This window comes from Paracoccus endophyticus, from assembly GCF_003286075.1.
In the GTDB taxonomy this organism is placed as follows: Bacteria; Pseudomonadota; Alphaproteobacteria; order Rhodobacterales; family Rhodobacteraceae; genus Paracoccus; species Paracoccus endophyticus.
Genome location: NZ_QLUV01000001.1, coordinates 56,226 through 111,310 on the forward strand (window position 1 = coordinate 56,226; position 55,085 = coordinate 111,310).

The 55,085-nt window shown below is 71.8% G+C and carries 56 protein-coding genes (2 of these 56 cut by a window edge); 19 read left to right on the top strand and 37 right to left on the bottom strand.

Going from position 1 to position 55,085, the window contains the following annotated elements; all coding sequences use genetic code 11:
* From mraY to DPQ23_RS00305, 8 genes are all read right to left on the bottom strand, one after another.
* Nucleotides 1–559, bottom strand: partial view of a phospho-N-acetylmuramoyl-pentapeptide-transferase gene (mraY, locus tag DPQ23_RS00270; protein WP_112872689.1) — the 5' portion only. 524 nt of this gene lie to the left of the window's left edge; only the first 559 of its 1,083 coding nucleotides appear in the window; it begins with the start codon at nt 557–559; its stop codon lies beyond the left edge, outside the window.
* A gap of 4 nt (nt 560–563) precedes the next feature.
* Nucleotides 564–1,955: a UDP-N-acetylmuramoyl-tripeptide--D-alanyl-D-alanine ligase gene (locus tag DPQ23_RS00275; protein ID WP_112872690.1), complete on the bottom strand. Its 1,392-nt coding sequence runs from the start codon at nt 1,953–1,955 to the stop codon at nt 564–566.
* Complete coding sequence (locus DPQ23_RS00280) at nt 1,952–3,436, bottom strand: UDP-N-acetylmuramoyl-L-alanyl-D-glutamate--2,6-diaminopimelate ligase (RefSeq protein ID WP_170310742.1); 1,485 nt, start codon at nt 3,434–3,436, stop codon at nt 1,952–1,954. Before DPQ23_RS00280 ends, DPQ23_RS00275 begins: the two co-directional genes overlap by 4 nt.
* 14 nt (nt 3,437–3,450) lie before the next feature.
* Nucleotides 3,451–5,253, bottom strand: a complete 1,803-nt coding sequence (locus DPQ23_RS00285; protein ID WP_112872691.1) for a peptidoglycan D,D-transpeptidase FtsI family protein — start codon at nt 5,251–5,253, stop codon at nt 3,451–3,453.
* Between the two features lie 5 nt (nt 5,254–5,258).
* Nucleotides 5,259–5,687, bottom strand: coding sequence for a cell division protein FtsL (gene ftsL / locus DPQ23_RS15815; protein ID WP_240602353.1), 429 nt, complete (start codon nt 5,685–5,687; stop codon nt 5,259–5,261).
* The gene (gene rsmH / locus DPQ23_RS00295) at nt 5,687–6,652 is read right to left on the bottom strand and encodes a 16S rRNA (cytosine(1402)-N(4))-methyltransferase RsmH (protein ID WP_112872692.1); all 966 of its coding nucleotides are present in this window, start codon (nt 6,650–6,652) and stop codon (nt 5,687–5,689) included. Before rsmH ends, ftsL begins: the two co-directional genes overlap by 1 nt.
* The gene (gene mraZ / locus DPQ23_RS00300) at nt 6,653–7,168 is read right to left on the bottom strand and encodes a division/cell wall cluster transcriptional repressor MraZ (RefSeq protein ID WP_112872693.1); all 516 of its coding nucleotides are present in this window, start codon (nt 7,166–7,168) and stop codon (nt 6,653–6,655) included.
* 602 nt (nt 7,169–7,770) lie between these two features.
* Nucleotides 7,771–8,862: an Mrp/NBP35 family ATP-binding protein gene (locus DPQ23_RS00305; protein WP_112872694.1), complete on the bottom strand. Its 1,092-nt coding sequence runs from the start codon at nt 8,860–8,862 to the stop codon at nt 7,771–7,773.
* 621 nt (nt 8,863–9,483) lie between these two features.
* Here DPQ23_RS00305 and rlmJ point away from each other — a divergent pair.
* From rlmJ to DPQ23_RS00340, 7 genes are all read left to right on the top strand, one after another.
* The gene (rlmJ, locus tag DPQ23_RS00310; protein WP_112872695.1) at nt 9,484–10,263 is read left to right on the top strand and encodes a 23S rRNA (adenine(2030)-N(6))-methyltransferase RlmJ; all 780 of its coding nucleotides are present in this window, start codon (nt 9,484–9,486) and stop codon (nt 10,261–10,263) included.
* A gap of 65 nt (nt 10,264–10,328) precedes the next feature.
* Nucleotides 10,329–10,616, top strand: a complete 288-nt coding sequence (gene gatC / locus DPQ23_RS00315) for an Asp-tRNA(Asn)/Glu-tRNA(Gln) amidotransferase subunit GatC (RefSeq protein WP_112872696.1) — start codon at nt 10,329–10,331, stop codon at nt 10,614–10,616.
* Complete coding sequence (gatA, locus tag DPQ23_RS00320) at nt 10,613–12,091, top strand: Asp-tRNA(Asn)/Glu-tRNA(Gln) amidotransferase subunit GatA (RefSeq protein ID WP_112872697.1); 1,479 nt, start codon at nt 10,613–10,615, stop codon at nt 12,089–12,091. Before gatC ends, gatA begins: the two co-directional genes overlap by 4 nt.
* Nucleotides 12,092–12,119: 28 nt before the next feature.
* A complete protein-coding gene (locus DPQ23_RS00325) occupies nt 12,120–12,797 on the top strand; it encodes a hypothetical protein (protein WP_112872698.1) in 678 nt (225 codons plus the stop codon).
* A gap of 66 nt (nt 12,798–12,863) precedes the next feature.
* On the top strand, nt 12,864–13,517 hold the full coding sequence (locus DPQ23_RS00330; protein ID WP_112872699.1) for an N-acetylmuramoyl-L-alanine amidase: 654 nt from the start codon (nt 12,864–12,866) through the stop codon (nt 13,515–13,517).
* On the top strand, nt 13,511–13,846 hold the full coding sequence (locus DPQ23_RS00335; RefSeq protein ID WP_112872700.1) for a DUF952 domain-containing protein: 336 nt from the start codon (nt 13,511–13,513) through the stop codon (nt 13,844–13,846). Before DPQ23_RS00330 ends, DPQ23_RS00335 begins: the two co-directional genes overlap by 7 nt.
* Entirely contained in the window at nt 13,843–14,910 is a 1,068-nt protein-coding gene (locus DPQ23_RS00340; protein ID WP_112872701.1) for a quinone-dependent dihydroorotate dehydrogenase, read from the top strand. Before DPQ23_RS00335 ends, DPQ23_RS00340 begins: the two co-directional genes overlap by 4 nt.
* On the opposite strand, the gene cysE is transcribed toward DPQ23_RS00340, so the two are convergent.
* The 21 genes from cysE to fabF form a co-directional block, all read right to left on the bottom strand.
* Nucleotides 14,907–15,734 (bottom strand): serine O-acetyltransferase, encoded by an 828-nt coding sequence (cysE, locus tag DPQ23_RS00345; protein ID WP_112872702.1) that lies wholly within the window; start codon nt 15,732–15,734, stop codon nt 14,907–14,909. The genes DPQ23_RS00340 and cysE overlap by 4 nt on opposite strands.
* 93 nt (nt 15,735–15,827) lie before the next feature.
* A complete protein-coding gene (locus DPQ23_RS00350) occupies nt 15,828–16,553 on the bottom strand; it encodes a DUF2793 domain-containing protein (RefSeq protein ID WP_112872703.1) in 726 nt (241 codons plus the stop codon).
* The gene (locus DPQ23_RS00355) at nt 16,546–20,421 is read right to left on the bottom strand and encodes a baseplate multidomain protein megatron (protein WP_112872704.1); all 3,876 of its coding nucleotides are present in this window, start codon (nt 20,419–20,421) and stop codon (nt 16,546–16,548) included. The genes DPQ23_RS00350 and DPQ23_RS00355 overlap by 8 nt, the downstream gene beginning before the upstream one ends.
* 65 nt (nt 20,422–20,486) lie before the next feature.
* Nucleotides 20,487–20,948 carry a C40 family peptidase gene (locus tag DPQ23_RS00360; protein WP_112872705.1) on the bottom strand — a complete coding sequence of 154 codons (462 nt, stop codon included), beginning with the start codon at nt 20,946–20,948 and terminating at the stop codon, nt 20,487–20,489.
* The gene (locus tag DPQ23_RS00365; RefSeq protein ID WP_112872706.1) at nt 20,945–21,790 is read right to left on the bottom strand and encodes a DUF2163 domain-containing protein; all 846 of its coding nucleotides are present in this window, start codon (nt 21,788–21,790) and stop codon (nt 20,945–20,947) included. Before DPQ23_RS00365 ends, DPQ23_RS00360 begins: the two co-directional genes overlap by 4 nt.
* Nucleotides 21,787–22,419: a DUF2460 domain-containing protein gene (locus DPQ23_RS00370; protein WP_112872707.1), complete on the bottom strand. Its 633-nt coding sequence runs from the start codon at nt 22,417–22,419 to the stop codon at nt 21,787–21,789. Before DPQ23_RS00370 ends, DPQ23_RS00365 begins: the two co-directional genes overlap by 4 nt.
* Nucleotides 22,419–23,078 (bottom strand): phage tail tape measure protein, encoded by a 660-nt coding sequence (locus DPQ23_RS00375; RefSeq protein ID WP_112872708.1) that lies wholly within the window; start codon nt 23,076–23,078, stop codon nt 22,419–22,421. The genes DPQ23_RS00370 and DPQ23_RS00375 overlap by 1 nt, the downstream gene beginning before the upstream one ends.
* Nucleotides 23,079–23,136: 58 nt before the next feature.
* Nucleotides 23,137–23,349: a rcc01693 family protein gene (locus tag DPQ23_RS00380; protein WP_112872709.1), complete on the bottom strand. Its 213-nt coding sequence runs from the start codon at nt 23,347–23,349 to the stop codon at nt 23,137–23,139.
* On the bottom strand, nt 23,346–23,672 hold the full coding sequence (locus tag DPQ23_RS00385; protein ID WP_112872710.1) for a gene transfer agent family protein: 327 nt from the start codon (nt 23,670–23,672) through the stop codon (nt 23,346–23,348). The genes DPQ23_RS00380 and DPQ23_RS00385 overlap by 4 nt, the downstream gene beginning before the upstream one ends.
* Nucleotides 23,672–24,085: a phage major tail protein, TP901-1 family gene (locus tag DPQ23_RS00390; RefSeq protein WP_112872711.1), complete on the bottom strand. Its 414-nt coding sequence runs from the start codon at nt 24,083–24,085 to the stop codon at nt 23,672–23,674. Before DPQ23_RS00390 ends, DPQ23_RS00385 begins: the two co-directional genes overlap by 1 nt.
* Nucleotides 24,086–24,099: 14 nt before the next feature.
* A complete protein-coding gene (locus DPQ23_RS00395; protein WP_112872712.1) occupies nt 24,100–24,534 on the bottom strand; it encodes a DUF3168 domain-containing protein in 435 nt (144 codons plus the stop codon).
* On the bottom strand, nt 24,531–24,869 hold the full coding sequence (locus DPQ23_RS00400) for a head-tail adaptor protein (protein WP_112872713.1): 339 nt from the start codon (nt 24,867–24,869) through the stop codon (nt 24,531–24,533). The genes DPQ23_RS00395 and DPQ23_RS00400 overlap by 4 nt, the downstream gene beginning before the upstream one ends.
* On the bottom strand, nt 24,866–25,486 hold the full coding sequence (locus DPQ23_RS00405; RefSeq protein WP_112872714.1) for a head-tail connector protein: 621 nt from the start codon (nt 25,484–25,486) through the stop codon (nt 24,866–24,868). Before DPQ23_RS00405 ends, DPQ23_RS00400 begins: the two co-directional genes overlap by 4 nt.
* Nucleotides 25,487–25,718: 232 nt before the next feature.
* The gene (locus tag DPQ23_RS00410) at nt 25,719–26,903 is read right to left on the bottom strand and encodes a phage major capsid protein (RefSeq protein WP_112872715.1); all 1,185 of its coding nucleotides are present in this window, start codon (nt 26,901–26,903) and stop codon (nt 25,719–25,721) included.
* A 167-nt stretch (nt 26,904–27,070) separates the two neighbouring features.
* Complete coding sequence (locus DPQ23_RS00415) at nt 27,071–27,631, bottom strand: HK97 family phage prohead protease (protein ID WP_112872716.1); 561 nt, start codon at nt 27,629–27,631, stop codon at nt 27,071–27,073.
* Nucleotides 27,632–27,633: 2 nt separating this feature from the next.
* Nucleotides 27,634–27,867, bottom strand: coding sequence for a GTA head formation protein, RCAP_rcc01685 family (locus tag DPQ23_RS00420; protein WP_112872717.1), 234 nt, complete (start codon nt 27,865–27,867; stop codon nt 27,634–27,636).
* 4 nt (nt 27,868–27,871) lie between these two features.
* Entirely contained in the window at nt 27,872–29,140 is a 1,269-nt protein-coding gene (locus DPQ23_RS00425) for a phage portal protein (protein WP_240602282.1), read from the bottom strand.
* A 226-nt stretch (nt 29,141–29,366) separates the two neighbouring features.
* On the bottom strand, nt 29,367–30,758 hold the full coding sequence (locus DPQ23_RS00430) for a DNA-packaging protein (RefSeq protein ID WP_112872718.1): 1,392 nt from the start codon (nt 30,756–30,758) through the stop codon (nt 29,367–29,369).
* Nucleotides 30,658–31,014: a permease gene (locus DPQ23_RS00435; protein ID WP_112872719.1), complete on the bottom strand. Its 357-nt coding sequence runs from the start codon at nt 31,012–31,014 to the stop codon at nt 30,658–30,660. Before DPQ23_RS00435 ends, DPQ23_RS00430 begins: the two co-directional genes overlap by 101 nt.
* A gap of 458 nt (nt 31,015–31,472) precedes the next feature.
* Complete coding sequence (gene mltG / locus DPQ23_RS00440; protein WP_112872720.1) at nt 31,473–32,651, bottom strand: endolytic transglycosylase MltG; 1,179 nt, start codon at nt 32,649–32,651, stop codon at nt 31,473–31,475.
* Nucleotides 32,651–33,913: a beta-ketoacyl-ACP synthase II gene (gene fabF / locus DPQ23_RS00445; protein ID WP_112873278.1), complete on the bottom strand. Its 1,263-nt coding sequence runs from the start codon at nt 33,911–33,913 to the stop codon at nt 32,651–32,653. The genes mltG and fabF overlap by 1 nt, the downstream gene beginning before the upstream one ends.
* A 327-nt stretch (nt 33,914–34,240) precedes the next feature.
* On the opposite strand from fabF, the gene DPQ23_RS00450 reads away from it, so the two are divergent.
* The 5 genes from DPQ23_RS00450 (at nt 34,241) to DPQ23_RS00470 (ending at nt 40,175) form a co-directional block, all read left to right on the top strand.
* Nucleotides 34,241–35,449, top strand: coding sequence for a toxic anion resistance protein (locus tag DPQ23_RS00450; protein WP_112872721.1), 1,209 nt, complete (start codon nt 34,241–34,243; stop codon nt 35,447–35,449).
* 72 nt (nt 35,450–35,521) lie between these two features.
* Nucleotides 35,522–36,481, top strand: coding sequence for a DUF2927 domain-containing protein (locus DPQ23_RS00455; protein ID WP_112872722.1), 960 nt, complete (start codon nt 35,522–35,524; stop codon nt 36,479–36,481).
* A 75-nt stretch (nt 36,482–36,556) separates the two neighbouring features.
* Nucleotides 36,557–37,732 (top strand): SPFH domain-containing protein, encoded by a 1,176-nt coding sequence (locus tag DPQ23_RS00460; RefSeq protein WP_112872723.1) that lies wholly within the window; start codon nt 36,557–36,559, stop codon nt 37,730–37,732.
* 104 nt (nt 37,733–37,836) lie between these two features.
* On the top strand, nt 37,837–39,168 hold the full coding sequence (locus DPQ23_RS00465; protein WP_240602283.1) for a TFIIB-type zinc ribbon-containing protein: 1,332 nt from the start codon (nt 37,837–37,839) through the stop codon (nt 39,166–39,168).
* Nucleotides 39,169–39,212: 44 nt separating this feature from the next.
* Entirely contained in the window at nt 39,213–40,175 is a 963-nt protein-coding gene (locus DPQ23_RS00470; protein WP_112872724.1) for a carbohydrate kinase family protein, read from the top strand.
* Between the two features lie 184 nt (nt 40,176–40,359).
* Here the strand turns inward: DPQ23_RS00470 and DPQ23_RS00475 are convergent, their stop codons facing one another.
* Both DPQ23_RS00475 and DPQ23_RS00480 read right to left on the bottom strand, forming a co-directional pair.
* Nucleotides 40,360–41,544 carry an aspartate aminotransferase family protein gene (locus DPQ23_RS00475; RefSeq protein ID WP_112872725.1) on the bottom strand — a complete coding sequence of 395 codons (1,185 nt, stop codon included), beginning with the start codon at nt 41,542–41,544 and terminating at the stop codon, nt 40,360–40,362.
* A 253-nt stretch (nt 41,545–41,797) separates the two neighbouring features.
* Nucleotides 41,798–42,682 (bottom strand): ABC transporter permease, encoded by an 885-nt coding sequence (locus tag DPQ23_RS00480; protein WP_112872726.1) that lies wholly within the window; start codon nt 42,680–42,682, stop codon nt 41,798–41,800.
* 115 nt (nt 42,683–42,797) lie between these two features.
* Here DPQ23_RS00480 and DPQ23_RS00485 point away from each other — a divergent pair, with 115 nt between their 5' ends.
* On the top strand, nt 42,798–43,409 hold the full coding sequence (locus DPQ23_RS00485; RefSeq protein ID WP_112872727.1) for a GcrA family cell cycle regulator: 612 nt from the start codon (nt 42,798–42,800) through the stop codon (nt 43,407–43,409).
* A gap of 146 nt (nt 43,410–43,555) precedes the next feature.
* Here DPQ23_RS00485 and DPQ23_RS16155 read toward each other — a convergent pair whose 3' ends face one another.
* Entirely contained in the window at nt 43,556–43,903 is a 348-nt protein-coding gene (locus tag DPQ23_RS16155) for an HNH endonuclease (RefSeq protein WP_420818564.1), read from the bottom strand.
* A gap of 329 nt (nt 43,904–44,232) precedes the next feature.
* On the opposite strand from DPQ23_RS16155, the gene metG reads away from it, so the two are divergent.
* Complete coding sequence (gene metG / locus DPQ23_RS00495; protein ID WP_112872729.1) at nt 44,233–45,963, top strand: methionine--tRNA ligase; 1,731 nt, start codon at nt 44,233–44,235, stop codon at nt 45,961–45,963.
* A gap of 43 nt (nt 45,964–46,006) precedes the next feature.
* Here metG and DPQ23_RS00500 read toward each other — a convergent pair whose 3' ends face one another.
* Complete coding sequence (locus DPQ23_RS00500; RefSeq protein WP_112872730.1) at nt 46,007–46,243, bottom strand: hypothetical protein; 237 nt, start codon at nt 46,241–46,243, stop codon at nt 46,007–46,009.
* Between the two features lie 612 nt (nt 46,244–46,855).
* Between DPQ23_RS00500 and DPQ23_RS00505 the strand changes: the two genes are divergently transcribed.
* Genes DPQ23_RS00505 through lpxK form a run of 3 tightly spaced genes read left to right on the top strand, consistent with a single transcriptional unit; the run spans nt 46,856 to nt 49,317 of the window.
* Nucleotides 46,856–47,104 (top strand): DUF4170 domain-containing protein, encoded by a 249-nt coding sequence (locus DPQ23_RS00505; RefSeq protein ID WP_112872731.1) that lies wholly within the window; start codon nt 46,856–46,858, stop codon nt 47,102–47,104.
* A gap of 6 nt (nt 47,105–47,110) precedes the next feature.
* On the top strand, nt 47,111–48,313 hold the full coding sequence (locus tag DPQ23_RS00510; protein WP_112872732.1) for a 3-deoxy-D-manno-octulosonic acid transferase: 1,203 nt from the start codon (nt 47,111–47,113) through the stop codon (nt 48,311–48,313).
* Nucleotides 48,310–49,317, top strand: coding sequence for a tetraacyldisaccharide 4'-kinase (lpxK, locus tag DPQ23_RS00515; RefSeq protein WP_112872733.1), 1,008 nt, complete (start codon nt 48,310–48,312; stop codon nt 49,315–49,317). The genes DPQ23_RS00510 and lpxK overlap by 4 nt, the downstream gene beginning before the upstream one ends.
* 38 nt (nt 49,318–49,355) lie before the next feature.
* Here lpxK and DPQ23_RS00520 read toward each other — a convergent pair whose 3' ends face one another.
* Genes DPQ23_RS00520 through DPQ23_RS00530 form a run of 3 tightly spaced genes read right to left on the bottom strand, consistent with a single transcriptional unit; the run spans nt 49,356 to nt 51,783 of the window.
* Entirely contained in the window at nt 49,356–50,480 is a 1,125-nt protein-coding gene (locus DPQ23_RS00520) for a CaiB/BaiF CoA transferase family protein (RefSeq protein WP_112872734.1), read from the bottom strand.
* 11 nt (nt 50,481–50,491) lie between these two features.
* On the bottom strand, nt 50,492–51,220 hold the full coding sequence (locus tag DPQ23_RS00525; protein WP_112872735.1) for a DsbA family protein: 729 nt from the start codon (nt 51,218–51,220) through the stop codon (nt 50,492–50,494).
* Nucleotides 51,220–51,783, bottom strand: coding sequence for a DUF721 domain-containing protein (locus DPQ23_RS00530; RefSeq protein ID WP_162630588.1), 564 nt, complete (start codon nt 51,781–51,783; stop codon nt 51,220–51,222). The genes DPQ23_RS00525 and DPQ23_RS00530 overlap by 1 nt, the downstream gene beginning before the upstream one ends.
* A gap of 198 nt (nt 51,784–51,981) precedes the next feature.
* Here DPQ23_RS00530 and DPQ23_RS00535 point away from each other — a divergent pair, with 198 nt between their 5' ends.
* A complete protein-coding gene (locus tag DPQ23_RS00535; protein ID WP_112872736.1) occupies nt 51,982–53,028 on the top strand; it encodes an A/G-specific adenine glycosylase in 1,047 nt (348 codons plus the stop codon).
* A gap of 102 nt (nt 53,029–53,130) precedes the next feature.
* Nucleotides 53,131–54,207 carry an NAD(P)-dependent alcohol dehydrogenase gene (locus tag DPQ23_RS00540; protein ID WP_112873280.1) on the top strand — a complete coding sequence of 359 codons (1,077 nt, stop codon included), beginning with the start codon at nt 53,131–53,133 and terminating at the stop codon, nt 54,205–54,207.
* Between the two features lie 155 nt (nt 54,208–54,362).
* Here the strand turns inward: DPQ23_RS00540 and argF are convergent, their stop codons facing one another.
* Nucleotides 54,363–55,085 carry the 3' portion of an ornithine carbamoyltransferase gene (gene argF, locus DPQ23_RS00545; RefSeq protein ID WP_112872737.1) on the bottom strand. Its footprint extends 204 nt past the window's final position, so only the last 723 of its 927 coding nucleotides appear in the window; its start codon lies beyond the right edge, outside the window — the gene reads right to left on this strand; the stop codon is at nt 54,363–54,365.

Sequence of the window (55,085 nt, forward strand, 5' to 3'; positions counted from 1 at the left end):
CGCCGACGATCACCAGCATCGCGAAGGGAACGAAGACGATGCCCAGCCCGATCAGCGCATCCTTGAAGAAGGGCAGCGCCAGTTGCCCCGACAGGGCGTCGGGGTGCAGCGCCGCGGCGGCAAGGCCCGCCAGCGCCCCCACGGCCAGGCCGATCCCCATCCGCACCCGGCCCGACAGCCCCGCGTGATGCTGCTTGGTGACCTTGGCGTAATCGTCGGCAAACCCGATCGCCGCGAACGCCGCCGTGACCAGCAGCACGATCCAGATATAGCCGCTGTCCAGCCGCGCCCACAGCAGCGTGGACACGAACAGCGCCGACAGGATCAGCAGCCCCCCCATCGTCGGCGTGCCCGCCTTGACGAAATGGGTCTGCGGGCCGTCGTCGCGGATCGGCTGGCCCTTTTTCTGCTTGAACCGCAGCCAGTTGATCAGCGGCCGCCCGAACAGGAAGCCAAAGACCAGTGCCGTGAAGAACGCGGCCCCTGCCCGGAAGGTGATATAGCGGAACAGGTTGAACACGCCGCCCCCGTCGGAAAGCGTGGTAAGCCAGTAAAGCATCCGGTCAGGTCCGTTCTTGCGTCGCAGGGGGGGGCGTCTGGCGTGATTTGCGGATCGCGTCAACCACGCGGGCGACCTGCGATCCCTTGGACCCCTTGACGAAGACGACATCGCCCTCGGCCACCAGATCGTCCAGTCGCGCGATCAGCGCGTCGGCGTCGGGCGCCCACAGGCCCCGCCGGCCGGCGGGCAGCGCGTCGTGCAGGTGCCGCATCCGCGGCCCGCAGCAGTGGACCACGGCGACGCCTGCCATCGCGGGGTCGTCCGCCATCGCGGCGTGCAGGGCGTTTTCGTCCGGCCCCAGTTCCAGCATGTCGCCCAGGATCGCGACGCGCCGGCCCGCCGGCAGCCGGTCCAGCGTGGCAAGCCCGGCCGACAGGCTGGCGGGATTGGCGTTGTAGCTGTCGTCCAGCAGCGTGACGCCGCCCAGCCGTTCGACCGCGCCGCGCCCCCGATAGGGCCGCCAGTCGGCAAGCCCCCGCGCCGCCGTGGGCAGGTCCGCGCCCAGCCGGACCAGCGCCGCCAGCACGCCGACGGCGTTCATGACGAAATGCGCCCCGGCGGTGGCCAGCGTCGCGCAGGCCGTCTCGCCCAGCACGCGCGCGGTCAGGGTCGTGTGGCCATCGGCATCGACGGCGACCGACAGGGGTTTCGCCATGCCGTCGCGACCAAAGCCCACGACGATGGCGCCCACCGCGTCGGCGGCGTCGCGCAGGATGGGGGTGACGTCCAGGTCCTCGGGGATGATCGCGCTGCCCATCGGCTCAAGCCCCGCAAAGATCGACGCCTTCTCGCGGGCGATGCCGTCCAGCGATCCGAACGCCTCGAGATGCGCGGGGGCGATGGTGGTGATCAGGGCGACATGGGGACGCGCCATGCGGGCCAGCGGCTCGATCTCTCCGGGGTGGTTCATGCCCAGTTCGAGAATCGCATAGTCCGTGTCGGCCGGCATCCGCGCCAGCGTCAGGGGCACGCCCCAATGGTTGTTCAGGCTGGCCTCGGCCGCGTGGATCCGGCCCAGGGGCGCCAGGGCGGCGGCGGCCATGTCCTTGGTCGAGGTCTTGCCGACCGACCCGGTGATCGCCAGCACCCGCGCGCCCGTCCGGGCGCGGCCGGCGCGGCCCAGCGCCACCAGCGCGGCCATGACGTCGGGAACCACCAGCAGCGGCGCGTCCGCGGCCACGCCGTCGGGAATGCGGCTGACCAGCGCGGCGGCCGCGCCCCTGGCCAGCGCCTGCGCGACGAAACCATGGCCGTCGCGCGCGTCCTTCAACGCGACGAACAGATCGCCCGGCCGGATCGTGCGGCTGTCGATGGACAGGCCGTCCGCCGCCCAGTCCGCGGTCACGCGCCCCCCGGTCGCTGCGGCGGCGTCGGCCGCGGTCCACAGGGTCATATCATGCCATCCAGCGCGGCCACGGCGACAGAGGCCTGCTCCGCGTCGTCAAAGGGGAACACGTCGGTGCCGACGATCTGCCCGGTCTCGTGCCCCTTGCCGGCGATCAGCAGCGCGTCGCCGGGTTGCAGGGCGTCCACGCCGCGCAGGATCGCCTCGGCCCGGTCGGCGACCTCGGTGGCCTCGGATCCCGCGCCGGCCATGACCTCGGCCCGGATGGCGGCGGGGTCCTCGGTGCGGGGGTTGTCGTCGGTGACATAGACGACATCGGCGTGCTGCGCCGCCGCCTGCCCCATCAGCGGCCGCTTGCCCCGATCCCGGTCGCCGCCCGCGCCGATCACGACGATGATGCGGCCCAGAACGTGCGGGCGCAGCGATTGCAGCGCGGCGGTCACCGCGCCGGGCTTGTGGGCATAGTCCACGAACACGGCCGCCCCGTTGCGGCGAACGGCCGCAAGCTGCATCCGGCCGCGCACGGTGGTCAGGCCCGGCAGCGCATCGACCACGCGCTGCGGCTCGGCCCCCGTCGCGATGACCAGCGCCGCCGCGGCCAGCACGTTTTCGGCCTGAAAACCGCCGATCAGGTCAAGCCGCACCAGATGGGCCTGCCCGTTCAGCGCGAATCGCACCTCCTGCCCGGTGGCGTCATAACGCTGTCCCAGAATACGCAGGTCCGCGTCCGGCCCGCGGCCGATCGTCACCAGATGCAGGCCGCGGTCGCGGGCAATCTGCGCCATCTGCACCCCGCGGGGGTCGTCGGTGTTGACGACCGCAAAGCTTCCCGGTTCCAGAACGCGCGTGAACAGCAGCGCCTTGGCCGCGAAATACGCGTCGAAGTCCTTGTGATAGTCCAGGTGGTCCTGGCTGAAGTTGGTGAACGCCCCGGCCTTCAGGCGCACACCGTCCAGCCGCCGCTGGTCCAGCCCGTGGGACGACGCCTCCATCGCGGCGTGGGTGACGCCGGCGGCCGCCGCCTCGGCCAGCACCCGGTGCAGCGTGACCGGGTCGGGGGTCGTGTGGGCCAGCCTGGCGACATGGTCGCCCTCGACCCCCATGGTGCCCAGGCTGATCGCCTTGTGGCCCAGCGCCTGCCAGAGCTGGCGGGTAAAGCTGGCGACCGAGGTCTTGCCCGAGGTGCCGGTGACGGCAACGACCGTGTCGGGCTGGGCGTCGAACCACAGCGCCGCCGCCCCGGCCAGCGCGGCGCGCGCATCCTCGGCCACGACCAGCGCCGCGTCGGACCCGGCCAGCGCACCGGCGGCCATCTCGGCGCCCGCGCGGTCGGTCAGGATCGCCGCCGCCCCCTGGCGCAGCGCATAGGGGATGAACTCGGCCCCATGGACCGCCGATCCGGGCAGCGCCGCGAACAGATGCCCGTCGCGCACCGTGCGCGAATCCAGCGACAGGCCCGTGATCTGCGGATCGCGCCCGTCGCGCGCCCGCAGGCCAAGCCGGTTCAGCCCCTTGCCGTTGCCTGTCACCCTGTCCCCCGTTGTCAGTTGGACACGACCTTTAGGCCATCGTCCGGCCGGGGTGCAATCACGGGCAGGGTCACGTGGTCGGGGCGCAGGCCCAGCATGGGCGACAGGCGGTGAACCAGCGCGGCGGCGACCGGCGCGGCCGTGGCGCCGGCGGTGCGCGATTCCCCGCCGCCGGCGGCCGCGACCGACGGCTCGTCCAGAGACACCACCAGGACATAGGCCGGCTTGTCGGACGGATAGACCGCCGCGAAGGTCGAGACGACCTTGCTGGCGTAATAGCCCCCGCCCGGCCGCGGCTTGTCGGCGGTGCCGGTTTTACCCCCCACGCCATAGCCCGCAACCTCGGCCTGCCGGGCGGTGCCGCGCGTCACCACCTGGCGCAGCAGATCGCGCGCGGCGGCGGCGGCGCGCGGCGACAGCACCTGCTCGCCGGGCGGATGGTCCTTGCGGTGAACCAGCGTCGGCCGCACGCGGCGCCCGTCATTGGCCAGCGTGGCATAGGCCGACGCCAGATGCAGGGGGCTGGCGGCCAGCCCGTGACCGAATGCGACCGTCGCCGCCGTCACCGCAGGCCAGCGCTGCGGCACCAGCGGCTTGCCGGTCGGGCCCTCGGACATCTCGACCGGGGTCGCCTCGAAGAAGCCCAGGTCCTTCAGGAACTTCTGCTGGCGGTCGGCCCCCAGCATCTGCGCGATCCGCACCGTCCCCACGTTCGAGGATTTCACGATGATGTCCGCGACCGACAGCTGCCCGCCATAGTTGTGAAAGTCGTGGATCAGATACTTGCCGATCTTCATCGGCGAGGACGAGTTGATCATGGTGTTGGCATTGACCAGCCCCTCGTCGATCGCCTGCGCCACGGGAAAGATCTTGAAGGTCGAGCCGAGCTCGTACTGGCCCTGCACCGCGCGGTTGAACAGCGGGCTGTCCGACGGGTCCCCCTTGAGCAGCGGCTTCGGCCGGTCGTTGGGGTCAAAGTCGGGCAGGCTGGCCATGGCGACGATCTCGCCGGTCGCCACCTCCATCAGGATGCCGGTCGCGCCCTTGGCGTTCATCACCTTCATGCCGTTGCCCAGCACCTCCTCCATCGCGGCCTGCGCCGTCAGGTCGATGGACAGCGCCAGCGGCGCGCCGGCGTTGGCGGGGTCGCGCAGCCAGTTGTCGAAGGCCTTCTCGACGCCGGCCATGCCCAGCACCTCGGCGCTGCTGACGCCCTCGTTGCCGAACTGCGATCCGCCCAGGATGTGGCTGGCGAGGCGCCCGTTGGGGTAAAGCCGCATCTCGCGCGGGCCGAAGACAAGGCCCGGCTCGCCGATGTCGTGGACCGCCTGCATCTGCTCGGGGCTGAGCTTTTTCTTGATCCAGACGAACTTGCGGTCACCGGTCAGGTCGGCCGCAAGCCGCTTGGCGTCCAGGTCCGGGAAGATCTCGGCCAGTTCCCGCGCGGCGCGCGCCGGATCGACCAGGTCGCGCGGATGGGCATAAAGCGCGTGCGTGGACAGGTTGGTGGCCAGCACCCGGCCGCGCCGGTCCACGATGTCGGCGCGCTGCGAGATGATCTGCGCGCCCGAGGCCAGCGCCCGCGGCTCGGTCGGCTGGCTGTGGGCCAGCGCCCCCATGCGGAACCCGACCAGACCGAAGGCCAGGACAAAGCTGCCCACGATCACCTTCAGCCGGGTTTCCGCGCGCCTGCGGGCCTTGTCCTGGATCTCGGCGTGGCGCGCGGCGCGCAGCTCGGCTTCGATCTCGTCTGGGTCCTGTCCCGTCTCGCGGGCGCGCAGGATGCGGGCCAGTGGGCGCAGGGGCGTGAGAATCATGGCGGTCACTCCTCGGGCAGGGCGGAAGGGGCGGCAGTGGGGGCCGGACCAAGCCAGCCCGGACGGGCGCGCGGGCCGCCGGCATAGGCTGCGGCGGGTGCGGGGCCTGCGGCGCCCAGTTCGATGTCGGGCGGCGCCGGCGCATCGGGCGCGGGGTAATCGACGTTGGCCGCAGTGCCGAACTGGCCTGCGCCCACCGGCACCAGGCGCAGCCGGTCAAAGTTCAGATCGACCAGCTCGCGCAGCCGGTCGGGCCGGTTGAGAAACGCCCATTCCGCCCGCAGCACCCCCAGGTTGTCGCGCAAGCCGGCCATCTCGTTCTGGACCGCCTGCATGCGGTCGATCTGGCCCTGGGTGCGATAGTTTTCGCGATAGGCCCAGAAGGCCAGCCCCATCACGACCAACGCGACAAGCAGATACAGCACCGACCGCATCATCCGCCCCCGGGCAGGATGGGCTGCGCCAGGGACGCGCCCTCGATGGCGCGGGCCGGTGCATCGGTGCGGATGGCCACGCGCAGCAGCGCCGAGCGGGCGCGGGGGTTGGCGGCCAGTTCGGCGTCGTCGGGACCGATCGCGCGCCGGAACGGCAGGGTGAACGCCGCGGCGTCCTGCACCACCTGCGGGGCATGGCGGCTGCCGCCGCCCGCGGCGTTGGCGCGCGCCTGCATGAATCGCTTGACGATTCGGTCCTCCAGCGAATGAAAGCTGACGACGGCCAGCCGGCCGCCGGGCTTCAGCGCCCGCTCGGCCGCGGTCAGGCCCGCGACCAACTGGCCGAACTCGTCGTTGACCCAGATGCGGATGGCCTGAAAGGCGCGGGTGGCGGGATGGCTCTGCCCGGGCTTTGCCCGCGGCAGCTGGGCGGCGACGATCTGCGCCAGTTCGCCCGTGCGCGACAGCGGCCGGGCGGCCACAATGGCGCGGGCGATCCGGCGCGCGGCGCGCTCCTCGCCATAATGATACAGCACATCGGCGATGGTGGATTCGTCCGCCCGGTTCAGAAGGTCGGCGGCAGAGGGTCCGTCGCCGCCCATCCGCATGTCCAGCGGCCCGTCGCGCAGAAAGGAAAAGCCGCGGTCCGGCTGGTCCAGCTGCATCGAGCTGACGCCCAGATCCAGCACCACGCCGTCCAGCGGCTCGCCCGCCAGGCTGTCCAGATCGGAAAACGTGCCGGGCACCAGCCGCAGCCTGTCGCCGTACGCGGCAGCCCATGCTGCTGCGAGGGCAAAGGCAGACGGGTCGCGGTCGATGCCGATCACCCGGCCCGCGCCCGCCTCCAGCAGGCCCCGGGCATAGCCGCCGGCCCCGAAGGTGCCGTCAGCCCAGACCCCCGATACCGGGGCCACCGCCGCCAGAAGCGGACGCAGCAGGACGGGAACGTGCGGGGCCTCCACCACTCAGGCCCCGGGTGTCTTGGGCGGCAGCGGCGGCAGCAGCGAGCGCGGATCGAAGCCAGGCTCGAAGCTGGCGACCAGCGCCTCGACCGCGTCGCCCTCGACCTCGGAATAGGTTTCGGGTCGCCACACCTTGAGGTAATCGCCCGCGGCGACAAAAAAGGCGCGGTCATCCAGCCCGATCTTCTCGCGCAGCTTCTGCGGCAGGACCAGGCGCCCGTCGGGGTCGATCTCGGCCTCCTCGGCGCTGCCATGCATGATGGATTCCAGCAGGCGGCGTTCGGCCGAGCCGCGCTGCATCAGGTCGATCTGGTCGTCGATCTCCTGGATCGCCTCGATGGTGTACAGTTCCAGGTGGCGCCACTCGTCACGGCCGTAGACGATGACCAGTTGCGGGCGCCTGCCGGATTCCCAGTCGGGGTCGCAGGTCTCGAAGACGCGGCGGAACTTGGCCGGGATCGAGACGCGCCCCTTGGCGTCGACCTTCACCTCGTCCGAGCCTCTGAACCTGCGCGCCAAGCCCGCATTCCTTCCACTGTCCCTGCCCGCAACGGGAAAGGGCGGATCGGGCCGCTGCCACTGCCCGATCCGCCGCCCTCGTCCCATCTCTGGGCCCCGAAGTTTCGGGGATCGCCCGTGTTCGTCGCGCCACCTCGGGGGAAGGTGCTGCTCGCGCGCGACCGGGTCGCTTTGCGGAAGGCGGGTGCCTGTATGAAGCCTGCCTTGGCCGGGGTCTTGGTCGCCCCTTCACTGCCCGTCATCCGTGTTACAGGGGATGCCATGGGAATTCATGGGAAGCAACGGATATCTGCGGTCTGCCAGGGTCATTCCCCACGTCCCATCACGGGAACGGCCGCAGAACGCCTATGTGGAAATGTTATTCATCATAAGGCCTTGAGAGAAAAAACCCGAATCCCTACAACATCTTGAGGGCTGTTTTCTGTTGCAGGATCGACGCAGAGCGCGGGTTTCAGCCCAAGCCTCGCCCGCACGCGGCAAGGCCCCGCCGACCCTGCTGATCGCGCGGACTCACGAAGTGGTGATTCTGGATTTCGCCGGGCCGGCGCCCCCGACACAGGCAGTTTCCCGTCATTTCCCGGCGTGCTGCCACCTGTGCGCCCTCAGGCCATGCCGCCCGCGACCAGGCGGGCCGCCAGACGGGCATAAGCGTCCGACACCGGGCCAGACCCCGCGGCGACCGGCTGACCCGAATCGCCCCCCGTGCGCACCGACAGATCCAGCGGGATCTCGCCCAGGAATGGCAGGCCACGCGCCTGCGCCTCGGCCGCGACGCCCCCGTGACCGAACAGATGCGCCTCGTGCCCGCAGTTCGGACAGACATAGGTAGACATGTTCTCGACAAGTCCGAGAACCGGGGTCTTGAGCTTGTCGAACATGTCGATCGCCCGGCGCGCGTCGATCAGCGCCACGTCCTGCGGGGTGGACACGATGATGGCGCCAGTCACCGGCGCCTTCTGGCACAGGCTCAGCTGCACGTCGCCGGTGCCGGGCGGCAGATCGACCAGCAGAACGTCCAGGTCGCCCCACTCCACCTGGTTCAGCATCTGCTGCAGCGCCCCCATCAGCATCGGGCCGCGCCAGACCACGGCCTCGCCTTCCTTCATCATCAGGCCAAGGGACATCATGGTCACGCCGTGGGCGCGAATGGGAATGATCCGGTCGCCCTCGCTGCGGGGGCGTTCCGTCACGCCCAGCATCCGCGGCTGGCTCGGCCCATAGATGTCGGCGTCCAGGACGCCCACGCGGCGGCCGCTGCGGGCCAGCGCCACCGCCAGGTTCGTCGTCAGGGTGGATTTCCCGACCCCGCCCTTGCCCGAGCCGATGGCCACGATCCGGGCAACGCCGGGGATGGCCTGGGGTCCGGCCTGCGGGGTCGGGTGGCGGCCGATCTTCAGCGCCGGCGGGGCCCCAGCGCCGCTTTGGGCGGCGACCGGCGGCGCCTTTCCGGCCGGGGCCGTGGTGACGATCTGGACACGCGCGACCCCCGGCAGCGCGCGCAGCCGCGCCTCGGCCTCGGCGCGCGCGGGCTCAAGCGCGCGCGCATAGGTGGCGTCCGGCGCCTCCAGCACAAAGCGGACGTCATCGGGGCCGATCTGCAAGGCGCGGACAAGATCCGCCTCCACCATCGAGCGACCGCCGGGAACGATCACGCGGCCCAGTTCGGCCATCACGGCCTCACGACTTACACCCATCTTTCTGTCTCCACCTGCTGCGTTCCGGTCCATCGACTATAGGCAAGCCGCGCCGGGGCCGACAGCCCGCACAGCCGGCCTGCTGCCACGCAGCGAAACACAGGAAAGTTCCACCGAAACCTTGCGTCACGATCATAGCTCAACAAAACTCAGTTTGACCTGTGACCAAAAAAACATCATTCTGCTGCTTAACCAGCCAATCACCTGTATGTGAAATGCACTGTGCGCATGGCTGTTCCGCGCAAACATCCATTGTGCAGTCGCAGCAAAACTTGCATCTTGCATCCAAGGAATGGACGCCGACCTCCTCCCCGGCCGACGTTCCTGTCTTGCGGCGCCCCTCTCCTCCTCCCTGGGGTGACGCTGGCACGGCGGCGGCCCCTCCCTCCTCCCCGGGGCCGCCGCTTCCCTCTCCCGCCGGGTCAAGGCGGGACCAGTTACGGCGGCCCCCTCCTCCTCCCTGGGGCCGATCGTTCGCGGTGGCGGCCCCTCCTCCTCCCAGGCGGCCACCGCACCCCATACGCGGCCCCTCCTCCCGGGCCAGCGTTGCGCGGCGGCACCCCTCCTCCTCCCCGGGTGCCGCCGCTTTCCATTCTGATCGGCGGCCACTACTCACGGGGCATGTTGTCCTATCAGCACGCCTATCACGCCGGAAACCTGGCCGACCTGCACAAGCACGCGCTGCTGGCGGTTGCGCTGGCGCGCCTTGCGGCCAAGGACAAGCCGTTCACCTATCTCGAAACGCATGCCGGCCGCGGGCTTTACGACCTCCGCTCGCCCCAGGCCGCCCGCACGGGCGAGGCCACGGCGGGAATCACCCGCGCCCTGGCCGAGGACTGGCTGCCGGCCGACCACCCGTTGCTGTCTGCGCTGGCGGCGGTGCGCGCCGTGCACGGCCCTGATGCCTACCCCGGATCGCCCCTGATCGCGCGCCACTTCCTGCGGCCCGGCGACGTGGCCCATCTTGCCGAACTGCACCCGGCCGAATACCCCGCCCTGGCGGCGGTGGCGGGCTTTGCCCATCTGCACAATGCCGACGGCTTCGCCATGGCCAATGCCCTGATACCGCCCACGCCGCGGCGCGGCCTACTGCTGATCGACCCCAGCTACGAGGTCAAGGCCGACTTCGACCGCCTGCCGGGCATCGTCTCACGCCTGGCCCGCAAGTGGAACGTGGGGGTGATCGCCCTGTGGTATCCGGTGCTGGGCGACGCCCGCCACGCCGGCATGGTGGCGGACCTGACGGCCAGCCATCCGCAGGGACTGCTCTCTCAGGTGGGGTTTCGCCCGGCCCGCCCGGGCCATGGCATGATCGGATCGGGGATGTTCATCATCAACCCGCCCTTCGGCCTGGCGGACGAAGCGGCCCGGCTTGCCGCTGTCTTTCAGCCGCTGCGGTGACCGGCGCGCGACTTGCGGGATGGTGCCGCCGGGGATAAACGCAGCACAAGCAAAAGGAACACGCCATGTCGATTACCGAAGCCGAGGCCCGCAAGGTCGCGCATCTGGCGCGGATCGCGGTCGCCGACAACGCGCTTTCGGCGCTGGCGGCCCAATTGAGCGACATCCTGCAGTTCATGGAACAACTGAACGAGGTCGACGTCGAGGGCATCGAACCGATGACCGGCGTCGAGAAGATGCGCCTCAAGCGGCGCGAGGACGTGGTGACGGACGGATCGATGCAGGACCGCATCCTGAAGAACGCGCCCGACGCGCGCGAAGGCTTCTTCGCCGTTCCCAAGGTGGTGGAATGACCCTGAACAGCCTGACGATCGCCGAGGCGCGCGACCGCCTGCGCGCTCGCGACATCTCTGCCGTCGACCTGACCGAGGCCTGCCTGTCGGCCATCGACCAGGCAGGCGCGCTGAACGCGTTCGTCCATCACACGCCTGATCTGGCCCGCACCCAGGCCGCCGCGGCCGACGCGCGACTGGCGGCAGGCGACGCGCCGGCAATGTGCGGCATCGCGGTCGGGATCAAGGACCTGTTCTGCACGCGCGGCGTGCCCTCGCAGGCGGCCTCCCGCATCCTCGAAGGCTTTCGGCCTGAATACGAATCGACCGTCACGCAGAACCTGTTCGACGCCGGCGCGGTGATGCTGGGCAAGCTGAACATGGACGAGTTCGCCATGGGCTCGTCCAACGAGACCAGCGTCTATGGCGATGCGGTGAACCCGTGGAAGGTGGACGACCGGCTGCTGACGCCCGGCGGCTCGTCGGGCGGCTCGGCCGCGGCGGTGGCGGCCGACCTGTGCCTTGCCGCGACCGGCACCGACACCGGCGGCTCGATCCGCCAGCCCGCGGCCTTCACCGGCATCGTGGGGCTGAAGCCGACCTATGGACGCGTCAGCCGCTGGGGCACGATCGCCTTCGCCTCGTCGCTCGACCAGGCCGGGCCGATGACCCGGACGGTGCGGGACGCGGCAATCATGCTGGCCGCGATGGCCTCGGTCGATCCCAAGGATTCGACCAGCGCCGACCGCCCTGTTGAGGACTACGAGGCCGCGCTGACGGGCGACATCCGTGGCAAGCGCATCGGCATCCCCCGCGAATACCGAATGGACGGGATGCCGCCCGAAATCGACGCGCTGTGGGCGCAGGGCGCCGAGATGCTGCGCGACGCGGGCGCCGAGGTCGTGGACATCAGCCTGCCGCACACGAAATACGCGCTGCCCGCCTATTACGTCATCGCCCCTGCCGAGGCGTCGTCGAACCTGGCCCGCTATGACGGCGTGCGCTATGGCCGTCGCGCCAGGCTGGCCGCCGGTGACGGCGTGACCGAAATGTACGAACGGACCCGCGCCGAAGGCTTCGGCCCCGAGGTGCAGCGCCGCGTGATGATCGGCACCTATGTGCTGTCGGCGGGCTTCTACGACGCCTATTACAACCGCGCCCGCAAGGTTCGCGCCCTGATCAAGCGCGACTTCGACCAGGCCTTTGCCCAGGGGATCGACACGATCCTGACCCCCGCGACGCCCTCGGCGGCGTTTGCGCTGGGGGCGATGGACGCGGCCGACCCCGTCGAGATGTATCTCAACGACATCTTCACCGTGACCGTGAACCTCGCCGGATTGCCGGGCCTGTCGGTGCCTGTCGGGCTTGACGCGCAGGGCCTGCCTCTGGGGCTGCAACTGATCGGCCGTCCCTGGGACGAGGGCAACCTGCTGAACCATGGGCTCGTGCTGGAAAAGGCTGCGGGTTTTGTCGCCAAGCCCGTCCGCTGGTGGTAAGACCAAGATGACATTGCGCGAGGCAACCATGCGGACCCTGATACTCCTCCCGTTCATCGCGCTTGCCGCCTGCTCGGGCGAAAACAGCGGCTGGAACCCGAACTACCAGGCTCAGGCAACGCCCTACGGCGATTATCTGCGCCAGCGAGAACTGGCGCTGACCGGCGCGCGGGCCGAGCCGCCGCGGATCGTGCCGGTGGCCCTGCCCGTGAACGCGCCGACGGCACAGGACATCGCCGGTCCGTCCCCGGTCCGCATTCTGGAACGCGCCACGACACCCCCAAGGCCGCAGACGGCCGCCGAGGCCGCTGCCCGTGCCCGGGTGCAATCCGCGCCGGTTCGCAACCGTGCGCCCGCCGTCGACCCGCGACTGACGCCGCCGCAGGCCCTGGTCGTCCCGCCGGGCACAGCGCGTCGCGGGCGCGTCCCCTCCACTTCCGAAAGCGTCGTGACGCCGCTCTCGGGCTCTCCGCTGCTCGACAGCTATGCGGCGACGGCGCGCAATGCACCAGGCACGCCGGTCTGGCCCCGGGCCAATCCGCGCCCCGCAGGTCTGGCCTGCACCGGCTTTGCCTCGCCCGCCGCGGCACAGGACGCATTCCTGAGCAATGGCGGCCCCGGATCCGACCGCTTCGGTCTCGACCCCGATGGCGACGGCTACGCCTGCGGATGGCGCCCCTCTCCGCGGCGGGTCAACCCGCTGTAAGCGCAGGACGCCTGCCGTGTGTCACGCGCGATCCTGCCCCGTGTCGGTTTTCACAAGCCCTGCCGCATGACTCCTCCGTCGCCCAACCATGGCCCCCGGCGCGGCACCAGCGCGCCCGACCTGATCGTGCTGCATTACACCGGCATGCCCGATTCGCTCTCGGCCCGCGCCCGGCTGTGCGACCCGACGGCAGAGGTCTCGGCCCACTGGCTCGTGCATGAGACGGGCGCGACCGAGCCCCTGGTCCCCGAGGATCGTCGCGCGTGGCACGCGGGGGCCGGGTCATGGCAGGGGCGATCCGATGTCAATTCCCACAGCATCGGGATCGAGATCGTGAACCCCGGCGACCGGCCCTTCCCCGCGCCCCAGATGGCGGCGCTGGAGGACCTGCTCGCCGACGTCATGGCCCGCTGGCGCATCGCCCCCCGCGGCGTGATCGGTCATTCGGACATGGCCCCCGACCGCAAGGCCGATCCCGGCCCCCGTTTTGACTGGCGTCGGCTCGGGCTGGCGGGGCTGGCGCTGTGGTCAGACGACCCCGGGCAGGGCGACGGGCCCCCGCTCACCGCCTCGCTCGACCTCATCGGCTATCCCGCCGCCGCGGCCGCAGACCGGCTGCGCGCCTTTCGGCTGCGCTTTTGTCCCTGGGCCACGGGCAGCGAATCGCCTGCGGACCGGCGCACCGCCGCGGTGCTCGCGCAGATGACGCACTCATGCTGATCTACAAGGTCCTGCGCGCCGCGGAATGGTCCCAGCTTCTGGCCGCCGGACACTCCGCCGGTTCCCCGGCAGACCGCCGGGACGGCTTCGTCCATTTCTCGACCGCCGAGCAACTGCCCGGCACCCTCGACCGCCACTTCAGGGACGAAGCGGGTTTGACACTTCTGGCGTGCGAGATCGCGTCCTTGGGCCCCGATCTGCTGTGGGAGCCGTCGCGCAACGGCGCGCTGTTCCCGCATCTTTACCGCGACCTGCGACGCGACGACATCGCTTGGTCGCGCGATCTGCCCCTGACGCCTGACGGCCACCGGATCGGAGCCCTGCCGTGACCCTGATTGAACGCGCGGGCCTTGCCGCGCTGCACCGGCTCGACCCGGAACGCGCGCACGATTGGTCACTGCGGGCGCTCGCCGCCGGTCTTGTGCCGGGACCGGGCGGCCCCTTCACCTCGCCACGGCTGGCCACCGATGTCGCCGGGCTGTCCCTGCCCAATCCCGTGGGCCTTGCCGCAGGCTACGACAAGAATGCCGTGGCGGTCGGCGCACTGGCCCGCGCCGGATTCGGCTTTGTCGAAGTGGGCGCGGCCACGCCCCTGCCCCAGCCCGGCAATCCCAGGCCGCGGCTGTTCCGGCTGGCCGAGGACCGCGCGATCATCAACCGCTTCGGCTTCAACAACGACGGCATCGACCGGATCGCCGCGCGTCTGGCGGCGCGCCGGCGGGGCACGGTTCCCGTGGGGCTGAACATCGGCGCCAACAAGGACAGCGCCGATCGCGCCGCCGACTTCGCCCGCGTCGCCGGACAGGCCGCCCCGGTGGCGGACTTCCTGACCATCAACGTCAGTTCACCCAACACGGAAAAGCTGCGCGACCTTCAGGGCGCGCGGGCGCTGGCGGCGCTGATCGCGGGCGTGCTGGCCGCGCGCGACGCATCGGGCGCGCGGCCCCCGGTCTTCGTCAAGATCGCCCCCGACCTCGACGAGGCCGCGTTGTCCGAACTGGCCGCCGTGCTGCGCGACAGCGGCGTGGACGGCGCCATCGCCACCAACACCACCCTGTCGCGCAGCGGCCTGACCTCGGCCCATGCGGCCCAGGCCGGGGGGTTGTCGGGGGCGCCGCTGTTCGACCTGTCGACCCGGCAGCTTGCGCGGCTTTATCGCCTGACGCAGGGCCGCCTGCCGATCATCGGCGTGGGCGGCATCGGCTCGGCCCAGCAGGCGTGGGACAAGATCGCCGCGGGCGCATCGGCGATCCAGGTCTACAGCGCGCTCATCTATCAGGGATTTTCTTTGGCCGACCGGATCGCGCGCGCGCTTGACGCGCGCCTGGCCGAACACGGCATCGGCCATCTGTCGCACCTGACCGGGCGCGACGCCGAACGCTGGGCGCGCTAGAAGACGTCGTCGAACCCCAGCAACTGGTTCATCACGTCCGAGGGCGCCGCGCAGCCCGCGTCGCCGATGATGCGGGCGGGCACCCCCGCCACCGTCTTGCAGGGCGGCACCTCGGCCAGCACGACGGACCCCGCCGCGATGCGGCTGTGATGGCCGACGCTGATGTTGCCCAGCACCTTCGCCCCGGCCCCGATCATCACCCCGTCGCCGATCTTGGGATGGCGGTCGCCGTCCTCCTTGCCGGTGCCGCCCAGCGTGACGGAATGCAGCATCGACACGTCATTGCCGACCACGGCGGTCTCGCCGATCACGATGGAATGGGCGTGGTCGATCATCACCCCGGTCCCGATCCGCGCCGCGGGATGGATATCGACCCCGAACACCTCGGAACAGCGCATCTGCACGAAATACGCCATGTCGGTGCGCCCGCTGTTCCACAGCCAATGCCCGATGCGATAGGCCTGCAGCGCCTGAAAGCCCTTGAAGAACAACATCGGCTGCATCAGCCGATGGCAGGCGGGGTCGCGCTCGAACACCGCCTCAAGGTCGCGCCGCGCCGCCTGGGCCAGACGCGGCTCGCGCAGGTGGGCGTCGTCGGCGATCTCGCGCAGGATCTGCTCGGACATCTCGCCCGAGGCCAGCTTCAGCGAAAAGCGATAGCCCAGCGCCGCCTGAAACGTCGGATGGTGCAGCAGCCCGGCATGGATCAGCGCCCCCAGCAACGGCTCGTCCAGAACCGCGCGGCTCGCCTCCTCGCGGATGCGGTCCCACAGCGGCGCGTGTCCGGCTGCAGCGATCTGCTCCATGTCGCCCTGTCCATCCATCGCCGCACTCCGTATGACATGCGGCCTATTCTAGGTCAGGTTCGCGGCGGCGAAAAGCCACCGCCGCGGGTCGTGACAGGGGCGGGCTGCGCGTCAGGCCACCTCCTGCGGCAACCTCAGCTCCAGCCAGTGCACCGCCAGCCGGACCCTGCCCGAGGCGAACGCCCCGCCCACCGCCTGCATCCGCAGCGCCGTGGGGGTGTAGTACGCCATGGGCGCGGACAGCAGGCCCTGTCCCCAGGACCCCTGCGCCAGCCCCAGGCCCGAGCCGAAGCGCGTCCCCGCACCGGCGACCCCCAGCGACCAGCTGGTCAGCGTGCCCGTGATCGTCTGAACGACGCGTGCGGTGGCCCCGATCACCAGGACGTTGCCGGGAATGACGACGTCCGTCGTCAGCAGCGAGCCCGCCGTGACCGTCCATTCGCCCTCGGCGATGCCGGCCGACAGCCCGCCCCCGAACCGGCCCAGCGTCATGGCGCCTGCGACCCAGCGGGCGCCGTCGAACAGCGCGCCTGCACCCTCGTCAGTCACAAAGGCGTACTGGCCGCGCTGCGGCACCGTGAAGACCCAGCCGCCGTTCGCGCCGGTTGCGATCTGCCCGGCGCGGCCCTGCCAGGCATCGGTCGCGCCCACCGGCACCCCCCAGCTGGCTCCGTCCGCGATCACCGGGGGCGGCGTCATGCGGCGCACCGATTCAAGCACCAGGTTCACCAGCCCGTCCAGCCGCATCATCGCATCGTTGACGGTGACGTGCTTTTGCGCCTGCGCCGGTTGCAACAGCGGCAGGCTGCAGCGTGCGGTAAGGGTCGTGTCAGCCATCGATCGTTCTCCTGACAAACGGGCCCGGCCCGTAGACATCCGACAATTGCGCCACCTCGATGGTGAACGCGCCTTCCGCACGCGCAGAGTCCCAGGCCTGCTGCGGAATCTCGTGCTGCGGCTCGGCCACCGTCCGCTCGTAAAGCCGCGTCGCCCCGCGCATCAGCCGCACGACATAGCGCTCGGCGGCCTCGCCCAGCGGCACGTCCCAGCCCTCCCATCCGTCGCCGCCGACGCGGGTCCGCCGCGTCCAGCCGACCTGCCGGCCGGCCACGCTCAGATGACAGGGCGACAGCGGCCGCAGGCCCGCACCGGCAAAGGCATGGGTCCGCTCGCGATAGCTGGGGTCGTCGGGCGCGCGGCTGGCGGGGCCGATGCGCCAATGGCGCACCATGCCGCGCGCATCGGGCGGCAGGTCGGCCTGTCGCGGCGCACCGTCGATCATCACCACGATGCTGCCGGCTGGCCAGACCTCGGGCATCAGGGCATCCGTCCCCGCCTGCCCGCGCAGCCGCATCCCGATCTCCCACAGCCCCGGCGCGACCAGCTCGGCGCGGGCGAACTGGAACAGCTCCCAACGGTCGGGGGTGCCGTCGCCGATCGCCATCACGTTCGCCCCGGCCAGCAGCGCGGCGTCTGTCGCTGCGCGCAGTTGACCGCCCTTGAGCCGCACGCGCAGCGCCGGCCCCCGATCCCATACTCCTGCGCGCGCGGCCGCCAGCGGGCTGACGGTCACGCCCATGATGGCGCGGCGCGGCAGGGTCAGGTTCAGCGCGAACCCGCCTTGCTGCTCGGCCGAGGACCAGACCTGCACCGATCCCGGCCAGGGCGTCGCCGTGACCGCCAGGTGCGGCGCGTGCGCCACCTCGTTGCCGCGCATCAGCGGCAGGTCCAGGAACACCGGCCAGACTGGCACCGGCGGCTGGAACGCCCTGATCGCGGGCGCCTCGCCCTCGACGGGCGCGGGGCGGTACAGCCCCGGCTCGACCCGCACCGCGTCCACGGTGATCGCGCCCGCACGCTCGACCCGGTCGATGCGCCAGCGCTGGCCCGGGCCGCCACCCTCGGCCAAGCGCACCACATCCCCCGGCCGCAGCCCCCCCCGGGACGGCGGCAGCGCCAGCCGGGCGCTGTCGCGGGCCACGCCCGCCTCGGCCAGCCAGCGGGCCGCGATGGCATGGCCCTCGGCGCGCGTCAGGCTCATCGGCAGGTCACTGTCCGACACGGTCGCGGCCGAGGCGTCGGGCAGCATGGTCTCGGCCGTTCGCACGGTGTAATCCGCCCCCGCCTCGACGTGGCTGACCCGCACCCGGCCCACCAGCTCGGGATCGGGGGCGCGGCTGATCTCAAGCCCCCGCAGGTCGTCGGTCAACGCCAGGTCGGCCGGTCCCAGCTCGGCGGTAACCCGGCCGGCCCGCATGACAAAGGCCAACACGCCATCGCGCTCGACCGCATCGAAGCCGTGGGCCAGCATCAAGGGCTGCAACGCCGCGCGTCCGGTTTCTCCGCCGCCCAGCGCATATCCCCGGACGACGCCCGACAGGCCCGCGACGTCAAAGGCCGCGACCCCCGCCGCGCGGCAGATCTCGGCCACGACATCGGCCAGCGGCACCGCGCCTGCGCGGCCGTTCAGCCAGTGGCCGCGTTCCCAGGCCGGGCCGTCCGACCACAGGTCGCCTCGGCTGGGGAATGCCGGAAACGGCCGCGCGTCCCAGCACCACACATGCGCCCGGTCCAGATCGACCATCCGCCCGCCCGCAGGCGTGGCCGGGTTGTTGTCGGGGTCGGCCCAGTATCCCGTCACCGCGGCGACATAGGCGGCCTGCAATGCGTCGTCGCGCCGCCCGCTGGAATACCACGGCAGCATCGACTCGCTGCTCATCGCATCCAGGAACTTGTTGGGCTGGTTCGTGGCCTTGTCCAGGGCCGCGCAGCCGTATTCCGTGAACCAGATCGGCTTCGACCGCGGCAGCCAGGGGGTCGGCGCGGCGGCCCGCACGCCGTCGGCCCCGCGTTCGTGGTGTGGACGGGACCACCAGTTGCGGATGTCCTTGTAGCGCCAGACCCACGGCTCGCCCCAGTGGTCCTCGATGGGCGTGCGGCGCTGCGCCTCGCGGTGCGCGTCGTTCTGGTAATACCAGTCGTACCCCTCGCCGCCGCAGACGTTGGCGCGCAGATACGCCGGATTGTCGATCCGGCCCCATCCGGCGTCCGCGTGATCCTCGCCGTCCCGCCAGTCCGACAGCGGCATGTAGTTGTCGATGCCGACGAAATCGATGGCCTCGTCGGCCCACAGCGGGTCCAGGTGATAGCGCAGCTCGCCCCCGCCGGGATGATGGCCGAAGTATTCGGACCAGTCCGCGGCATAGCTCAGCTTGACCGCCGACCCCAGGATCGCGCGCACGTCGCCTGCCAGCGCGCGCAAGGCCTGAACGGCGGGATAGCGGCCGGCGCCGTCCCGGATCTGGGTCAGCCCGATCATCTCGGACCCGATCAGGAAGCTGTCGATGCCCCCCGCCAGCGCGCACAGATGCGCGTAATGCAGGATGAACCGGCGGTATGACCACTCATCAGGTCCCTCATACGTCACGCGCCCGTCGCGGATGCGGAAATCCGTCGCCGCGGCCTGCCCGAAAAAGGCGGCGACCTCGGCCGCGGCGGCGGGGGTGCCGTCCGGGCTGCCCGCGCGCCCTGCGGCGACGGATGTGGTGATCCGCCCGCGCCACGGCATCACCGGCTGGTGGGCAGACCCGGTCCAGGGGTCGGCCCGGCCGTTGCCCTCGGTCTGCTCCATCAGGATAAAGGGATAGAACACCGCGCGCCGCCCGGATGCCGCGATGGCGCGCAGCGCCTCGATGACCGACTGGTCGGTGGGCGTCCCGCCATAGATCGGCCTGCCGTCGCGACGCGCGACCTCGACGGCATCGTCCCGGTCGATGCCGCCGGCGCGCCACGCCATCTCGTCGCCCTCGGCGTCGCGCTGCTCGACCTTGGGGCGCAGCGTGCAGTGCCCGGCCCGCAGGTCATCGCCGAACCAGGACACCACCAGCGACACCGACCCCACGCGCGGCAGTTCTCGCCCCAGCGTCTCCAGCGAGACCTGGAAATCCGTGCCCCCCATCGGCGTGTTGCGGTTGACGATCCGCGTCTCGCCCAGGTCCAGATCCTGCGACACCTGCGTGGTCGCCAACGTGTACTCGCCCGTGCCCGGGATCATCGCCACTGCCCGGACCTGCCGCGACAGGCCTGCACCGCCTGCCGCCGCACGCGTCACCTCAAAGCTCAGCTGCGGCACGCGGTTGCCCCAACGCTCCAGAGCCAGCTCCTCCAGCACGACATAGGCGACGCCGCGATAGGCCGGCGCGGCCTCGCCCTCGTGCGCGGCAATGCAGGGGTCGGGCAGCTGAGTCTCGTCGCCGCGATAGACCCGCAGGTTCAGGTCGCCCGCCGCGACCTCCTCGCCATCCGCCCAGACGCGCCCCACCCCAAGGATCGGCCCCTCGCACAAGGCCAGCGCCAGGCTGAGGCGGTACGAGATCTCCCTGACCGTCGGCCCCGAGCCCTTGCCCCCGGACTGGGTCGAGCTGATTTCCTCGACGGGCGAGGCCCAGATGACGTGCCCCGGAACGCGCATCTGCCCCCAAAGCCGGGCGATCGGGGCGCCCTCGCCCGCCGTCTGCAGGCGCAGCCGGTCGATGCGGCCCGTCTCGACGGGACGCGAGCCGCCGCCCAGCAGACGCTGATCAATCGCGCGGCCGACCGTGGCGCCCACGGCGCGGCCGATCACGGCGCCGGTCAGGCCCATGACGGTTCCCCCGAAGCCTGCGCCGATCGACGCGCCTGCCGCCGCCAGCAGAATGGTGGCCATCGCCCTCTCTCCCTTGATTGCTCGTCCGGCCGGATTCGGCCTGCCTGTCGCGCGCTGCCGCGGTCTCAGTCCTGGCGTGTCGCCCCGCCCTGCCCCTGATCGGGCCACGCAAAGCGCGCCACGATCCGCGCCCGCCATGGCGCGGACAGCGGGCTTTCCACGACGCCATGCCGGTCATAGGCATGAACAAAGCTCGCCGCCTCGTTCAGCCCGGCGCGGATGCCAAGATGCTTGGCCACGGCGCCCGGGCGCATGCGGAACAGCAGCACCTCGCCCGCCGCCTCGGGCGCCTCTGCGGGCACCGGCCGCAGGGTGCGCAGCGCCGCCGACCACAGCAGCTCGGTCCCGCCCGTCTCGCCCCAGTCGGGGGTATAGGCGGGCACCGCCTCGGGCTCGTGCCCGTAGATCATGCGCCAGACCCCGCGCACCAGCCCCAGGCAGTCGGTCCCCGCCCCGCGGGCCGAGCCCTGGTGCACATAGGGTGTCCCGATCCAGGCGCGCGCCGCCTCGACGGCCCGCACGCTCACTGCCGGCCCCCCGTCGCCTGCGGCGCGACCATCCAGTCCTCGGGCGGCAGATGCGGAAAGCCCCGAAAGTTGAGGTGGTTGAGGAACTTCAGCCGGCAGGTCCGGGCGCGCTTGTCGCAGCCCGCCTCCAGCCGGACCCGGTCGCCCACACCGGGCGAACGCCCCGGCGCGGCCCACAGCTCGACCAGGCGGGCGCCGTCGGGGCGGGGACGGTCAATCTTGATGGCCGCGCCCAGACCAGCGCCCGCGCCGTCCAGCAGCGTCAGGCGGCCGTGCGCGAACCAGTCGGTGTCGTGACCCGCGACGCCCCGCAGCACCAGCCGTGCGCCATCCTCCTCGACCTCCGCGACCTCGCCCTCGGCGTGATAGCCCTCGCGGCCGGTGTCGAACCGGCACAGCGCATCGCCCAGACGGGCCGAACAGCGCGCATGGAACACCCGCCCCTGCGGGACGTTCAGCGCCTCGGCAAGGCCGCGCAACTCGGCGCGGAACGCGCCGTTGCCGCGCGCGACCTCGCCCAGGTGGCCGCGGAACACCAGCCGGCGCCGGGTGGGCGACCGCCAGTCCACCTCCCACAGCCGCACCTCGGCCCCGTCCCAGCGGCCCGCCATCAGGTCGGTTTCGGTGATGGCGTCGTCCGACAGGACGCCCTGTGCCTCGGTGTTGTCCACAGACAGGCCCAGCCCCTGCACAACCGCCCGCGCCGTCAGCCCGGCGTCGGGGCGAAAGCTCACCCCCTCGAAAGCCAGGGTGGCATCGTGGTCGGTGAACCCCAGCACCATCCCGTCGCGACGGGCAATCGCCCAGGCGCGCGCGGTGGTCGTCGTGCGGTCGGCGCTCACAGCCGCACCTCGACGACCGGGACCTGCGGCACGTCGCCCGCCTGAAAGGACGAGACGGACACCGCGATCCGGTCCGTGTCGAACCGCACCGGCACGTCGAACTCGAACCCCGCCGTCACCGGCGCGTCCGTGACGGGGGCATCCGCGAAGGTGACGATTCCCGTCGAAAGGTCCACGTCGAAGTCGATCGTCTCGATCTTCACGACGCCGCCAAGGGCCACCCTGACGGTGCCCTCCACCGGCTTGACGATCGGCCGGCGGTAGCTTGCCGGACCCGAGGCATAGAGCTTGGACAGGGGAAAGCTGACCCTCTGCCCGTCGCCGCGCCCGATCACCTGATCCGCGGCCGAAACGGCCCGGCTGGGCACGCAGGACTTGTGGTCCGCCCAGTCCTTCCAGCGAAAGGCGTGCAGCTGGCCCCCTCGGGCCTCGAAGAACGCGATCACCGTCGCCACATCGTCCAGCGACCGCAGCCCGACCCCCGCGTCATAGCGGCGGCGCGAATGGGCCCAGGCGCTGTTGCGCTCCTCGAACCCGTTGGTCAGGGTGACGATCTCGGTGCGCCGCTCGGGGCCACCGACCGATCCGCGCGACAGGGTCGCCGGAAAGCGGATGTCGTGAAATGCCATCATGCGTTCCTTTCGCCGCGTGCCAGCGCCCGGCCAAGCGTGGCGGCGATCTGGCTCTGGCTGCGCTGGAACCCCGCCACGTCGGGCGAGGTCACGTTGAAGGTGACGTTGACCGCGCGACCGCCCGCGCCGGCCGCGGCGACGCCCAGCCGCCCGTCGGCGCCCCGGCGCAACGGCATGATCGCCTCGGGTCCGGCCTCGCCCATCAGGCCGGTCGCCCCGCGCATGGGAAAATGCGTGGGCTGGCTGACCACGCCGCCCCGCGCAAAGGGCACCACCCGCCCCTGGCTGAAGGCCGCGCCGTCCGCAAAGGGCAGGGCGCCCGCGACCATGCCGCTGACCCCCTGCGCCAGGGCGCCGGCCACGGCCTGGTGGACCGGCTTCATGGCGGCCGCGAACACCGTGTCCGCCATGCTCGACGCGATCCCCTTCAGCGCGTCCGACAGCCGCACCCCGTCGAAGACGACGCCCTCGAAGGCGCGGCGCAGCCCGCCGCTGAACCCCGAGGTCAGCGTCGTCACCTCGCGGCCTGTCTGGCTCATCGCCTGGGACAGCCGCGCAAGCTCTGCCTGAAAGCTGGCGGTCACCTGGCCGGTCTGGTCCAGCCGCTCGCCCAGACGATCGACCCCGTCCCGATTGCCTGAAAATCCGTCCGACATCCGTTTTCTCCCTGCAACGACAAGGGGGGCCGCCCGGCCCCCCACCTGCGATTGGCGCTCAGGCGTCCGGGAACCGCGCCATCAGCGCATCAAGCCGCGCGCGGCTCATGGCCCCGCCGGCGTGCGCGCCGGTGTCGATGCCCAGCATCAGGGCCAGCTCGGCCGGGGTCAGGTCCCAGAACTCGGCCGGCTTCAGCCCCCGCCCGACGATCCCGGCCCGCATCAGCCCGCCCCAGTCCAGCCCGGGGCGCGGCGCGTTCGGGGCGCTCATCCGGCGGGCAGGGCCGGGCCGCGGAACGCCAGTGCCAGCAACTCGGCCGCCAGACGCGCGGCCTCGACCGGGCCGCCGCCGATCTCGACCGTCATCAGGTCGTCCGCCGTGCCCTGCCAGCCGCCGGCGCGCAGCCCCGCGACCAGCACCGCGATCACGTCGCGGCTGGCGAACCGGCCGCTTTCGAACCGCTCGATCACGCCCACCAGGCTGTCGGCGCCCAAGGTCGCCTCCAGCGCGGCCAGCGCGCCCAGCGTCAGCCGGGCCACGCGCCGCTCGCCCCCCAGCCAGACGGCGACCTCTCCGCGATGCGGGTTGGCCATCACGCCGGCTCAAAGCTCAGCGCGCCGGCCGAGGCCAGCGCCAGCTCGTAGGTCGCCTCGCCGTTGTAGCTGCCGGCGTATTCCAGCCCGGTGATCTGGAACGGCCCCTCGACGGTGCCGAAATCCGGGATCACGACCTGGAACCGCGGCACCTCGCCGTCGAAGAACACCTGCCGCACGCGCCCGTCGCTGGCCTCGTCGCGAAACACGCCCGACCCGGAAATCGAGGCCGTGCGGACCCCCGCCCCGGCCAGCAGCTCGCGCCAGCCGCCCTCGCTGCCCAGGCTGGTCACGTCCACCGCCTCGGCGTTGAATCCAAGCCGCGTGGCCCGCAGGCCCGCGATGGTCTCGAACATGCCGTCGCCGGTCATGTCCATCTTGATCAGCAGGTCGCGCCCGTTCTGCACCGCCATCGTTCAACCCTTTCTCATGCCACGTTCAGGCCCAGGTCGATGCGCGCGCGGAACACCATGTCCACGCGGCGACCCGTGCCGCCCTCGGTGCGCCGCGCCCGTGCGCTGACGAACCACAGCCCGGCCAGATGGCCCTGCTCCAGCACCACCGCGCCGTTTTCCAGCGCGCCGGCGACTGCCCCGGCCGCGGCCTTGACGACCGCAAAGCCACCGCCGCCTTCGTCGGCCCCCGACAGCACCGACACGACGAAATCATGCCGCGTTCCCCGGCCGGTCATGTCGCCCGCGTCCACCACGTCCTCGGCCCCCAGCGCGACATAGGGGCCGCTGGGGGCCGTCACCGGCATCGCGTCGAACACCGCGTCGCCGACCAGCGCGACCAGCGTCGGATCGGTCCGCAGCGCCAGATAGACCGCCGTCTGCAACGCGGCCCCCGCCTCATAGCTCATGCCAGCCCCTCCTCTTTCGCCATGCAGGTCAGCCACAGGCCGCGGGCGTCCGCCTCGGCCACGGCCTCGATGCGGAACACACGATTGCCCATCCGCAGCCGCTGGTCCGGCCGGGGCCGGCGCGGGTCGCCGTCGCGCGCGGCGCGCAGGGTGATGCGCCAGGACACCACGCTCTGCGCGCCGATCTCTCCGGGCCGCTCGGACCCGGCGCCGCCGCGCATCTGCCCATGCACGATCCCCAGCGGCCGCCAGTCCAGCCGGTATCCGCCCATGCCGTCGTCCACCCGCTCGGCGCGTTCCAGCAGCAAGGGCACGGTCAGCCGCGGCGCGCTCATGCCCAGCCGCCCCGGCTGGCGCGGCCGCCACCAAGGGTGCGCACCGCCCGCCATTTCTCGATCAGCGCGTTCACCCCGTGGGGCAGCGCCAGCGTCGTGCCGTCAAAGCCCCGGTCCTCGTAATAGCGCGCAGCCAGCATCATCACCGCCTGTGCCAGGTCCGCCGGCACCAGCGCCCACGAGGTCCCGAACCCCGCGCTGAACCGCACCGTCACGAAGCCGTGCATCGGCACCGCGGGCAGGCTCGGGCCCAGGGGCGCCAGGATCGGGCGCTGGTTGTCGCGCACCAGCCGATAGGCGGCAGGCGGCACCACGACGATCCGGCCCGCTCCGTCCTCGATCTCGACCGACTCGACCGCCAGTGCGGGGGCCAGCGGCAACGGCTGGCCGGCCGGATCGCGCCAGTCCTCCAGCCGCAGCCGGAACACCCGCGTCAGCAGCACCTTGCCGGTGCGCGCCTCCACGGTGGCGATGGCGGCGCGCAGGAACCCCGCCAGCGCGGCGTCCTCGGTCGCGTCCTCGATCAGGTCGAACCCCGACCCCAGGCGCAAATGGGTCCGCAGCGCGGCAACGGGCAGGGCGCCCTGTGCCGGCGCCGTTTCCTCGACTAGCAACATCCTGAAACCTCCCCGATCATCCGCGCCGCGCGGTCGTCCTGCACGGCGCACCACGCCGCGGGCGGGGTCGCGCCCCGCCCGCAGTCCGCTTGTGTTCCATCGGTCGCACGGGTCGCCCGGACCCGGGGGCCGCGCCAGCGCCACGCCGTCCGCCCGCGCGGACAGTGGCTGTGCTGGCCGGCATGCCGCCCACGCGGCCCCCTTCGCCCCGGCCGCCCGCCCCAGGATCGGGTCAGACGCCGAAGTTCAGCAGCTTGACCGCGCGGGGGTCCACCACGCCGCCGCCGATCCGCTTGCTGGCATAGAACAGCACATGCGGCTTGGCCGAGAACGGGTCGCGCAGGATGCGCAGGTCGGGGCGTTCGGCGATGGTGTAGGCCTGGCGGAAATCGCCGAAGGCGATGGACTTCGACAGGTTGGCCGGGTTCGGCATGTCCTCGCAGATCAGCACCGGATAGCCCAGCAGCCGTGCCGGTTCGCCGGCCGCCAGCGAATCCGCCCACAGATAGCGGCCATCGCCGTCGCGCAGCTTGCGCACCATGCCCGCCACGCGGCTGTTCATCAGGAACGTCGCGTTCGCGCGATAGGGCGCGCCCAGCGCATAGACCAGGTCGATCAGCGCGTTGGCGGGGGCCGCGGCCGCGAAGTCGCCCGCCACGCCCGTCGAGACATGGCCGATCTGCGCCTCGGTCGCGGTCGCGACAGGCGCCATGGGATGGCTCAGCAGGCCGCGCGGCTTGTCGACGCCGTTTCCGGTGATGAAGGCCGCCGCCTCGGCGCGCGCGAACTTCTCGGCGATGCGTTCGGCCAGCCACGTCTCCAGGTCGAACGAGGCGTCGTCCAGCAGGCGCTGCGTGGCCTTGGGCATCGCCGCCAGCTCGTGCAGCGTGATCGTGACCTTCTCGATCTGCGGGGTGTCGGTCTCGGTCGTGGCGGCGACCTCGGTGGCCCAGCCGCTGCCGATGTCGCTCTTGTCCATCAGCAGGTCATAGGTGGCGCTTTCCACCTGCACGACATTGGCCAGCGACCGCAGCGAGCCGGTGCCGCGCAGGACGGCCTGCACGCCCTGAGAGATCGTGGGCGCGGCCAGGTAGGCCCCGTCGGTGGTCGAGGCCATGGCCTTCTCCTCCAGCGCCAGCGCGCGCAGGGCGCTGTCGTCGCCGCGCCGCAGATAGGCGGCAAAGGCCTTCTGGTGGGGCACCTCGGTCTCGGCGGCCACGGCCAGGGGCGAGCGGGCGCGGAAGGCGGTCTTGCGGTCCAGCATGGTCATGCGTTTGTCCTGTGCTTGCAGTTTGGTTTCGACAGTCTCGCGAAAGCGGGCCAGTTCGCTGACGAACTCGTCCATCGCCCCCTTCAGTGCGGCGGGCGCCTCGCCGCCGCCCGCGGACCTTGTGTCCGCGGCGCTTGCTTCGGTCATTGCCGTTCTCCTTGTCGGTATCGGCGTCGCCAGTCGCTTGCCTGGCCGGGACGTTGCGCCCCTTGCCGGCACGGGTCCGCCAACCCCGCGCCGTAATCCTGCGGACCTCACGGGCCCGCAGCCGGGCCGCCGGGGCATCCCCCGTGGCCGCATCCCCCCTTCGGGCGTCAGCTCGCGCGCAGCACCGCCGCCGCCGCGCGCAGCACCGCCGCCGCGGCGTCCATCCCGCCCGCGGCATCCTCGCCCTCGCGGTCGTCCGATTTCCGCCCCACCTTCGCCTCGGCCAGCATGGGGAACGTCACCAGCGACACCTCCCACAGCTCGATCTCGGTCAGCACCCGGCCCTTGGCCCCGCGCTCGGCGCCAAGGGTGCGATAGCCGATCGACAGCCCCTCGATGGCGCCCGCGGCGACCAGCGCGGCCGCCTCGCGGGCCTGCGCCACCTCGGGCAGCAGCCGCCCCCGGACCCACAGGCCCCGCGCATCCTCGCGGATCTCGTCCCAGACCCCGATGGGGCGGGTCGGGTCGTGCTGCCACAGCATCCGCACCTTGTCGCCGCGGGCGGCCAGCCGGGCCAGGCTGGCGGCATAGGCCCCGGGCGCCACCCTGTCGCCGCCCTGGTCGGTCACGCCGAACAGGCTGGCATAGCCCTCAAGCACCGACCCCTCGGTCAGCACCGGGGCGCCGCCCGCGAACTTCAGCTCCAGCCCCAGATCGTCACTGCGCATCCTCAGCCCCCCTTTGGCGCGAATTGCAAAATCGACTGCACCGCCTGCGTCAGGATCACGGCGACCACGCCGTAGACCGTCATCCACAGGCGCTTCTCCAGCCCCTCGATCAGCGACTCGATCCGCTCCAGCCGCCGGTCCACCTGCCCGAACTGCAGCGCCATGATGCGCTCCTGCGCCTCCAGCCGCTGCTCGTGCCAGACAAAGGGGCGGTCGATGAACTTCGACCCCTCCATCGCGTCACCCCTCCGCCATGGGCGGCAGGCCCAGCGCCACGCGCTTTTCCGCGTCGCTCAGGAACCCTGCCGCGCCGACCCGCGCCCAGTGCTGGTCGCGCTCCTCGGCCAGGGCCGGGATCGCATCCAGGTCGGGGCGCAGGTCGACCTCGGCGCCCAGATGCTCGCTCAGCCACCAGGCGACGGACGCCGCGACCCGCGTCACCAGCGGCAGCACCGTCAGGCGATAGAACGCCCGGTGCGCCTCGGCGTAATTGGCATAGGTCGCGTCCCCGGTGATCCCGATCAGCATGGGCGGCACCCCGAAGGCCATGGCGATCTCGCGCGCGGCGGCCAGCTTGGTCTCGTGGAACTCCATGTCGCTGGGCGAGAACCCCATCGGCTTCCAGTCCAGGCCCCCTTCCAGCAGCATCGGGCGGCCGGCGTTGCGCGCGCCCTGGTGATGCGTCTCCATCTCGCCGACCAGCCGGTCGTACTGGTCCGCCGACAGCGTCCCCTGCCCGTCCGCGCCGCGATAGATGATTGCCCCCGATGGCCGCGCCGCGTTGTCCAGCAGCGCCCTGGACCAGGCGCTGGCGCTGTTGTGGACATCGACCGCCACCGCCGCCGCCTGCATCGGCGACAGCCCGTAGTGATCGTCCATCGGATGGAACGCCTTGACGTGGCAAACCGGATCGGGACTGCCCGTCATGTCGAAGCGGTGCTTGCGCGCCCCCACGGCATAGTCATAGGCGACCGGCCAGCCGTCCGGTCCCGGCACCACCGTCACCCGGTCGGACCGCAGGACGTGCACCTCGTCGGGCAGGCCGTGCTCGCCGCCGACCGCCTCCAGATAGCCGTTGCCGGTCAGCAGCATCTGCCCGAACAGCGCCTCGAACAGCTCGGCCCGCCCCTGGCCGGGGTTGGGCCGCCGCATCAGGTCCAACACCGGATGGACCTCATAGCGCCGCTCGGCGTCCTGGCAGACCAGCGGGACCGCCGCCGCCGCCTCGGCGACCAGCTTGACGGCCCGGAACCCGACCGGGTTGCCCACGAACCCGCCCCGGGTCAGGCTGGCCGCGTCGCGCGGCCCGCCCGCCGTGCGGCCCACCCCCGACAGCGCCACGCCCTGTGCCGCCGCAACCACCTTGCCGGCGGCGCTGGCCTTGACCTCGACAAAGGCGGCGACCGGGGCGGTCTTCGCCTCGACGACCGCCGCGCCGCCGGGGATCTCCTCCCCGCGCCGCCCTGCCTCCTGCCGCGGCGCCTGCCGCCCGAACCACCGCATCGCCATGCGAGCCTCCCTGTCCACGAAAAAGGGCCGCCCCTGGGGACGGCCCGCGCGTTCTCTGCCTCGACCGGGCCCGCCTCGGGCCGTGCAAGGGTTGTTGCATCCGGGGGTCTCCCTGCCCGACAAGGACGCGGAACCCGATCCGCCCCGGCACTGCGGCCCACGCCGATCAGGTCGCGCCCCTGGCCGCCGGCCCCGCCCGCGCCGCCACCGCGGGCCTGTCCTGCCGCTACAGCCCCCGGACCTGCGGGCGCCTGTAATGGCCCGCAGGCTCGATCATCAGTTCGTGGATGGCCCACACCAGCGCATCCACCCGGTCGGGCGACCCCCGACCCTGAAAGCCCTGCACCGTCATTCGGCACATCTGGTCCTCCAGCGCGCCAAGCCCGCGCAGGTGCCGGACCCGGCCCTGTTCGTACAGCGCCGCCACCGGCTCGGCCCGCAGGCCCTTGCCGCGACCCGCGCGCAGGGCGCGGAACGGGACCAGGGGGTCCACCTGCCGGATCACGCTTTCCACCAGGTCGCCGCCCTGGTTGACCTCGGCCACCAGCCGCTCGGCGCCGTGGCGCTGCATCGCCGCGATCGCGGCGCGCGCCCAGTCGGTCGGCCCGCCGCGCACGGTGGCGTCCTGCAGCACATAGGCCCGCCAGTCCTGCGGCGGCCCTTCGGCCACCACGCCCGCGACGACGATGCCGCATTCGTCCGACGCAGCCCCGCCCGTCACCGCGGGATCGACCGCGACCACGATCCGGTCCAGCCGGGGCGTGTCCTCGACCCGGCAGCCCTCCAGCATCCCGGTGGTCCACAGCGCGCCCTCGACATCCTCCAGCAGCACGCCCTCCAACTCCTGCCGGCCCAGACGGGTGCCGGCATAGCGCGCCTCGACCTCGGTCAGAAAGCTCTCGGCCAGATAGGCCCGGTTGGCGTCGGTCGGCGCATGCGTCACCACGGTCGAGGCATTGCGCAGGATCGCCTTCAGCACGCCGACATTGCGCGGCGTCGTCGTGATGACCTGCTGGGGATGGCTGCCCAGCCGCAGCGCGAACTGCAGCATGTCCCAGGTCTCCTCGGCGCGTTTCCACTTCGCCAGCTCGTCCGCCCAGGCCGCGTCGAACTGCGGCCCGCGCAGCGCCTCAGGCTCATGCGCCGAAAACACGGTCGCGGTCGCGCCGTTGGGCCAGACCAGGCGCCGCCGCCCGGCCTCCCACACGGGGCGCCGGTCGGGGGGAGAGCAGGCGAGGATGCCGCTGTCCCCCATGACCATCACGTCCCGGCCCTGGTCGAAGGTCTCGGCCACCAGCGCCACCCGCCGCGCGCGGCCGGCCTCCAGCGGGGTCGATCCCTCGACCTGCGCGCGGACCCACTCGGCCCCGGCGCGGGTCTTGCCCGCCCCGCGCCCGCCCATGATGACCCAGGACTTCCAGTCGCCCTCGGGGGGCAACTGGTGCGGCAGGGCCCAGAACTCGAAGAGCCAGGGCAGCGAGGCGAGCGCGTTCGCGCCCAGGCCCCCCAGGAACCCGTCAACCTCCGCCGGCTCGGCGCAGGCAAGCCAGGCGGCGCCCGATCTCGTCTCGTGCCGCGGCAAGGTCGAGGCTTCCTGCTCCGACCGTCCCGGCAACATCCTTGCGAAGCTTGTCAACCCTGTTCCTTTCCTCAAGCACCAACTGCGCCGCGTCTCGCAGGTCGCGGGCCAGCTTGGCGCTGTCCTTCACCTGACCGAATTCGCCCGCCAGAACCTTCTTCCGGGCCTGTTCGAGATCGTCGGCATAGGCGTGAAGCAGCCCTTCCGACAGATCGACGACCGGCGTGCGCCGGGACGCGTCCGGTGTGAACGGCCCCTCCGGGGCGTCCGGCCCCGGATCGAAACTCATGTCCATGTGTGATGCCCTGCCCCTCGGTGCCTGTCCGCACGAGCGAGAGACGAAAAAAGCGGCCCGTGGTCTTACCGACCCGGCCGCTTGCCCACCTCTCCCAGCATGTCCAATGTGTATCCCGGACCGTTCGCAAAGTCAACCCGCAACACCGGCACGCCGGCGCGGACATGCATAATATGCATTATATAACAAGGATTTAGTTCCGGCAACACGCCACCGTCCGCCCCGCAACACCACGCCCCCGACACGGCTCGCAGCCCCGCGCGCGGGCTGTCCGGCCCCTCTCGCGGCACGCGGCACGCGACTTGGGCAGGCCCGGGCGCCTCACGCGCCGGACCTTCGTGCCGCCGTTCCCCGAACCGGCTGACCCACGAACGGCGTGCCGCGCCGCCGATCGCGCAACGGCCGCGTCCTGCCTTGCACGACCGGCCCCCGCCCGCGCGGCGCGCGCCGGCCCTCGGCTATTCGCCCTGCACCGGGCTTTCCGCCTCCGCGCCCTGCGCGCGCTCGATCTCGCGCCAGCGGGCGACGTTGACCTGGTGCTCCTCCAGCGTGCGGGCGAAGGCGTGGCCGCCCGATCCGTCGGCGACAAAGAACAGCTCGTCGCTGTCGGCGGGATTCAGCGCCGCCTCGATCGCCGCGCGGCCGGGGTTGGCGATCGGCGTCGGTGGCAGCCCGTCGATGACATAGGTGTTGTAGGGCGTGCGCCGCAGCAGCTCCGACCGGCGCAGCCCGCGGTCCAGCACCTCGCGCCCCTTCGTCACGCCATAGATCACCGTCGGGTCGGTCTGCAGCCGCATCCCCTGGCGCAGGCGGTTCACGAACACCGCCGCCACCCGGCGACGCTCGTCGGGGATGCCGGTTTCCTTCTCGACGATGGACGCCATGATCAGCGCCTCCTCGGGCGTCTGATAGGGCAGGCCGAACGGCCGTGCCTCCCACGCGGCGGCCAGGGTCGCGGCCTGCTGCGCGGCCATCCTCTCGACGATGGCGCGCCGCTCGCCGCCCTTCTCGATCTCATAGGTGTCGGGGGCCAGGCTGCCCTCGGGGGGGACGGGGCCGGGATCGCCCGCCAGCACCGGCGTCTGCTTCAGCGCCTCGACGACCTGCCAGCTGGTGACGCCCTCGGCCACGGCCAGGCGCAGCCGCGCCCCGGGCTTGTCCACGGCCTGCCGGATCGGCTCGGGCCACTCGCCCGCGGCGGGATCGTGGCGCACCCGGTCCTCATAGCGCCCGTTCTCGGCGTTCAGGTCGCGCAGCACGACGGCGTTCTCGCGCACGCCCACGCGGAACACGACCTCGGTGCCGCAGGTGGACGGCCCGCCCGCGGTGATCGTCTCAACCACGTCCTTCATGCTGGCGCGGGGCGGCACCAGATAGCTTCCGAACTTGAGGCTGCCCGCCTTGCCGGCATAATCCGCCCCCGTCCGCAGGATATAGGGGCTGGTGATCACCCCCTGCTGCGCCAGTTGCTGGCTCACCTCGTAAAGCTTCGCGCCCGCCGGCACCTCGACGCATTGCGCCACCGCGCTGGGGCCGGGGGCGACGTACTGGCTGCGCCCCCAGCCGACGGCGATCGCCGCCGCCACCAGCAGCACGATCGCCAGCGTCAGAAAGTTGGACGCGATCGCCCGCCACATCAGTCCGCGACCCGGCGCAGCACCAGGCTGGCGTTGGTCCCGCCAAAGCCGAAGCTGTTGGACAGCGCCACGTCGATCCGGCGGCGCACGGCCGCGTTCGCGGCCAGGTCGATGGGCGTCTGCACGACCGGATCGTCCAGGTTGATGGTCGGCGGCGCGATCTGGTCGCGAATCGCCAGGATGCAGAAGATCGCCTCGACCGCGCCCGCGGCACCCAGCAGGTGCCCGATGCTGGATTTCGTGGACGACATGGTGACGCGGCCCGCGTGATCGCCCAGCAGGCGCTCGACCGCCGCCAGTTCGATCACGTCGGCCATGGTGCTGGTCCCGTGCGCGTTGATGTAGTCGATGTCCGACGCCTCGATCCCGGCCCGCTTCAGCGCGGCGGCCATGCTGCGAAAGCCGCCGTCGCCGTCCTCGCTGGGGGCGGTGATGTGATAGGCGTCGCCCGACAGCCCGTATCCCAGCACCTCGGCGTAGATCTTGGCGCCGCGCGCCTTGGCGTGTTCGTATTCCTCAAGCACGACGATGCCCGCGCCCTCGCCCATCACGAACCCGTCGCGGTCGGCGTCCCAGGGGCGGCTGGCGGCCTGGGGATCGTTGTCGCGCTTGGTGGACAGCGCCTTGCAGGCGTTGAAGCCGGCGATCCCGATTTCCGAGATCGGGCTTTCCGCCCCGCCTGCGACCATCACGTCGGCATCGCCGAACGCGATCAGCCGGGCCGCGTCGCCGATGGCATGCGCGCCCGTCGAGCAGGCCGTCACGACCGCATGGTTCGGCCCCTTGAAGCCGAAGCGGATGCTGACCTGCCCGCTGACCAGGTTGATCAGCGCGCCGGGGATGAAGAACGGCGACACCCGCTTGGCCCCGCGTTCCTTGATCAGCACGGCCGTCTCGGCGATGCTGGTCAGCCCGCCGATGCCCGACCCGATCATCACGCCCGTCCGCTCGCGCTGCTCGTCGGTCGCAGGCTCCCACCCGCTGTCGCGGACGGCCTGCACGGCCGCCGCCATCCCGTACAGGATGAAATCGTCCACCTTGCGGCGGTCCTTCGGCTCCATCCACTCGTCGGGGTTGAAGGTGCCCTCGCTGCCGTCGCCCAGCGGGATCTCGCAGGCGTATTTCGTCACCACACCGGACGGATCGAACCGCGTGATCGGACCCGCGCCGGACTGTCCGTCCAGCAGGCGGCGCCATGTCTCCTCGACCCCCGACGCCAGCGGCGTGACCATTCCCAGCCCGGTGACGACAACCCTGCGCATGACCGACATTCCCTCGCTTCAACGGCGCGATGCATACACGCAGGCTCCCCGTGCTGCAACGCACCGCGCCACGGGGACCGGCGGGCACCCCGTCCGGCCGCCCTCGCGGCCCCGCCCACGGCGCGGCCACGCGCCTCTGCATGGCCCCGCCGTCCTGCGGCGCCAGCCTCCGCTGCGCCTTGCCCGCGCCCGCGCGCGCCCCGGCCCGCACGGCAGGGAACCTTTGCGTCGATTATCCCGTTGCCCCGACAGGAAAATGGCCTAGTCTGCGGGCCGATGGCGCATGGCCGTCACACCCCGCCCAAGACGCCGAAAGGGAACCGCCGGATGAGCACACAGACCCAGGCCCGCGCCCAAGCCGCGCTGCCCGAACTGCAGGCGGTGACTGCGGTCGTTCTGCCCGAACCCGCCGCCCAGGTCGTCAGCCTCGACCAGGCCCCGCCGCCGATCGCGACCGAGATCCGCCGCCGCATGGACGAGATCGACCTGCGCGACACCACCTCGATCGTGCATTTCGGCTCGGGCGCGCAGGCGGGCCTGCAGGAAATCAGCCAGGCCATGCTGGCGGACGTCAAGAACAAGGACGTGGGCCCCGCCGGCGACAGCCTGCGCGACATCGTCTCGACGATCCGGGGCTTCTCGGTCAGCGAGCTTGACGTGCGCCGCGAGCGGTCGTGGTGGGAAAAGCTTCTGGGCCGCGCCGCCCCCTTCGCCAAGTTCGTGGCGAATTATGAACAGGTGCAGGGCCAGATCGACAAGATCACCGCCGACCTGGACGCCCACCAGCACCGGCTGCTCAAGGACATCAAGTCGCTGGACGTGCTGTATGACCGCACGCTGGCCTTCTACGACGAGCTGGCCCTGTACATCGCCGCCGGCGAGGAAAAGCTGCGCCAGCTGGACACCGAGACGATCCCCGCCAAGGAGGCCGAGGTCCAGGCCAGCCCCGCCGACGGTGCCGTGCTGGAGGCGCAGGCGCTGCGCGACCTGCGCACCCTGCGCGACGACCTGGAACGCCGGGTCCACGACCTCAAGCTGACCCGCCAGGTCACCATGCAGTCGCTGCCCTCGATCCGGCTGGTGCAGGAAAACGACAAGTCGCTGGTCACCAAGATCAGCTCGACGCTGGTGAACACCGTGCCGCTGTGGGAAACCCAGCTGGCGCAGGCGGTGACGATCCAGCGCGCAAGCCAGGCGGCGGGCGCGGTCAAGCAGGCGACCGACCTGACCAACGACCTGCTGACCGCGAATGCCAAGAACCTGCGCGAGGCCAACGTCCGCATCCGCACCGAAATGGAACGCGGCGTCTTCGACATCGAATCGGTCCGCACCGCCAACGCCGAGCTGATCGCCACGATCGAGGATTCCTTGCGCATCGCCGACGAGGGCAAGGCCCGCCGCGCCGCCGCCGAGATGGAGTTGCAGAAGATGGAGGTCGAGTTGCGCCAGACGCTCGCGGCCTCGAGCGCGCGCCAGCAGGCGCCGGTCACGATGGGCGCGGCCACGATGGCGCCGGGGGCCGGGCGTCCCGCCTGACCGACCAGCTTGGACCGTGTCCTGCCCACCCCGCGCCCCCGCCCCGCCGCCCCCGCGCCGGGGCGTCGGTCCGTGTCGTGGCGCGCCCCCCTGACCGCGGCCGCACTGGCGGCGCTGGCGGCCTGCACACCCGCGCCGCCGCCGCCGTCACCGCCGCCCGTCCCCCCCGCGCCGGCCGCGCGCCCCGACCGGCTGCGGCCGGTGCCGCCGCCGCAGGTGCCGCGCGTGGCCGCAGCGACCCCCGCCAGCCTGACGATGACGCAGTATCTGGCCGGCGTTCAGGAGGCGCTGGTGACGCGCGGGCAGCTGCGGACCGATTCGGGGGCGGGGACGGACGGGCTGACCCCGGACAGCCTGACCGAGGATTTCGTCCAGATCGCCCTGCGCGACGAATACGTCCGCGAGGGCGGCCAGCTTGTGCCCCGCGCCCACGCAGCCCCCCTGCGCCGCTGGACCGACCCCGTGCGCCTGGGGATCGAGTTCGGCGCCTCGGTGCCCCGCGACCGGCGCGCCACCGACCGCGCCCAGATCGCCGCGTTCGCCGCGCGGCTGTCGCGCGTCACGGGCCATCCCGTCAGCCTTGCGCCCAAGGGCAACTTCGTCGTCTTGGTCCTGGCCGAGGACGAGCGCGCGGCCATCGGTCCCCGCCTGTCGCAGCTGATTCCCGGCATCCCGGCTGCCGATGTCGCCGCGATCCAGAACCTGTCGCCGCAGACCTACTGCACCGTCTTCGCCTATTCGCGCGGCACTGCCGCGGCCTATACCAACGCCGTCGCGGTGATCCGCGCCGAGCTGCCCGACCGCCTGCGGCTCAGCTGCATCCACGAGGAACTGGCACAGGGCATGGGGCTGGCCAACGACAGCCCCACGGCGCGCCCCTCGATCTTCAACGACGACGAGGAATTCGCCTATCTGACGCGGCATGACGAACTGCTGCTGCAGATGCTCTACGACCCCCGGCTGCGCCCCGGCATGACCGAGGCCGAGGCCCGCCCCATCGCGCAGGCCATTGCGGCCGAGTTGCTTGACTGACCGAAATCCCGCCCGGCCCCGCGGCTTGATCTCGCGGCGCGCCCCCCGTCACCCCGCCCGCGAAAGGACCCCATCATGGCCATCCTCGACTTCCTGACCGGAGAGTTCATCGATGTCATCGAATGGACCGACAACACCCGCGACACGATGGTCTGGCGCTACGAGACGCGCGGCAACGCCATCAAGTACGGCGCCAAGCTGACCGTGCGCGAGGGGCAGGCGGCGGTCTTCGTCCACGAAGGCCAGATTGCCGACGTCTTCGGGCCGGGGCTGTACATGCTGGAAACCAACAACATGCCGGTCCTGACGCGGCTTCAGCACTGGGACCACGGCTTCCGCTCGCCGTTCAAGTCGGAAATCTATTTCGTCAGCACCACCCGCTTTGGCGACCTGAAATGGGGCACGCGCAACCCGATCATCGCGCGCGACCCCGAATTCGGCGCGGTCCGGCTGCGCGCCTTCGGCACCTATGCCATGCGCGTGACCGACCCGGCCCGCTTCATCGCGGAAATCGTCGGCACCGACGGCGAATTCACCTCGGACGAGATCACCTTCCAGCTGCGCAACGTCATCATCGAGGCGTTCTCGCGCCTGATCGCGGCGTCGGGCATCCCGGTGCTGGACATGGCCGCCAACACCCGCGCCCTGGGCGAGATGGTGGTCAAGGCGATCCAGCCCACCGTGGCGCAGTACGGGCTGACGCTGCCCGAGTTCTACGTCGAGAACATCAGCCTGCCCGACGAGGTCGAGAAGATGCTCGACAAGCGCACGTCGATGGGCATCGTCGGCGACCAGAACCGCTTTGGCCAGTACGCGCAGGCCGAGGCGATGCTGAACGCCTCGACCCAACCCGGCGGCATGGGCGCGGGCCTTGGCGCCGGCATGGGCGCGGCGATCGGCATGGGCATGGGGGGCGGTATGATCCGCGGCCCCTGGGGCGCCGCCCCCGCCCCGGTCCCCGCGCAGCCCCCGGCGCTGGCGCCGCCAAACCCGCCGGGCATGATCGCGCCCCCCTCGGGCGCGCCCGACATCCTGTGGCACGTCGCGATGGACGGGCAGGCCAGCGGCCCCTATGGCCGCGCCCATCTGGGCCGGCTGATGAACGAGGGGCGCTTTACCCGCGACACGCTGGTCTGGACCCCCGGGCAGGACGGCTGGCGCCGGGCCGACGAGGTGCCGGTGCTGGCGCAGCTGTTCACCGTGCAGCCCCCGCCCCTGCCCCTGGTCCCGCCGCCCGCGCCGCAGGACTGACGGCCGGGGCCCTGCGCGCCCCGGCCCCATCCCGGCCGGGGGCCAGCCGCCGGACCCCGCGCCCCGCACGCATCCGTCCCCCCTCGCGCCCCGAAGGCTGCGCCATGCCCACGCCCAAGATCGAACACCGCTACCCGTGCGAGAACTGCGGCGGCAGTCTCCAGTTCGCGCCGGGCCAGAACGCGCTGACCTGCCCCTGGTGCGGGCACGTCCAGACCATCTCGCCCGGTGCCGCCCGCGCGCCTGCCCGCCAGCACGCCGGCGGGCCCGAGGGACAGGATCTGCTGCTGCGCGATCCCGCGACCGGGCGCGCGCTCCAGTGGGACGCGGGCCGCAAGGCGCAGGGCCTGGCCGAGATCCCGCTGGCGCAGGGGCTGCGGATGGACGACGCCGGCGGGCTGACCGAAGCCGTCCGCACGCTGTCGTGCCCCAACTGCGGCGCCCGGATCGAGATCGACGGCGCGGCCCACGCCGGCGCCTGCCCGTTCTGCGCGACGCCGGTCGTGACCGACACCGGCACCACGCGGCTGATCAAGCCGCAGGGCGTGCTGCCCTTCGTCATCACCGAGGACCAGGCCCGCGCCGCGCTGGGCGACTGGCTGGGCCGGCTGTGGTTCGCGCCGGGCGGGCTGGTGCAATACGCCCGCCGCGGCCGACGGATGGCGGGGGTCTATTCGCCGTTCTGGACCTTCGACGCCGACACAAGCACCGCCTATCGCGGCCGGCGCGGCGATCACTACTTCGAGACGGTCTACGTCACCCGGACGGTCAACGGCCGCAGCCAGCGCGTGGCCCAGCAGGTGATGCGCACCCGCTGGACCCCCGCGTCGGGGCGCGTGGCCCGCAGCTTCAACGACGTGCTGGTGCTGGCCTCCTCGTCGCTGCCACGCGGGTTCACCGACGCCCTGGCGCCGTGGGACCTGTCGCACCTGCGGCCCTATGACCCGCAATACCTGGCCGGTTTCACCGCCGAGGGCTACACCGTCCCGCTGGCCGACGGCCATGCCGTCGCCCGGCAGGAGATGGCGGGCGTGATCGCCATGGACGTGCGCCGCGACATCGGCGGCGACGTCCAGCAGATCGACGCGATGAAGACCGACCACAGCGCCGAGACCTTCAAGCACATCCTGCTGCCGATCTGGTCGGCGGCCTATCGCTACAACGGCAAGTCCTATCGCTTCGTCGTCAACGGCCAGTCGGGGCGGGTCCAGGGCGACCGTCCCTGGTCGGCCTGGAAGATCGCGCTGGCGGTCCTGCTGGCGGCGGCGGTGCTGGCCGGGCTGCTGTGGGCGGCCAATGAATCGGGCTATGTCCAGATCGGCGGCGCGGGGCTGTCGCTGCCGGGCGACCTGCCGGCGGGCTACGGGCTGCCCGCCGACTATCGGATGCCCGGGGGCTTCCGCCCCGGCGCGGGCTATGTCATCGAACTGGACTGACCCATGCCCCCACCCGGGCGCAACCCCCGACCCAAGGCCGTCCGATGATCCTATGCGCTGGCGAATCGCTGATCGACATGGTCCCGCAGGACGGGCTGTTCCGGCCGCTGCCGGGCGGGTCGGTCTGGAACACCGCCCTGGCGCTGGGGCGGCTGGGGGCGCCCGCGTCGTATCTGTGGCCGGTGTCGCGCGACAGCTTCGGCGACGCGCTGCTGGCGCCCCTGGCGCAGGCGGGCGTGGACACCGCGCTGTGCCCGCGCAGCGACCGGCTGACGACGCTGGCCTTCGTCACCCTGACCGGCGGCGAGGCGCGCTATGCGTTCTACGACGAGGGCTCGGCCGGCCGGATGCTGACCGAGGCCGACTTGCCGCCCCTGCCGCCGGGTCTTGCGGCGCTGTTCATCGGCGGGATCAGCCTGGTCCCCGATCCCTGCGGCGCGGCGATCGAGGCGCTGGCCGTCCGCGCCGCCACAGCCGGCGTGCCCGTGATGCTGGACCCCAACATCCGCCCGTTCTTCATCGCGGACGCGGCCGCCCATCGCGCGCGGCTGGACCGGCTGATGGCGCTGGCCGCGATCGTCAAGCTGTCGGCCGACGACCTTGCCTGGCTGGACCCCGGCGCGGACCCCGCGCAGGCGGCGCGCGCGCTGCTGGACCGCGGCCCGTCGCTGGTGCTGCAGACGGGCGGCGCGGCGGGCGCAGTGGGCCACACCGCGCGGGGCAGCCTGTCCGCCCCAGCGATCCGGGTCACGGTCGCCGACACCATCGGCGCGGGCGACACGTTCAACGCGGGCCTGCTTGACGCGCTGCACCGGGCGGGCGCGCTGTCGCGCCTGTCGGCGCTGGATGACGCCACGCTGTCCGCCGCGCTGGCCCATGCCGCGCGCGCGGCCGCCGTCACCGTCTCGCGCCCCGGCGCGGACCCGCCCTGGGCGCATGAACTGCCGCAGGCCCATGCCGCGCCCGGCGGTGTCCGCGGCACCGAAGGCCGCAGCCCCCCGCCGTAAGCCTCCCGCCGCAAGCCCCGCGCCGGTCGCCCGGTCTGCGGCGGCGCGCGGCCGCCGTTCCCGCGCCCCGGCGCGGACCTAGGCCTCGGGCGCACAGGCGGCCGCAGGCCGAGACCGCGGCCCGCATCATCCGCAAAGGCGGGGGCCGCAGCCCCCGCCATCCGTGCCCCCGGACGCCCCCCGCTCAGGCGGCCGCGGCGGCGCTGACCCGGGCCGCCGCGCGGTCCAGCCGGGCGACCGCCTCGGCGATCTCGTCCTCGGTGATGGTCAGCGGCGGCAGCAGGCGCAGCACGTTGTCGGCGGCGGGCACGGTCAGCAGATGCTCGGCATAGCCCGCCTGCACCACCTCGCCCGGCGCCACCCGGCATTTCAGCCCGAGCATCAGCCCCGACCCGCGCACGGCTTCGAACACGTCGGGATGGGCCGCGACCAGCCCCTCCAGCCGCTGGCGGAACAGCGCGCCCTTGCGGTTCACCTCGGCCAGAAACGCGGGGTCGGCGATGATCTGCATCACCCGCGTGCCCACGGCGCAGGCCAGCGGGTTGCCGCCATAGGTGGACCCGTGCGTGCCGACGGTCATCCCGGCCGCCGCGCGTTCGGTGGCCAGCACCGCGCCCAGCGGAAAGCCGCCCCCGATGCCCTTGGCGACCATCATGATGTCGGGGGCGATGCCCGCCCATTCATGCGCGAACAGCTTGCCCGTGCGGCCCATGCCGCACTGCACCTCGTCCAGGACCAGCAGCGCGCCGGTGGCGTCGCACAGCGCGCGAACCCCGCGCAGGTCGTCGTCGGGGATCGTGCGGATGCCGCCCTCGCCCTGGATCGGCTCGACCATGACGGCGGCCGTGCGGTCGGTGACGGCCGCCGTCAGCGCCGCCATGTCGCCCCAAGGCACCTGCCGGAACCCCGGCATCAGCGGGCCATAGCCCTTGACCATCTTTTCGGACCCCGCCGCCGCGATGGCGCCGGTGGACCGGCCGTGGAACGCGCCCTCGACCGTGACGATCTCGATGCGGTCGGGATCGCCGGCGTGGTCCCAGTATTTCCGCACCATCTTGATCGCCAGCTCAGCCGCCTCGGTGCCCGAGTTGGTGACGAACACCGTGTCGGCAAAGGTCGCATCCACCAGCGCCTGCGCCAGCGCCTGCTGCTGGGGGATCTGGTACAGGTTGGACACGTGCCAGATCCGTCCGGCCTGCTCGGTCAGAGCGGCGACCAGGTCGGGGTTGGCGTGGCCCAGCGCGTTGACCGCGATCCCCGCGCCCAGGTCCAGGTATCGGGTGCCGTCCGCGGCAATGGCCCAGCTGCCCTCTCCGCGCTCGAACGCAAGGGGGGCGCGATTATAGGTCGGCAGGACGGCGTCGATCATGGGGTCTGTCCCTTGCGATGGGGGTGGTGAACGGCAGGCGGGCAAGGCCCCGGCCATCGGGGCGCGCACGCCTCAGCGTCGGCGCGGGGTCTGGGCGCGGGCCGCGTTCATGGGACGCAGCGTTAGCGCGCAGGACGCCGGGGATCAACGGGGTATCTGCCGCGGGCGCGGCGGACAGGCGCGGCCCGCGCTGATGGTCAGGGACGGCGGGCCCGGCCCCGGCCGCGACGGGCTGCGGCGGGCACGGCGCCGATCACGCCTTCATCCGGTATCCCGACCGCAGCCAGCGCCACCCGATAAAGGCGACCAGCGCGACCGTGCCCAGGCTGACGGCCAGCCCCAGCGCGGGGTCCGCGTCGCTGACGCCCGCAAAGCCGAACCGCGCCCCGTCGATCAGATAGAAGATGGGGTTCCAGTGCGACAGCGTGCGGAACGGCTCGGGCAGCGCCTGGACGGAATAGAACGTCCCCGACAGGAACGACAGCGGCGTGACGATGAAGTTGGTCATCGCCGCCATCTGGTCGAACTTTTGCGCCACGATGCCGCCGATGATGCCAAGACCCCCCAGCATCAGCGCGCCCAGCACGACGAACGCCGCCGCCCACAGCGGATGCGCCGGCGGATGCCCCGTCACCATCCACAGGCCCGAGCCGATGACGACCGCCACCAGCGCCGCGCGCACAAGGCTGCCGGCGAGATAGCCGGTCAGGATCTCGCCGGCCGACAGGGGCGGCATCAGCGTGTCCACGATGTTGCCCTGCATCTTGGCCGAGATGATCGAGGACGAGCTGTTGGCGAAGGCGTTCTGGATCACCGTCATCATCAGGATGCCCGGCCCGATGAACTCCAGATAGGGCAGCCCCATCACCTGCCGGTCCGACCCCAGCGCCAGCGCGAACACGACCACGAACAGCGCCGAGGTCATCAGCGGCGCAAAGATCGTCTGCTGCCAGACGGCCATGAAGCGCATCACCTCGCGCCGCGCCAGGGTCGCAAGTCCCCGCCAGTTGATGCGCCCGAAGCGGCGCACGGCCTGCCCGCCATAGTCGAACGGGCGGGGTGCGGGGCCTGCCGGGGCGGGGCGGGTGCGGGCTGCGGCAGGGGGGGGACCGTCGGGTCTGGCGGGGGAAACCGGCATCGGGCGTCCTTGAACTGGGCGGGCTCAGCGTGTAGTTCTTGGCATCCCGCTTAGACAGAAGCGGCGTGGCCGGTGCAACCCCGCGCCCCCGCACCCCACCCGCAAGGAGCCTGTGATGTCCTGGACCGACGAGCGCGTCGAGACGCTCAAACGCATGTGGAGCGAGGGCCAGTCCGCCAGCCAGATCGCCAAGGAACTGGGCGGCGTGACGCGCAACGCGGTGATCGGCAAGGTCCATCGCCTTGGCCTGTCGAACCGGTCCGAGGGCGAGGAGGCCGCCGTGGCCCCCGACCCCGCGCCCCAGCCGCCCGAGCCGCAGCCCGTCGCCGCGCCGCCCGAGGCCGAGGCCGCGCCTGTACCGACCGAGCCCGAGCCGGCGGTCGTGCCCGCGCCCGCGGACGAGCCTGCGCCCGAACCCCTGGCCCCCGCCCCGGTGTTTGCGCCCCGCCGCCCGATCGTGCCCGCCGGCCAGCCGTTGCCGCCGCAACCCTCGGCCAACGAGATCTCGCCCGAGGCGCTGGCCTCGGTGCGCGAGGTGGAAAAGCGCGCCCGCAAGCTGACCCTGATGGAACTGACCGAGCGCACCTGCAAATGGCCCATCGGCGACCCCGCCACCGACAAGTTCTGGTTCTGCGGCCTGCCCGCGCAGGCCGGCAAGCCCTATTGCGAGGCCCATGTCGGCGTGGCGTTCCAGCCGATGAGCGCAAGGCGCGACCGGCGGCGGTAGGGGTGGAGTCAACGTCGAATGGGGCCGCCTTCGGGCGGCCCTTTGTTATTGTGCCGAGGACGGCGTGCCAATCGCGCACTGAACGGCTAGGCGACCTGTTCGAGCTGGGTGAAAGAGGGTTAGCACGCCTGAACAGGGGGATTCTATTAGCTACGCGCGAAGTGGGCGCCATGGTCCCCATAATTGCAGTTGGCGCACTCGGGCTGCAAATTTGATATATCGTTCGAGCCACCTTTAGCCAATGCTACAATATGGCCTTTTGTATAGGGCCGCCTTTGCCCATTCCGCCGCAAGACTCTATCCCAAGGCGTTCCGCAGCGTGCACAATGTGGATAAGTCGCTGCCTTTTTATGCCACTCAGCCTCCGTATGTTTGCCTAACGCGGCCTTTTCACGTTCCCGACGACGCCCGGCGGCGTCCCGATGGCATTGCGCGCAGTTCCCTCGGGGACGACGCTCGAAGGACCCGCACTTCTGACAACGCTCTTTTGCCATGTAGCCCAACTAGTCGATTCCCTTCTTCGATCCTCAGGGTTTATTATCCCGGCCGCACCGGCACTGAGATGCATATCCAATGATAATACTAGCTCCTTTATAGAGGCATGCCAAGATTGACTACTGAATTTTATCAATCAGATTTTGCGTAGCTTGGAATAAATTTAGCCGCTCTCCACGGCATCAGAAGACGCCATTCTAAACTAGAGCGAAGACTCCCGCCCTGCAACTTAGCCGGTCAACACCTCGTCCTTTCGCTTCTCCGCATCCCCGCCCTTTCGCAGCCGGGCGAGGGGCGTTAAGACCCGCGCATCCCAAGGACATCCGCCATGCCCCAGACCCGAGCCCGCCACCTCATCACCTCCGCCATCCCCTACATCAACGGCATCAAGCACCTGGGGAACCTTGTCGGCAGCCAGCTGCCCGCCGACCTGTTCGCCCGCTACCAGCGCGCGAGGGGCAACGAGGTGATGTTCGTCTGCGCCACCGACGAACACGGCACGCCGGCGGAACTGGCCGCGGCCAAGGCGGGCAAGCCGGTGGACGTGTTCTGCGCGGACATGCACGCGGTGCAGGCCGACATCGCCCGCCGCTTCGGCCTGTCCTTCGACCATTTCGGGCGCTCGTCCAGCCCGCAGAACCACCGGCTGACCCAGCATTTCGCGGGGAAACTGGCCGAGAACGGGCTGATCGCCGAGGTCAGCGAACGGCAGGTCTATTCCAATGCCGACGGCCGCTTCCTGCCCGACCGCTACATCGAGGGCACCTGCCCCAACTGCGGCTATGACCGCGCGCGCGGCGACCAGTGCGAGAACTGCACCAAGCAGCTGGACCCGACCGACCTGATCGACCCGCGTTCGGCCATCAGCGGCTCGACCGATCTGGAAATCCGGGAAACCAGGCACCTGTATCTGCGCCAGTCGGCGCTGAAGGATCGGCTGGCCGAATGGATCGACAGCAAGGCCGACTGGCCGATCCTGACCACCTCGATCGCCAGGAAATGGCTGAACGACGGCGAAGGGCTGCAGGACCGCGGCATCACCCGCGACCTCGACTGGGGGGTGCCGGTCCGCAAGGGCGACCAGCCCTGGCCGGGGATGGAGGGCAAGGTCTTCTACGTCTGGTTCGACGCGCCCATCGAATACATCGCGGCCACCAAGGAGCTGACCGACAGCCGCGGCGAGCCTGACGCCGCCTGGCTGCGCTGGTGGCGGCTGGACCAGGGCGCGGGGGACGTGACCTATACGCAGTTCATGGGCAAGGACAACGTGCCCTTCCACACGCTGTCCTTCCCGGCCACGATCATGGGCTCGGGCGAGCCGTGGAAGCTGGTCGATTACATCAAGTCGTTCAACTACCTCAACTATGACGGCGGGCAGTTCTCGACCTCGCAGGGGCGGGGCGTGTTCCAGGACCAGGCGCTGGAGGTCCTGCCCGCGGATTACTGGCGCTGGTGGCTGCTGTCCCACGCGCCCGAAGGGTCGGACGCCGAATTCACCTGGGAAAACTTTCAGGCCTCGGTGAACAAGGACCTGGCCGACGTGCTGGGCAACTTCGTCAGCCGCATCACCAAGTTCTGCCGGTCCAAATTCGGCGAAACCGTCCCCGCGGGCGGCGCATGGAGCGCGGCCGAGCGCGCGCTGATCGACCAGCTGACCACGCGCATCCGCGCCTATGAATCGCACATGGAGGCGATGGAGGTCCGCAAGTCCGCGGGCGAGCTGCGCGCGATCTGGGTGCTTGGCAACGAATACCTGCAATCGGCCGCGCCCTGGTCGACCGTCAAGACCGACCCCGAGGCCGCCGCGATGCAGGTGCGGCTGGGGCTGAACCTGATCCGGCTGTATGCGGTGCTGTCGCAGCCCTTCATCCCCTTTGCGGCGGATGCGATGCTGGCCGCCATGCGCACCGATGACCGCCGCTGGCCCGACGATGTCGAGGCCGCGCTGACCGCGCTGGAACCCGGCCACGCCTTCGATGTGCCCGAGGTCCTGTTCGCCAAGATCACCGACGAAAGCCGCGCCGACTGGCAGCAGCGGTTCCAGGGCGTGCGGGGCTGAGGGGACCCGGCGCCAGACCGGGCCCCGCGCGGGGTCCCCGGTCCTAGTCCGTGACGGGCTGGCCATCCTCGTCCAGCCGGCGGGCCTTGATCGCCATCCAGGGCGGATCGACGCGCTGGTTGCGAACGAGGATGGTCAGCACCTCGTCGAAATCCTCAAGCTCCAGCACCTCGGAGATGCCGTGAGGGATATAGACCGTCTCGTCGGTGTCGACGCGCACGGCGAAGGCGCCGCGCCCCTCTTCGCTGTTGGTGACGATGCACCGGACCTTGGCTGCCATCGCAATCTAGCCTTGTTGTAAAGAAATGAAGCGGTTCCCGTCCGCCCCGCAGGCGCGGCGCGTGGGTCGCTATCGCACAACCCCAGGCGGTGATACAGACCGCGCGATGCCGGCGGCACCGGCCGCACGCCGCATCCCGCCCGCAGCGCGGCCCCGCGGTTGCGCGGCCAACCGCCGCCCGGCCTGTCCGTTGCGCGGCCCGCCTTGTCGCAATCAGCCGATGACACGGTCCGGTCATCGCGCCGCCCGCCCGGCCCGCCCGCAGTCGGCCGGCAGGTCCCGCGCCGCGCCCCCCGGACTGCGAAGGCGCCGCCGGATCGCCCGGCCCGCCCGGACCCTAGCGGCGGCGCGTGCCGCGGCCCTGCCGGTCGCATCCTGCACATGACGAAGGGGTCCCGGCCCCCCCGGACCGGAACCCCTTGCCCCCCACCGCGTGCCCCATGCCAGCACACGCGATCAGAACCCGGTTCCGACCGTCCTGGCCGATACCGGACAGATGTCACGGGCGCGGATTCGACGCAAACCCGGAACCTCTAACATTTGATCGAAGCAGCTTGGTCTTGCCGCCGGCCCGCGCTATCCCGCGGCAGACCCACCCGGAAGGACGTTCCCATGACCCAGCAGCGCCTGCATCTCGTCTTCGGCGGAGAGCTTGAGAGCACCGGCTCGACCGTGTTCCGCGACCCCACCGCAATCGACGTGGTGGGAATCTTCCCGGATTACGCCGCGGCGCACGCGGCGTGGAAATCGCACGCGCAGCGGACCGTGGACAGCGCGCAGACGCGCTATTTCATCGCCCATCTGCACCGCCTGCACGACGAATCGCGCGAGGCGAGCCCGACGGGCGAACTGGGCGCCTGACCGGCGGTGTCGCGGCTGGGGGACCTTGCGTTCTGGCGGCACTTGCGCGGGCCGCGCATCGACGCCGCCCCGGCCGACCCGGTCGCGCCCCCCGGCGAGGGGCCGCTGGTGCTGATCTGCGGCCAGTCCGACGCCATGCCGGGCCTTGCGGCGGCGCTGCGGCGGCTGCGGCCGGGGCTGCGCCTGGGGGCGCTGGGTCCGGTGGCGGTGGACCGGGGCGACCGGCCCGTGCCGCAGGTTCTGCCCGCGCCGCCCGGTGACGCGGCGCTGTCGCGCCAGCTGCTGGCGGCGCTGGACCCCGCCGCGCTGGTCCTGACCGACGGCCTGCTGCCCGCCGCGCTGGTCTTTGCCTGCGACGAGGCGGCGGTGCCCGTCACGCTGATCGCAGGCCAGATCCCCAATGCCGCCGAGACCGAGCGCGGCCTGTGGCACAACACCCGCGCCCGCAGCCCCGCAACGCGGATCGCCCGCGTGCTGGTGCCCGACCGCGCCACCCGGGCCGAGGCCCTGCGCCTGGGCCTTGCTCCCGCGCGGGTGGACATCATCGGACGGCTGACGGCGATGATCCCCGCGCCGCGCGTCAACCGGCGCGACGCCGAGGCGCTGCGCCCCCTGCTGCACGCCCGGCCCGTGTGGCTGGCGGCCGCCCTGCCGCTGGCCGAAGCGAATGCGGTGCTGGACGCCCATGCGGCGCTGCTGGCCGCGCGCCATCGCGCGCTGCTGCTGATCGCGCCCGCCGACCCGGACGAGGCTGAGGCCATCGCCGTTGTGGCCGAGGCGCGCGGCCTGTCCGTTGCCCGCCGCGACCGGGACGAGGACCCCGGCCCCGATGTCCAGGTCCTGGTCGCCGGCGACACGGCCGAGCTGGGCCTGTGGTATCGCCTGGCCCCCGTCACCTATCTGGGCGGAACGCTTGTCGGCACGGGCAGCCCGCGTCATCCGTTCGAGCCCGCAAGTCTCGGTTCGGCGATCATCCACGGCCCGGCGACCGCCACCCATGCGGCCGAATGGCTGGCGCTGGACCGTGCCCGCGGGGCGCGCGCCGTCACCAGCGCGGCCGCGCTGCGCGTCGCGGTCGAGGACCTGACCGCCCCCGACCAGGCCGCGTCGCTGTCCGTCGCCGCCTGGACGGTCGCCACCGACCGCGCCGCCGTCATCCGCCGCATCGCCGAGGCGGTGCTGTCGGACCTGCCGGAGGGGCGGGGATGAGCCTGCGCGCCCCCGCCTTCTGGGACAGGCCGCCGGGGCTGGCGGCGGCGGCGCTGGCGCCTCTGGGCGCCCTCTACGCCCGCGCGACGGCCCGGCGGCTGGCGCGCGGCACCCGGGCGCGGGTCGGGGTGCCGGTGATCTGCGCGGGCAACCTGAACGCGGGCGGCACCGGCAAGACGCCGACCGTGATCCTGCTGCTGGACCGGCTGGCCGCACGCGGCATCGCCGCCCATGTGGTCAGCCGCGGCCATGGCGGCACCGAGTCCGGCCCCCTGCGCGTGGACGAGCGCACCCATACCGCCGCGCAGGTCGGCGACGAGCCGTTGCTGCTGGCGGCCTTCGGGCCCGTCTGGGTGGCGCGTGACCGCGTCCGGGGCGCACGGGCGGCTGCTCGTGCGGGCGCGCAGGCCATCATCCTGGACGACGGGTTCCAGGACCCGGCGCTGGCGCTGGACCTTGCGCTGGTCGTGGCGGACGCGGGCCGGGGCTGGGGCAACGGCCGCTGCCTGCCGGCCGGTCCGCTGCGCGAGCCGGTGGCCGCGGGTCTTGCGCGCGCCGATCTGGTGCTGACGATCGGGGACGCCCCGGCGCAGGCGTCGTTCACCGCCCGCTGGCCCGCGCTGCCGGTGCCGCGCCTGACCGGCCGGCTGGAGCCGTTGCAGACCGGCATGGACTGGACCGGACTGCGGGCGCTGGCCTTTGCCGGCATCGGCCATCCCGACAAGTTCTTCGCCACGCTGCGCGGCCTTGGCGCCCATGTCGTGCGGGCCGAGGCGCTGGCCGACCACCAGCCGTTCTCGCCGCAGTTCCTGACCCGGCTGGACACCGAGGCGCGGATGACCGGCGCGCAGCTGGTCACGACCGAAAAGGACGCGGCCCGCCTGCCGCGGCGCTTTCGCCCCAAGGTGCTGACCCTGCCCGTGCGCCTGCGGCTGGACGACCCCGCCGGGCTGGACGCGGCGCTGGACCGGGTGTTTCCGCCCGGCAGGACGACCGCGGGATAAGCGCCCGCCAGGGGCCGCGCCGACCCCGCCCCTGCGCCCTAACCCCGGCCCAGCATTGGCGAGGCGCGGTCCAGCGACAGGTCGGCGTCGGAAAACAGGATGGGCGTGCGGACGCCGGGGACGCCCTCGGGGTCGATCCGCAGCCTGCGGGCGATCACCTGCGGGTCCGCGAACACGTCGGCCAGATCGTTGATGGGCCCGGCCGGCACGCCCGCCCGTTCCAGCGCGGCCAGCAGGTCGTCGCGCGCGCGGCCCCGCGTCACCGCCCCCAGCGCCGCGCTCAGCGCCTCGCGGTTGGCGACGCGCATCGCGTTGGTGGCATAGTCGGGCGCGCCCGCCAGCGCGGGCAGGCCCAGCACCTCGCACAGCCGTTGGTATTGCGCGTCGTTGCCGGTGGCGATGATGATCCAGCCGTCGGCGCAGTCGAAGACCGCGTAGGGCACGATGTTGGGATGCGCGTTGCCCAGCCGGCCGGGCGCTGTGCCGGTCGCCAGATAGTTCATCGCCTGGTTCGCCATCACCGCTGTCGCCACGTCCAGCAGGGCCATGTCCACCTGCTGGCCGCGCCCGGTCGCCTGCCGCTGGTGCAGCGCGGCCAGGATGCCCACCGCCGCGTAGACGCCGGTGAACAGGTCCACGACCGCGACGCCGACCTTTTGCGGCTGGCCGGCGGGGTCGCCGGTCACGCTCATCAGGCCGGACATGCCCTGGATGATATAGTCGTACCCCGCCCGGCCCGCATAGGGGCCGGTCTGCCCGAAGCCGGTGATGGAACAATAGACCAGCCGCGGGTTCAGCGCACACAGCGCAGGCCCGTCCAGCCCATAGCGGACCAGCCCGCCGACCTTGAAGTTCTCGATCACCACGTCGGCGCCCGCGGCCAGGTCGCGCACCTGCGCCTGCCCCTCGGGCGTGGCGAAGTCGCACAGGACCGACCGCTTGCCGCGGTTGGTCGCGTGGAAATAGGCGGCCGCGCGATCGGTCGCGCCGTCGGGGCCGGTGCGCTCGATGAAGGGCGGGCCCCACTGGCGGGTGTCGTCGCCCTGGGGCGATTCGACCTTGACGACCTCGGCCCCGAGGTCGGCCAGGATCTGGCCGGCCCAGGGACCGGCCAGGATGCGGGCCAGCTCGACGACCCGCACGCCCGCCAGGGGCGCCGCCACCGGCCCGCGCCTCAGTTCGAGGCGGCGGGGGCCGCGGGTGCGGCGGCGCCGGCGGCCGTGGCCTCGGCGTATTTCGCGTCGATCTTGGCCTTCAGCTGGTCCCAGGGCAGGTTCTGGACCTTTTCGCCGCCGATGATGAACGTCGGCGTGCCCTCGACCCCGTCGGCCACGGCATGGGCCTGGAAGGTGGCGATCAGGCGCTCGACCTGGGCCTTGTCGGCCCAGCAGGCGTCCATCTGTTCGGGGGTGAATCCCGCCTTGGCGCCGATCTTGCGCAGGTTGGCGGCGTATTCCTCGCCGGTCTTGGCGTTCAGCCAGGTCTTCTGTTCGTCGAACAGCATGTCCGAGAGGGCATAGTATTTGTCGTCGCCCCCGCAGTGGGCGAGGATGCCCGCCCACAGGCCGATCTCGTCGAAATAGACGTCGCGCTGGATGAACTTGACCTTGCCGGTGTCGATGTACTCGGACTTGAGCGTGCCGAAGCTGTCGGCGTGGAACGCCGCGCAGTGCGAGCAGGTGAAGCTGGCGTATTCGATGATCGTCAGCGGCGCGGATTCCTGGCCCAGCACGATGTCGGGCAGCACCGCAGGCGTGGCGGCGGGGGTCGTGGCGGCGGGGGTCGCGGCGGCCGCGTCCGCGGCCGGTGCGGGCGCGGCGGTCGTCTGCGCGACGGCGGGCAGCGCGCCCATCAGCGCGGTCAGGGCGGCGGCCGAGGCGAGGCGGCGAAGCGTCAGGGTCATCAAGTGGCCTTTCGGTCGTTGGCGTCCCGGCGGGACAGCGTGTTCAGCGCCAGCTGGCGCATGGCCCCGGCAAGCGCCGGATCGGAAAACTGCGCCGCCAGCGCCTCGGCCTGTTGCAGCCGTTCGGGGCTGGGGGCGGCGGTGCGGCGGGTGGCGGGGGCAGGATCGAAGCGGGCCTGCCCCTCGGCAAAGCCGACGGCGGCCGTCTGGGTCAGCACGATGCGCGCGACGGCGTTGAAGCCGTAGCAGGCGTTCACCCGTTCGCGGATGCGCGGCAGGTCCATCTGGACCAGCGGCGCCTGCGCGCCGGTGGTCAGCAGCGTCAGCGTCGCGCCCATGCCCTTGCCGTGGCTGACCTTGACCGGGCGGGTGCGGGCGGCCGTCTCCTCGCCCACGATCTCGGTCCAGTGGGTCAGCAGCCGGGCGACCGCGAAGCCGCGCTTTTCCGCGCCGCGCCGGATGTCGGGGGCGACCAGCAGGGCCGCGGCCTCGAAGCCGCGCATCCGGCGGCGGGCCGGGCGGTCGGCGGCGGCGGTCGGCGTCTGGGGGGCGGCGCGGGCCATGGGGATCCGGTGTCGGGGCGGGGTCAGGCAGGGCTGGTCAGGACCCGCACACTCTGGACCGGCGCGGCCGGGGATGCCAGACCGGCACCCATGACGGATCGTGAAAGTTTGCGTGACATTCAAGCGGGCGGCGGCGGGCTGACCGGCGACGGGCAGGCTGTGGGCGGACAGGCTGCGGGCGGACAGACCAGCGGCGGGATGGCCGGCGGCGAGGCCGACACCGGCGGCCCGGCCGCCGCGGGCGCGGCGGGCGAGGTCGCGCCGCGCCTGCTGTCCTGGTACGACCGCCACGCCCGCGCGCTGCCCTGGCGGGTGCCGCCGGGCGGGGGGGCGGCCGATCCCTATCGCGTGTGGCTGTCGGAAATCATGCTGCAACAGACCACGGTGGCGGCGGTCAAGGGCTACTTCGACCGGTTCACCCGGCTTTGGCCCACGGTGCAGGCGCTGGCCGCGGCGGACGAGGCGCAGGTGATGGCCGAATGGGCCGGGCTTGGCTATTACGCCCGCGCCCGCAACCTGATCGCCTGCGCGCGGCTGGTCGCGGCGGCGGGCGGGTTTCCCGACACGCGCGCGGACCTGGTCGCGCTGCCGGGCATCGGCGCCTACACCTCGGCCGCGATCGCCGCCATCGCCTTTGGCCGCGCCGAGACGGTGGTGGACGGCAACGTGGAACGCGTGGTGGCGCGGCTGTTCGCGGTGCAGACCCCGCTGCCCGCGGCGCGGCGCGACCTGACCGCGCTCGCCTCGACCCTGACCCCCGACGCGCGGCCGGGGGATTTCGCGCAGGCGATGATGGACTTGGGGGCGACGATCTGCACGCCCCGCAACCCCGCCTGCGCGCTCTGCCCGCTGATGGATCTGTGCGCGGCCCGCGCGGCGGGTCTTGCGGCCGACCTGCCCCGCCGCGCCCCAAAGGCGGCGCGCCCGGTCCGCACCGGCACGGTCTGGGTGGCGCTGGACGACGCCGGCGTGCTGGTCGAGACGCGCCCCGCGCGCGGGCTGCTGGGGGGCACGCTGGCCTTTCCCTCGACCGGGTGGGACGGCAGCGACCAGTCCCCGCCGCAGGACGGCGACTGGGATGTCGCGGGCGAGGTGCGCCATGTCCTGACCCATTTCGAGGCGCGGCTGACGGTGCTGCGCGCCCCCTTGGGCAACCCGTCGCGGGGCGAGGTGGCGGCGCGGGCCGGGTTCGACGCGACCGCGCTGCCGGGCCTGATGCGCAAGGCGTGGGCGCTGGTGCGCTGATCGGCCGCAGGCCGCGTCACGCCATCGTCATGCAAGATGCCCTATGCCGTGAACGGGCCGCCTGCCGTGCCGGGCGGGCCGCAACCGCAGCAGGAGCGCATGATGACCACGATGAAAGCCGCCGTCTTCGTCGACAAGGGACGGATCGTCCTGGACGAAAAGCCGGTCCCCTCGCCCGGTCCGCTGGACGCGGTGATCCGCATCACCACCACCACCATCTGCGGCACCGACGTGCACATCATGAAGGGCGAATACCCCGTCGAGCGCGGCCTGACGATCGGGCACGAGCCGGTGGGCATCATCGAAAAGCTCGGCGCGGCAGTGCGCGGGTTCCGGGAAGGCCAGCGTGTCATCGCGGGCGCGATCACGCCCTCGGGCTATTCCAACGCCTGCCTGTGCGGCCAGTGCTCGCAGGACGGGCCCGACACAAGCCACGGGTTCAAGGCGATGGGCGGCTGGCGGTTCGGCAACACCATCGACGGCGCACAGGCGGAATACCTGCTGGTGCCCGACGCGATGGCGAACCTGTCGCCGATCCCTGACGGGCTGAGCGACGAACAGGTGCTGATGTGCCCCGACATCATGTCCACCGGGTTCGCGGGGGCCGAGAACGGCCGCGTGCGGATCGGCGACACCGTCGCGGTCTTTGCCCAGGGACCGATCGGCCTGTGCGCCACCGCCGGCGCCAAGCTGATGGGCGCCACGCGGATCATCACTGTGGACAGCGTGCCCGCGCGCATGGCGATGTCGCGCCGCATGGGGGCCGACGACGTGATCGACCATACCGCCGGCGACCCGGTCGAGCGGATCATGGAGCTGACCGACGGCCGCGGCGTCGATGTCGCGATCGAGGCGCTGGGCACGCAGACGACCTTTGAATCCTGCCTGCGCGTGCTGCGCCCCGGCGGCACGCTGTCGTCGCTGGGCGTCTATTCGGGCGACCTGACGATCCCGGTGGGCGCGTTCTCGGCGGGCCTGGGGGACAACAGCATCGTCACGGCGCTGTGCCCCGGCGGCAAGGAACGGATGCGTCGCCTGATGTCGGTGATCCAGTCGGGCCGGGTCGATCTGGACGCGATGGTGACGCACCGCTTCACGCTGGACCAGATCGAGGAGGCCTATGACCTTTTTGCCAACCAGCGCGACGGCGTGCTGAAGGTCGCGATCACCCCGAACTGACCCGCGCAGACGGGACATGGCAGACGGGGCGAGGCAGGCGGCGCAAGGGGCGTCGCCCGTCACCGCGGCCAGCAGACCATCGGGGGCCGCGCCCGCTCTGCGCGCTTGCCCCGCACCGGCTCGGGTGCGGGGGGACGGCGCACCGTGGGACACGCTCAGACGCCGAGGCACCAGCGCATCACCGCCTTTTGCGCGTGCAGGCGGTTCTCGGCCTCGTCCCAGACCACGCTGTGCGGGCCGTCCATGACGGCCGACGTCACCTCGTCCTCGCGGTGGGCGGGCAGGCAGTGCATGAACAGCGCGTCGGGCTTGGCGCGCGCCATCAGCTCCTCATTGACCTGATAGCCGCGCAGCATGTTGTGGCGACGCTCCTTGGCGGACTGCGGGTCGTGCATGCTGACCCAGGTGTCGGCAAAGACCAGATCGGCCCCCTGCACGGCGCGGGCCGGGTCGCGCTCGATCGCGACGCCCACCCCCTGGGCGCGGGCGAACTCCAGCGCCTCGCGCTCCGGGTCCAGCGGCGGCGGGCCGGTGAAGGTGAAGTCGAAGCCGAACTGCCCGGCCGCGTGGATCACGCTGGCGCAGACATTGTTGCCGTCGCCGACCCAGACCACCTTGCGCCCGGCGATGGGGCCGCGGTGTTCCTCGAACGTCATCACGTCGGCCATGATCTGGCAGGGGTGGGTGCGGTTCGTCAGGCCGTTGATGACCGGGACGGTGGCGTATTCCGCCATCTCGAGCAGCGTCGCCTCCTCGAAGGTGCGGATCATGATGAGGTCCACATAGCGCGACAGGACGCGGGCCGTGTCGGCGATGGTCTCGCCGTGGCCCAGCTGCATCTCCTGCCCCGACAGCACCATCGTCTGCCCGCCCATCTG

Excerpts from the sequence above, each read along its gene's own strand:
- DPQ23_RS00375 (WP_112872708.1), bottom strand. The coding sequence starts at position 23,078 with ATGTCGGACGGATTTTCAGGCAATCGGGACGGGGTCGATCGTCTGGGC.
- DPQ23_RS00460 (WP_112872723.1), top strand. The coding sequence starts at position 36,557 with ATGGCCATCCTCGACTTCCTGACCGGAGAGTTCATCGATGTCATCGAA.
- fabF (WP_112873278.1), bottom strand. The coding sequence starts at position 33,913 with ATGCGCAGGGTTGTCGTCACCGGGCTGGGAATGGTCACGCCGCTGGCG.
- lpxK (WP_112872733.1), top strand. The coding sequence starts at position 48,310 with ATGAGCCTGCGCGCCCCCGCCTTCTGGGACAGGCCGCCGGGGCTGGCG.
- DPQ23_RS00400 (WP_112872713.1), bottom strand. The coding sequence starts at position 24,869 with ATGAGCGCGCCGCGGCTGACCGTGCCCTTGCTGCTGGAACGCGCCGAG.
- DPQ23_RS00380 (WP_112872709.1), bottom strand. The coding sequence starts at position 23,349 with ATGAGCGCCCCGAACGCGCCGCGCCCCGGGCTGGACTGGGGCGGGCTG.
- DPQ23_RS00415 (WP_112872716.1), bottom strand. The coding sequence starts at position 27,631 with ATGCGCAGTGACGATCTGGGGCTGGAGCTGAAGTTCGCGGGCGGCGCC.
- DPQ23_RS00430 (WP_112872718.1), bottom strand. The coding sequence starts at position 30,758 with ATGTTGCCGGGACGGTCGGAGCAGGAAGCCTCGACCTTGCCGCGGCAC.
- DPQ23_RS00480 (WP_112872726.1), bottom strand. The coding sequence starts at position 42,682 with ATGCCGGTTTCCCCCGCCAGACCCGACGGTCCCCCCCCTGCCGCAGCC.
- ftsL (WP_240602353.1), bottom strand. The coding sequence starts at position 5,687 with ATGCGGTCGGTGCTGTATCTGCTTGTCGCGTTGGTCGTGATGGGGCTG.
- DPQ23_RS00325 (WP_112872698.1), top strand. The coding sequence starts at position 12,120 with ATGCGGACCCTGATACTCCTCCCGTTCATCGCGCTTGCCGCCTGCTCG.
- DPQ23_RS00305 (WP_112872694.1), bottom strand. The coding sequence starts at position 8,862 with ATGGGTGTAAGTCGTGAGGCCGTGATGGCCGAACTGGGCCGCGTGATC.
- metG (WP_112872729.1), top strand. The coding sequence starts at position 44,233 with ATGCCCCAGACCCGAGCCCGCCACCTCATCACCTCCGCCATCCCCTAC.
- DPQ23_RS00330 (WP_112872699.1), top strand. The coding sequence starts at position 12,864 with ATGACTCCTCCGTCGCCCAACCATGGCCCCCGGCGCGGCACCAGCGCG.
- DPQ23_RS00395 (WP_112872712.1), bottom strand. The coding sequence starts at position 24,534 with ATGAGCTATGAGGCGGGGGCCGCGTTGCAGACGGCGGTCTATCTGGCG.
- mltG (WP_112872720.1), bottom strand. The coding sequence starts at position 32,651 with ATGTGGCGGGCGATCGCGTCCAACTTTCTGACGCTGGCGATCGTGCTG.
- DPQ23_RS00540 (WP_112873280.1), top strand. The coding sequence starts at position 53,131 with ATGACCACGATGAAAGCCGCCGTCTTCGTCGACAAGGGACGGATCGTC.
- gatA (WP_112872697.1), top strand. The coding sequence starts at position 10,613 with ATGACCCTGAACAGCCTGACGATCGCCGAGGCGCGCGACCGCCTGCGC.
- DPQ23_RS00465 (WP_240602283.1), top strand. The coding sequence starts at position 37,837 with ATGCCCACGCCCAAGATCGAACACCGCTACCCGTGCGAGAACTGCGGC.
- DPQ23_RS00350 (WP_112872703.1), bottom strand. The coding sequence starts at position 16,553 with ATGGCTGACACGACCCTTACCGCACGCTGCAGCCTGCCGCTGTTGCAA.
- DPQ23_RS00485 (WP_112872727.1), top strand. The coding sequence starts at position 42,798 with ATGTCCTGGACCGACGAGCGCGTCGAGACGCTCAAACGCATGTGGAGC.
- DPQ23_RS00525 (WP_112872735.1), bottom strand. The coding sequence starts at position 51,220 with ATGACCCTGACGCTTCGCCGCCTCGCCTCGGCCGCCGCCCTGACCGCG.
- DPQ23_RS16155 (WP_420818564.1), bottom strand. The coding sequence starts at position 43,903 with ATGGCAAAAGAGCGTTGTCAGAAGTGCGGGTCCTTCGAGCGTCGTCCC.
- DPQ23_RS00450 (WP_112872721.1), top strand. The coding sequence starts at position 34,241 with ATGAGCACACAGACCCAGGCCCGCGCCCAAGCCGCGCTGCCCGAACTG.
- DPQ23_RS00535 (WP_112872736.1), top strand. The coding sequence starts at position 51,982 with ATGGCCGGCGGCGAGGCCGACACCGGCGGCCCGGCCGCCGCGGGCGCG.
- cysE (WP_112872702.1), bottom strand. The coding sequence starts at position 15,734 with ATGGATGGACAGGGCGACATGGAGCAGATCGCTGCAGCCGGACACGCG.
- DPQ23_RS00505 (WP_112872731.1), top strand. The coding sequence starts at position 46,856 with ATGACCCAGCAGCGCCTGCATCTCGTCTTCGGCGGAGAGCTTGAGAGC.
- DPQ23_RS00370 (WP_112872707.1), bottom strand. The coding sequence starts at position 22,419 with ATGGCATTTCACGACATCCGCTTTCCGGCGACCCTGTCGCGCGGATCG.
- DPQ23_RS00470 (WP_112872724.1), top strand. The coding sequence starts at position 39,213 with ATGATCCTATGCGCTGGCGAATCGCTGATCGACATGGTCCCGCAGGAC.
- DPQ23_RS00275 (WP_112872690.1), bottom strand. The coding sequence starts at position 1,955 with ATGACCCTGTGGACCGCGGCCGACGCCGCCGCAGCGACCGGGGGGCGC.
- DPQ23_RS00500 (WP_112872730.1), bottom strand. The coding sequence starts at position 46,243 with ATGGCAGCCAAGGTCCGGTGCATCGTCACCAACAGCGAAGAGGGGCGC.
- DPQ23_RS00385 (WP_112872710.1), bottom strand. The coding sequence starts at position 23,672 with ATGGCCAACCCGCATCGCGGAGAGGTCGCCGTCTGGCTGGGGGGCGAG.
- DPQ23_RS00355 (WP_112872704.1), bottom strand. The coding sequence starts at position 20,421 with ATGGCCACCATTCTGCTGGCGGCGGCAGGCGCGTCGATCGGCGCAGGC.
- DPQ23_RS00285 (WP_112872691.1), bottom strand. The coding sequence starts at position 5,253 with ATGATTCTCACGCCCCTGCGCCCACTGGCCCGCATCCTGCGCGCCCGC.
- DPQ23_RS00410 (WP_112872715.1), bottom strand. The coding sequence starts at position 26,903 with ATGACCGAAGCAAGCGCCGCGGACACAAGGTCCGCGGGCGGCGGCGAG.
- DPQ23_RS00425 (WP_240602282.1), bottom strand. The coding sequence starts at position 29,140 with ATGGCGATGCGGTGGTTCGGGCGGCAGGCGCCGCGGCAGGAGGCAGGG.
- rlmJ (WP_112872695.1), top strand. The coding sequence starts at position 9,484 with ATGTTGTCCTATCAGCACGCCTATCACGCCGGAAACCTGGCCGACCTG.
- DPQ23_RS00335 (WP_112872700.1), top strand. The coding sequence starts at position 13,511 with ATGCTGATCTACAAGGTCCTGCGCGCCGCGGAATGGTCCCAGCTTCTG.
- DPQ23_RS00435 (WP_112872719.1), bottom strand. The coding sequence starts at position 31,014 with ATGGACATGAGTTTCGATCCGGGGCCGGACGCCCCGGAGGGGCCGTTC.
- DPQ23_RS00405 (WP_112872714.1), bottom strand. The coding sequence starts at position 25,486 with ATGTTGCTAGTCGAGGAAACGGCGCCGGCACAGGGCGCCCTGCCCGTT.
- DPQ23_RS00390 (WP_112872711.1), bottom strand. The coding sequence starts at position 24,085 with ATGGCGGTGCAGAACGGGCGCGACCTGCTGATCAAGATGGACATGACC.
- gatC (WP_112872696.1), top strand. The coding sequence starts at position 10,329 with ATGTCGATTACCGAAGCCGAGGCCCGCAAGGTCGCGCATCTGGCGCGG.
- DPQ23_RS00420 (WP_112872717.1), bottom strand. The coding sequence starts at position 27,867 with ATGGAGGGGTCGAAGTTCATCGACCGCCCCTTTGTCTGGCACGAGCAG.
- DPQ23_RS00530 (WP_162630588.1), bottom strand. The coding sequence starts at position 51,783 with ATGGCCCGCGCCGCCCCCCAGACGCCGACCGCCGCCGCCGACCGCCCG.
- DPQ23_RS00475 (WP_112872725.1), bottom strand. The coding sequence starts at position 41,544 with ATGATCGACGCCGTCCTGCCGACCTATAATCGCGCCCCCCTTGCGTTC.